The sequence below is a fragment of the Oceanicola sp. 22II-s10i genome (genome assembly GCF_002210105.1).
In the GTDB taxonomy this organism is placed as follows: domain Bacteria; phylum Pseudomonadota; class Alphaproteobacteria; order Rhodobacterales; family Rhodobacteraceae; genus Pseudooceanicola.
Map to the genome: position 1 here is coordinate 114,367 of NZ_AQQU01000007.1, position 54,207 is coordinate 168,573.

Genomic DNA, 54,207 nt, shown 5'->3' on the forward strand with positions numbered 1-54,207 from the left:
ACGCATCGTCGGACACCGCGACTGAAGAAGAGTCGACCGACATGGCCGCTTCTGACGAAGCTGCTCCGGCCGAGGAAGAATCGACCGACATGGCGGCAACCGAAGAGACCGCTCCGGCCGCTGATGGTTCGACCGACATGGCCGCTTCGGACACTGAAGCCATGCCCGCCGAAGAAGGTGCGACCAACTCGCGTGAAGGCTACGCAACGGCTGCCGCTGACGTTCTGACGACGGAAACCCTGACGGGCGCCCGCGTCTACGACAAGAACGACAAGTGGATCGGCGAGATCTCCGAACTGCTCGTCGATGATGGCGGCCAGATCACCGATGCGATCGTCGACGTGGGCGGCTTCCTGGGTCTTGGCGAGAAGCCGGTTGCCCTGCAGCTGACCGACCTCGAGATCCTGCAGGAGAGCGAAGGCGACGACATCCGTGTCTACACCGCCATGGCCGAAGAAGAGCTGGAAGCAATGCCGGAGTTCGAGAAGGAGTAATTCCTCTCACCGGCTGATCCCAGCGGATCAACGATCGGGCCCGTCGCGCAAGCGGCGGGTCCTTTCGTGTCGCAACGTCGCACCGCCGCGATGGAACGATCCCTTGGCGGGCCGCGTTGCATAGATGGTCACACAGGGGCACGGGATGAACTTCCAGACAGCCGAAATCGCAGCTTCTCCCTCCGCATCGAAATCCGACGCGATCTGCGTCATCGTCAATCCCGGTTCCGGCCGCCGCGCGGGCGAGCTGTCCCTGGACGAGATGGAAGAGCGCCTGACCGCCCTGCCCCGACGCGTCACGATCCGTCACGCGGGCAGCGGCAGCGATATCACGCGGCTGGCGCAACAGGCATTGGACGAAGGGTATGGCACCATCGTCGCCGCCGGTGGCGACGGCACGATCTGCGCCGTCGCCTCGGTCATCATCGGCAAACCCGTCACGTTCGGCGTCATCCCCATGGGCACCTTCAACTTCTTTGCCCGCGGCCTCGGCATCCCCGAAGAGGTGGAAGGCGCGGTCCGCAACCTCGCCACCGGCACCCCAACCCCCGTCACGGTGGGCGAGGTCAACGGCGCGCTGTTCCTCAACAACGCCAGCCTCGGCGCCTATCCCGCCATCCTCGACCAGCGCGAAGGCATTTACAAACGCTGGGGCCGGTCGCGCATGGCGGCCTATTATTCAGTGCTCACCGCCCTCATCAACTTCCGCCATCCGCTGCGGATGCGGATCATCGTCGATGGCCGCGAACTGCGCCGCAAATCGCCGCTCGCCTTCGTCGCGATGAGCGCGTTTCAACTCGACATATACCAACTGGACGGGGCCGACGCGGTGCGGAACGGCGAATTCGCCCTCTATGTCGCGCCGGATGCCGGACGCTTGGGGCTGTTGAAACAGGCGGTCCTGCTGGCCTGGCGGCGGATGCGGCCCGGTCGGGACGTGGAACTGGTCACCGGCAAGGAAATCATCATCGACACCAACCGCAAGAAGCGGCTGGTCGCACGCGACGGCGAGAAGGAGACGATGTCCGACCCGTTCCGATTCACCGTCCGTTCCGACGAACTTCACGTTCTTGCTCCCACGAAAGACCACTCACCGGCCTCATGACCCGACTGCTTCACCTGTCCGACCTGCATTTCGGCCGCGACCGGCCGGAACTTCTCGAACCGCTGCTGGACGCCGTGAACCGGCTGTCGCCCGACCTCGTCGCCATTTCCGGCGATCTGACGCAACGGGCGCGCGATCATCAATTCACCGAAGCGCGGGAGTTCATCGACCGGATCGAGGCGCCGGTCCTGACCGTGCCCGGCAATCACGACATCCCCATTCACCGCCCGTTCACGCGCCTCTTCGACCCTTTCGGCCCCTACCGCCGCGGGATCGGTCGCGATGCCGCCGGCCCGGTGGAGCTGCCGGGCATGCTGGTGATCGGCCTGAACACCGTGGACCCGCGCCGCTGGCAGCGCGGACGGATCCGCCAGCGTGAGATCCGCCGCGCCTGCGCCGCCGCCACCGCCGCCGATCCCGACGACCTTGTCGTCCTCGTGGCGCATCACCCGTTCGAACAGCGCGCCAATACCGACAAGCGCCTGATGCGCGGCGCGTTCGAGGCGGTCGGACGGCTGGCCGACTGCGGCTGTGACGTGGTGCTGTCGGGCCACCTGCACCTGTGGCTGACCGAGCCGTTCCTGACCCGGCCCGGCGGACAGTCGATGCTGCAGGTTCACGCGGGCACCGGCCTGTCCACCCGCGCGCGGGGCGAGCCGAACGATTTCGCCTGCATCGAGCGTCAGGGTGATGTGCTGCGGATCGAACGCTGGATCGCGGGTGACGACGTCACGGCAGGCTTCACCTGCGCGACCGTCCGTCACTTCCGCCGGGGCGTCGAGGGCTGGCGCAGCGCCGACGGTCAGGGTCCCGTTCCGCGCGGCCCGCTGTCGCCCGACCCGCCGCATGGCCTGCTTGCTGCGCGTCGCGCCTGATTATCCACAGCTTCTTAGGACTTTCGCGCAAAAATGCCGTGAAACTGCCGCGCATCCGGGCCAGTGTGGCCCTGTGTCCCGGTCAGAGTGACCACCGGACACAGGGGGCATTTACGCCATGACGTTTGACGACAAGACCTTTCGCACGACCATAGCTGCGCGCCATACGCGATTGTTCGAACTGCTGGAAAGCGGTCAGATCAGCGCCAATCGTTTGCATGAAGAGGCCGCCTTGCCCGACATCGACCGGTCGGGCGCGGAATTCCTGCGCGATGCGGCGGCCTCGATCTCTCCGGATCGAAAACCGCACTGGTGGCGCTAATCCGTCAGCCGCGGAACCCCGTGGCGACGACGAATTTCTCCGAACTGTCCGAGCGTGAGGCCGGCGGCTTGACGTTCGCGACCTTGTCGAACCGCTGCTTCAGGATCTTCTGAAGCTCGCCCTCGGTGCCGCCAGCCAGCACCTTGGCCACGAATGTGCCGCCCTCTTCCAGCACCTCGAAGGCGAACTGCGCCGCCGTTTCGCACAGCGCGATGATCCGCAGGTGATCGGTCTGCTTGTGGCCGGACGAGGCCGCCGCCATGTCGCTCATGACCACGTCGGCCTTGCCGCCGAGCCATTCCTTGACCTGCTCGTCCGCATCATCGGCCATGAAGTCGAGCTGATGGATCTCGGCCCCCGGTATCGGATCGACCTCCTGCAGATCGACGCCGATGATCCGACCGATCCGCTTGCCCGATTTCTCGCCAAGCGCATTGATCCGCGGCACGGCCACCTGGATCCAGCCGCCGGGCGCACAGCCCAGATCGACGACCCGCGCGCCGGGCACGAGAAAGCGGAACTTGTCGTCCAGTTCCATGATCTTGAACGCCGCGCGCCCGCGATAGCCCTCGGCCCGCGCGCGCTGGACATAAGGATCGTTCAACTGCCGCTGCAGCCACCGGGTGGAGGACAGCTTGCGCCCGCGCGCGGTCTTGACCTTGACGGTCAGGTCGCGTTGCCCCCGCCCCGAGGTGTTCTTGCCGGTCGGTTTCTTCGCCACGGTATCCGTCCTTCGCCTGCGCGCCGCGCCGTTTCACTCCCTGCCTTACCGCAGGAACGCCCCCGCCGGAAGCCCGCGCCGCGGCCCGGCCCCCACGGAAGCCGTAGCGGCAACCCTTTCCGCCCTGCCGGAGCGCGCCTGCGGCGAAACACGCAAGGTGTTTGCGCAAACGTCCCGCCAGCCCCCTTTCGCTCCGGCAATCAGCCGCTTACAAGCCGCCGTGACAGTGAAAACCGGCCAAGGGACACCCCCATGAGCACCATCATCGACATCCACGCCCGCGAAATCCTCGACAGCCGCGGCAACCCGACCGTCGAGGTCGACGTCCTGCTCGAGGACGGCACCATCGGCCGCGCGGCCGTGCCCTCGGGCGCCTCGACCGGCGCCTACGAGGCGGTCGAGAAGCGCGACGGCGACAAGAGCCGCTACATGGGCAAGGGCGTGCTGGAGGCCGTGGCCTCGGTCAACGGCGAGATCGCCGAGACCATCGTCGGCTTCGACGCGACCGAACAGGTCGCCATCGACATGGCGATGATCGAGCTCGACGGCACCGACAACAAGGCGCGCCTCGGCGCGAACGCCATCCTCGGCGTGTCGCTGGCCGTGGCCAAGGCGGCGGCGGATTTCACCGCCCAGCCTCTCTACCGCTATGTCGGCGGCACCTCGGCCCGTATGTTGCCGGTCCCGATGATGAACATCATCAACGGCGGCGAGCATGCCGACAACCCGATCGACATCCAGGAATTCATGATCATGCCCGTCGCCGCGGAGAACATCCGCGACGCCGTCCGCATGGGCTCCGAAGTGTTCCACACGCTGAAGAAGGAAATCGCGGGCGCGGGCATGTCCACCGGCCTCGGCGACGAGGGCGGCTTCGCGCCCGAGCTTGCATCGACCCGCGACGCGCTCGACTTCATCCTGAAGGCCATCGAGAAGGCGGGCTACAAGCCGGGCGAGGACATCTACCTCGCGCTCGACTGCGCCTCGACCGAATACTTCAAGGGCGGCAAGTACGAGATGAAGGGTGAAGGCCTCTCGCTCACCTCGGCCGAGAATGTCGACTACCTCAAGAAGCTCTGCGAAGCCTATCCGATCATCTCGATCGAGGACGGCTGCGCCGAGGACGACTGGGAAGGCTGGAAACTGCTGACCGACGCGCTCGGCGGCACGGTTCAGCTGGTTGGCGACGACCTCTTCGTGACCAACCCGGCACGTCTGGCCGAGGGCATCAAGAAGGGCGTCGCGAACTCGATGCTGGTGAAGGTGAACCAGATCGGCTCGCTCACCGAAACCCTGCGCGCCGTCGATATGGCGCACCGCGCGCGCTACACCAACGTGATGAGCCACCGCTCGGGCGAAACCGAGGACGCGACCATCGCCGACCTCGCCGTCGCCACGAACTGCGGGCAGATCAAGACCGGCTCGCTCGCCCGTTCGGACCGGCTGGCCAAGTACAACCAGCTGATCCGGATCGAAGAGATGCTGGGCGAAACCGCCGAATACGCGGGCGCGTCGATCCTCAAGGGCTGAGGCGTCAACGGGCGTAGGCCCGGTACATTAAATGACATAAGATCGGGCCATGAGGAGGCATCCCATGGCCCGTTTCCGTTACATCGTGCATGACGTCCCCGCCGCCGTCGCCTTCTATGCCGAGATGCTTGGCTTCACCGTCGAGCAGCAGTTCGGCCCGGCCATGGCGATCCTGACCCGCGACGACGTGACCCTGTGGCTCGCAGGGCCACCCGCCTCGGCGTCACGCCCCATGCCGGACGGCGCGCAGCCGGAGCCGGGCGGGTGGAACCGCATCGTGCTGACCTTCGATGATCTGGAAACAACCGTGGCGGAGTTGCGTGCGAAAGGTGTGACCTTCCGCAATGACATCCTCGCCGGACCGGGCGGCCGACAGATCCTCTGTGAGGATCCGTGTGGCAATGTAGTGGAATTGTTCGAACCGGCCTGACGGCTCAGCCCCTTTCGGACCACGCCGAAGACCGGCACGAGAAAACCCCGCCGAGCAGCTCGACGGGGTTTCTTCTGTCCGGAACCGGACCGCCTGGGCTTATGCCGGGCAAGGCGCCTGGTAGTAGGTGCCGTCGCCGCGCGCGTAGGCACACTGGCGGGTCTGCGTGTTCTGAGCGACCATCGTCCCCGCTGCGGCACCGCCGAGCGCGGCGATCAGACGCCAGTTGTTGTTGGCGTTCAGCGCCTCGGCCGCGATCAGGCCTGCAGCCGCACCACCGGCAACGCCAGCAACGGTCCGGGCATCCTGGTTGGACCCGTAGGTCGTGCCGCAGGCTGCCAGAAGGCTGGCCGTCAGGCCGAGGGCGGGAATGAATCGCTGTTTCATATGTCTCTCCTGTTCCGCGAAGTTCGCTTCATGTGCGCGATTAACGCCCCGACCCGGATCCGGTTCCATGATTGCCCGGATTGCTTTGGCGGGTTCCCGCCGACAGGGTGTTCGCGACCGGAACCTGACCGCATGTCATGACCTGGGCATGACACCGCGCCTGACCTGAAAGGAAAACGCCATGACCGCAGCAGAGATCATTGCGACACTCGGATTGAGCCCGCATCCCGAAGGCGGCCACTACCGACAGACGTGGATTGCCCCGGCCCGGGAAGGGCACCGCCCCGCCGGGACCGCGATCTATTTCCTGCTGGCCGCCGAAGAGGTCAGCCACTGGCACCGCGTCGATGCGACCGAGATCTGGCACTTCCACGCCGGGGCGCCGCTGATCCTGTCGCTGTCCGAAACAGATACCGGTCCGGCCACGGATCATCGCCTCGGCCCTGACCTGTCGAACGGGGACCGGCCCCAGATCATCGTGCCCGCCCATCACTGGCAGGCCGCCCGCAGCACCGGCGACTGGACGCTGGTCGGCTGCACCGTATCACCCGCCTTTGACTTCGCGGGGTTCGAACTGGCCCCGCCCGGCTTCGACATTCCGCACGGATGAGCGGGCATGACAGGTCATTTCATTTGCCGCACAGCACGCCTCTGCTAGGTTTTCCGGCAGTCATTCACCGCAAAGGACCTTATCGTGAAGACCCTCATCGCCTCGACCCTGATTTCTGCCGCCCTCGCCGCACCGCTGGCCGCACAGGACGACCCCGCGCCGACCCCCGGCATGATGCAGCAGGTCATGCTGTCGGAGGAGCTGATCGCCCTCGGCATGGAACGGAATGACCCGGTGCTGATGCTGGCCGCCCTGCGGCTGCGCGCCTCGCTCGACGACACCACCTTTGCCCCGGGCGCCGAATTCACCGACAAGGACACGCTGGTCGAAGCCGCACGCGCCGCCGCCGCCGGACAGGAGGGCCTGCTGACCATGATCGAGGATGCGGCGACAGAGAAGAGCCGCCTTTACTGCTACCCGTCGTGGGGCCGCACGATCTGCTACTGATCCGGGAAAATCTGAAACTCTTTTCGCGCCGGTCCGTGTCTGGTTGAGACCGGGCCGCGCATCCCTTCGGTCCGGCACTGCCCCGCGCCGATTTGAGCTCTCTCACAAATCGGCGCGGGGACTTTTCACGCTACCCCGTGGGCGCGCATGTAATCGACCAGCTGCACGGTCGAGCCGTCCTTGCCATCTGTCGCGGCCTCGCCCTTCAGCACCGGGTCGAGGGCCAGCGCCAGTTCCTTGCCAAGTTCCACCCCCCACTGGTCGAACGAGTTGATCCCCAGGATCACCCCCTCGACAAAGACCCGGTGTTCGTAGAGCGCCACGATCATCCCCAGCGTCTCGGGCGTCAGTTTCGGATAGGCGATGGTGACGCTCGGGCGGTTTCCCGGAAACACCCGGTGCGCCGCCTGACGCTCCAGCTCGTCCCCTTCCAGCCCCTTGGCCTCCATAAGCGCCCGTGCTTCGTCCATCGAACGGCCGCGCAGCAGCGCCTCGGACTGGGCGAGGCAGTTGGCCACCAGCAGTCGGTGCATATGGGCCAGGTCGGGCTCGTGCCCCTCGGCACCGATCAGGAATTCGCAGGGCACCACCTGCGTGCCCTGATGCAACAGCTGGTAGAAGGCGTGCTGACCATTGGTCCCCGGCTCGCCCCAGACCACCGGACCGGCGGGGCCGTCCAGCGGCGTTCCGTCCATCGCCACGCTCTTGCCGTTGCTCTCCATCTCGAGTTGCTGGAGATAGGCGGGCAGCCGCGCCAGGCGCTGTTCATAGGGCAGCACGGCACGGGTCGGATGCCCCATCACCTGATTGTGCCAGATGCCGACAAGCGCCAGCAGCACCGGCAGGTTTTCGGCGAAAGGCGTCTCGCGGAAATGGCGGTCCATCGTCTGCCCGCCCTTCAGGAACGCGCGGAAGTTCTCAGGCCCCACGGCCAGCATCACCGACAGCCCGATCGGGCCCCAGACCGAATAGCGCCCGCCGACCCAGTCCTCGAAGCCGAAGACACGCGCCGCGTCGATCCCCCATTCCGCCGTGGCATCGAGGTTCGAGGACAAAGCGGCAAACTGGTCGCCGGGCTTTTTCACGCCGCCCTTCATCCAGTCCCAGACGGTCTTGGCGTTGGTCATCGTCTCGATGGTGGTGAATGTCTTGGACGCCACGATCACCAGCGTCGTCCCGGGGTTCAGGCCCCTGAGCACGTCGTGGACCTGCGCACCGTCCACGTTCGAGACGAAGTGACAGCGCGGCCCGTCGCAGTAGGGCGCAAGCGCCTTTTCGGCCATGACCGGCCCGAGGTCCGAGCCGCCGATGCCGATGTTCACCACATCGGTGATCGCCCCGCCCTGCCCCGTGAACGCACCGCCGCGCACGGCGTCGGCAAAGGCCGCCATCCGCTCCAGCGTGTCCAGAACGTCGGGCATCACGTCCTCGCCGTCCACGCGCACCGGGTCGCCGTCAAGGTTCCGCAGGGCCGTATGCAGCACCGCGCGGCCCTCGGTCTCGTTGATTTTCTCGCCACGGAACATCGCGTCCCGCCGTGCCGCGACCTCCGCGGACTCGGCCAATGCGAGCAACGCCGACAGCGCCTCGGCGTCGATGTTGGTCTTGGAGAAGTCGAACAGGATGCCGTCCATCTCGGCCGAAAAATCCTCGGCCCGTCCGGGATTTTCGAACAGGTCGAGGATCTTCCGTCCCCGCGCCGCCCGGCCCGCACGCATCACCCCGTCCCACATCGGCAAATTCCTTTCGTTCTTATCATCTGAAAGCAATATGGCCGATCATTCGGCCCAGTGCACCGTCATGCCGTCCAGCACCGCCGAAACCGGCGCATCCTCGGGGTACCTGTCCTGCGCCCGCAACAGCGCCTCGCGCTTTTCCGCGCCGAAGATCACCAGATGCTTGCTGAGCGCCCCGTTCAGGACCCGCGCACTCAACGTCACCCGCGCTTCCGGCGCACCCGGCGCGCGGATCGCGACGACCTCCGGCGCATCCGCCGCGAGCGCAGCGCTCAGCCCCTCGGCCCCCGGAAACAGCGAGGCGGTGTGCATGTCCGTGCCCATGCCAAGCACCAACACGTCGATCGGCAGATGCGGCTTCAGCCCGTCGCAGAGCCGTTCGATTGCGCTTTCCGGCTCGCCCGCGTCCAGCCTGAGCGGCAGCAGCGTGGCCGCCGCCGAGCGGCCCGTCAGCAGGCGTTCCTTCAGCAGCCGCGTGTTCGACCGGTCCGACGTGTCCGCGACCCAGCGTTCGTCGGTCAGCACCACGTCGACCCGGTCCCAGTCCAGCCGCACCGCCGACAGCGCGTCGAATATCGGCCCCGGCGTCGTGCCGCCCGGCACGGCGAATGTCACCCGGTCCTCGTTCCGCAGCGCGGTGCCCAGTTCGCTGGCCAGCCTGTCGGCCAGATCCAGCGCCAGCATGTCGCGGTCGGGGTATTCTTCGAAATTCATGCGCGGATGTCCCTCCACCGCCGTCCGTCCCGGTGCATCAGCGCCAGGGCCTCTTCCGGTCCGCTCGATCCCGTCTCGTAGGGCTCGGGCTCGTCGCCGCGCGCTTCCCATCCCGCGATGATCGGATCGGTCCAGGCCCATGCGGCCTCGACCTCGTCACCGCGCATGAACAGCGTCTGGTTGCCCCGGATGACATCCATGATGAGCCGCTCGTAAGCATCCGGCACGTCCTCGGCATCGGGCCCGAGCGCGTCGGCGAACGTCATGTCCAAGGGCACGTCAACCAGGCGCATCCCGCCCGGCCCCGGTTCCTTGATCGTGACGCCCAGATCCATCCCCTCGTTCGGCTGCAGCCGGATCGTCAGGATGTTCCGGTGCCGCCCGGCCTCGGCGCCGAAGATCGAATGCGGCGTCTCCTTGAAGACCACCGCGATCTCGCTCACTTTCGCCCGCAGCCGCTTGCCCGTCCGCAGGTAGAACGGCGTGCCCGCCCATCTCCAGTTCGAGATATGCAGCTTGAGCGCCACGAAGCTCTCGGTCGTGCTGGCCTTGTTCTCGACCTGCGTCCGGTAATCCGCCTTGCCGTCTTCAGCCTCATACTGCCCGCGCACCACGTCCTCGGGCTTCACCTCGTCCAGCGCGCGGATGACCTTGAGCTTTTCGTCCCGCACCGCGTCGGGATCGAACTTGGCCGGCGGCTCCATCGCGATCAGGCACAAGAGCTGCATCATGTGGTTCTGCAACATGTCCCGCATCGCGCCGGACTTGTCGTAATACTCGCCCCGCCCGCCGACGCCGACCGTCTCGGCCACGGTGATCTGGATGTGGTCGACGTATTGCGCATTCCACAGCGGCTCGAACAGCATGTTGCCGAAACGGACGGCCATGAGGTTCTGCACCGTCTCCTTCCCGAGGTAGTGGTCGATCCGGTAGATCTGGCCTTCGTCGAAATGCTCCGCGAGTGTCGCGTTCAGTTTCCGCGCGCTTTCCTCGTCCCGGCCGAACGGTTTCTCGACCACGATCCGCGTGCCCTCGCCCGCCATGCCGTGCTGGTGCAGCCGTTCGGCCAGCGCGCCGAACAGGCTCGGCCCGACCGAGAAATAGAACGCCTGAACCGCCCGCTTGTCCTTGAGCCGCGCCGCCAGTTCCGCCCAGCCCCCGTGGCCGGTCGCATCCAGCGTGACATAGCCGACCTGCTCCAGAAAACCGTCCAGCTGCGTCGCGGCCTCGCCCTGCGGCGGATCGAATTCCATCACCGCATCGCGCACGAAGTCGCGGTATGCGGCATCGTCCATCTCGCTGCGGGCTGCCCCGACAATGCGCGACGTCTCACCCATCTGGCCGGCCACGTAACGGCGGAACAGGGCCGGCAGGATCTTGCGACGGGCCAGATCGCCGGTGCCGCCGAAGATGACCAGATCAAAGGGATCGACCGGAATGACTCGGGAAACCATCGCAGCGCTCCGTTATCCTGCCCACACGTCAATGTTAGCGCTCGCATCGCACACCGCCGACCCTATTGCCAGAGGCGAATGCAGACGCAGCATCGCAGCCAACATCGGTTCTGTCCATCATCTGCACCGCAGAGCATATTCCGGCGGGGACCGGCGGCAAGCGTGCAGGCTACTTTGCGGGAAAGCAGATCGCTTCGGCCTTGTTGCCGTCCGGGTCCTTGATGAAGGCGCCAAAGTAGCCCGTCATCGCCGCCTGCCGGGGCCCCGGCGCGCCGTCGCTGGCCCCGCCGCCCGACACCGCCGCTTCATGGAACGCGCGCACCGCCGCCTCGTCCCGTGCCCGCATGCAAATGTGAACGCCCGTATCCGCAGCCACAGGGGCCATGCCGGGCCGGTGGTTCAGCCAGAACTCCGGGTATGCCTTGCCGAAGCCCACGGTTTTATCCCGCTCGACCAGCAACTTGTACCCCAGCGGAGCCAGAACGGCGGACCAGAACGCCGCCCCTGCCTCAAGGTCGCTCACCGCGATGGATACGTGGTCGATCATGTCCGTCCGTCCCTTCGGCTCGGGCGAAATGGCCCGACGCGCAACCCTAGCACCGCCCCCGGAAATGCAAAGCGGGGACCGCTCTGGCCCCCGCTTCGATCCTCGCGTTCCGACCGTGAGTCAGGCCACGGCTTGCCACACCATCCCGGCCAGCACGGCGCCCGTGATCGCGATCCCGAGATAGGCGGCGAACACGCGCGGCTTGACCAGCGCCCAGACCGCGATCGCCGCCGGAATGCAGCTGACCCCGCCCGCGATGACGAAGGACATCGCCGCACCCGGCGCCATCCCCTGCGCCAGCAGCGCGTCGACCAGCGGCACGGCGGCATAGCCGTTGAGATAGGCCGGCGCCCCGACCAGCGCGCCGAGCAGGATGGGCATCAGCCCCTCGCCACCCAGAACCCCGGCGATCCAGTCGGCGGGCACATAGGCCAGCATCAGCGACTCGATCAGGTAGGCCAGCGTCAGCCACTTGAGCAGGAACAGCGCGTTCTCCAGCACCGCGTCGCGGAAGGTCTCGCGCCGGTCCGCCTCGCCCCAGAACTTCCACACCGGCTTGCCCTGATACGGCGCCTTGACCCCGCAGCAGCCGCCGACCTGCGGCCTTTCCCGCAGCGGATCCGCAAAGACCGGCGAATTGCGCGCGATCATCGTGACAAAGCCGCCGGCAAGCCCGATCCCGACCGCCGCCGCCAGCTTGCCCGCCGCGAAGGGCACGCCCAACGTCCCCGCGGTGACGAGGAACATCGCCGGGTCCATCAGCGGCGAGGCCAGCCAGAACGCCATCACCGCCGACAGCGGCACGCCGAGCGCCAGCATCGCGGCGACGAAGGGGATCACCTCGCACGAACAGAACGGCGACAGCCCGCCCAGAAGCGCCGCCATCACGATCATCCGGCTCTCGCGGCCCTTGAACGCCTCGGACAGCATCGTTTCGGCTCCGCTGGCCTTGAGATAGCCGATCGCCAGCACCGCGAAAGCGATGATCGGCGCGGTGTTCACCAGGGCGCGCAGCGTGAAGATCAGGCTGTCGCGCGCCTGCACCGGGTCGAGCATCACGAGCGCCAGCAGGATCGCCGCCGTCACGCCCCATGCGCCCCCGGTGCGGGCCCTGAACCCGCGCCAGCCGCCGCCCAGTGTCGTCGTCAGATCAGTCATGGTCATGCTCCTCGGGGACAAGCCCGCTCACATCCGCGCAGCATTCACGCAGCAGGAAATTCGAAAGATCACGCAGGTCCTCGTAGGCCACGGCGGCGCAGATGATGCTGCGGCCCTCCTTGCGCTGTTCGACCAGCCCGGCCTGGGTCAGGATCTTCATGTGATGGGTCAGCGTCGACCCGGTCACGCCGGTCCGCTGGCCGAGTTCACCGATGCTCAGCCCGTCCGGCCCGGCCCGCACCAGCGTGCGCAGAACGCGCAGCCGCTGTTCAGAACCGAGCGCGGCAAAGGCCGAGGCCGCACGGACGAGGTCGAATTCGGTATCGCAGGATGTCATTTTCATGATTCTAGAAATATCGAACGTAGAGTGAGTTCGCAAACGATATTTCGAAGAACCTGAAAATATCCAGCCGCGCCGCGGTGCAGGCACCGGTAGCACCGATGCGCCAGCAAAGCGGCGCACCGAACTGATACCAGCGCGCGACTGACGCGCCTTCCGCAGCCCTACCCGGCGATCCTCGGCTGGCTCGACGGACGGCTCACCTTGCCTCCGCCAACCGACATCCGCACCCCGGTCGTCGTCGGACAGGACGTCGGCAACCCCCTCCGGACCCTTACCGCCAGATGCGCAAAGGCCTGCGCCTCGAGCATGTCGCCATCCAGTCCCGCCGCCTCCACCGGCTGCACCGGACAGTCCAGCGCGACCTCCAGCATCTCCATCAGCACCGGGTTCTTGCGCCCCCCGCCGGTGACCAGCAACCGCTCCGGCGCGCTCGGACAATGCTCCATCCCCCGCAGCACCGAGGCCGCGCACATCCCCGTCAGCGTCGCCGCCGCATCCGCATCCGACAGCTCGCGCACCAGCCCGACCATGTCGCCAAACGCGTTCCTGTCCAATGACTTGGGCGGCATTCTTGAGAAATACGGATCGTCCAGAAACAGCTCCAGCGCCCCGTCGACCACATCGCCCTGCGCCGCCAGCGCGCCATCCCGGTCATAAACCTTGCCGAACCGCGCCTGCATCAGGTCGTTGATCGGCGCATTTGCCGGCCCCGTATCGAACGCCAGCAACGCCCCCTCGATCTCGGGCGCGGCAATGCGCGGGTCGATCCAGGTCAGATTGCCTACGCCTCCCAAATTCATGAAACACAACGGTTTTTCCGCCCCGATCCACCGCGCGCAGGCAAAGTGAAAGAACGGCGCCAGCGGTGCGCCCTCGCCGCCCAGATGCACGTCCGCCGACCGGAAATCCCAGACGACCGGCACCCCGAGCGCCTCGGCCAGCGCGTCCCCGTCACCCACCTGATGGGTCCCGCGTCCGCGCGGCTCATGCGCCAGTGTCTGCCCGTGAAATCCAGCAATCTCAATGCCCTGAAAGCGGTTCATCACCTCCAGATGCGCCCGCTCCACGATTTCGGTCGCGGCCTCTACCCCCGGCTCGCCCGGCCACCGGCCAAGCGCCGCGGCCAGAACCGCCCGCTCGTCGGGCCTGTATTCGCGGTACGCCGTCTCGCCGAACCCGAAGATCGTCTCGCCATCCGTCTCGACCACCGCCGCGTCGACCCCGTCCAGCGATGTGCCCGACATGGTGCCGAGCGCCCGCACCGGGTCCTGTTTCCTGCCCCTGGGCTTCAACATGCCCTTCCCCTTCGCCTGCCTTGCGCCTATAGAGTGCCGCCGAACCCCGACCCGGACAAGAGCCATGACATACACGCCAAAATCCGATTTCCTCGCCGTCATGCAGGACCGCGGCTTCGTCGCGGATTGCACGGATTATCAGGGCTTTGACGACGCCCTCGTGAACGGCGTGGTGCCCGGATACATCGGTTTCGACGCAACGGCGAAATCGCTGCACGTCGGCTCTCTGATCCAGATCATGATGCTGCGCTGGCTGCAGAAGACCGGCCATCAGCCGATCACCCTGATGGGCGGCGGCACGACCAAGGTGGGCGACCCGTCCTTCCGCGCCGACGAACGGCCGCTGCTGACGAACGAACAGATCGACGACAACATCGCCGGGATCAAGCAGGTCTTCGCGGCCTATATCGACTACGACACCGACGCCCCGAACTGTGCCCTGATGCTGAACAACGCGGAATGGCTCGACGGGCTCAACTACCTGGAATTCCTGCGGGATATCGGGCGTCACTTCTCGGTCAACCGGATGCTGTCCTTCGAGAGCGTGAAATCGCGCCTCGACCGCGAACAGTCGCTGTCGTTCCTCGAATTCAACTACATGATCCTGCAGGCCTACGACTTCCTCGAACTGAACCGCCGCTACGGCTGCCTCGTGCAGTTCGGCGGCTCGGACCAGTGGGGCAACATCGTCAACGGGATCGACCTGACCCGCCGGGTGCTGGATCACGAGATCTACGGCCTGACGACGCCGCTGCTGACCACCTCGGACGGCAAGAAGATGGGCAAGACGGCGGACGGCGCGGTCTGGCTGAACGCCGACATGAAATCGCCCTACGAGTTCTGGCAGTTCTGGCGCAACACCACCGATGCCGACGTCGGCCGCTTCCTCAAGCTCTACACCGAGATGCCGGTCGACGAATGCAACCGCCTCGGCGCGCTCGGCGGGTCCGAGATCAACGACGCCAAGATCGTGCTGGCCAATGCGGTGACGACCCTCCTGCACGGCGCTGACGCCGCGGCTGCGGCCGAGGCCACGGCCCGCGAGGTCTTCGAAAAGGGCGGCATCGGCGATGACCTGCCCACGCTCGAACTGACGCGCGAAGAGGTCGGCGCGGGTATCTCCATCACCCAGCTGATCGTCCGCACCGGCCTCGCCAGGACCGGCAAGGAGGCCAAGCGCCTTATCGCCGACAACGGCGCCCGGATCGACGACGCGCCGCTGACCGACGCCGGTCTGATGCTCGACGTCGCGGCCCTGACCTCACCGGTCAAGCTCTCGGCGGGCAAGAAACGGCACGCACTGGTCAAGCTGGCGGGCTGACCCGGCTCCCCTGCTTCTTCTGGTCTCAAATACTTTCGGGGGGTCCGGGGGGCAGACAGCCCCCCGGCCTCACCACCCGCGCGCGCCGTCCCGGAGCGGCGCGCGAGACGGGCGCGCAAGGGCCCGGCGAGCACCTGCGCGAAACCCTTTGAAATCCGCCGCGACGCATCCTATATCTCTGTCTGTCGGGCAACCGACTATGGACATAAACGCGCTCGTAATAAGCGGATCGGACCCGGGGGCGGTACCCGGCGGCTCCACCAACACACCACCGGCGGCATCCTTCGTTTGGGGAGGTCTTCGGGACAGTGGGGCCGAAATAGGATCGACGAACGTCTAAAGGGGATTGCCTTGTCCCGGTGAGGTACCACCGTTATCGGTCCGAACAGTACAATTGCAAACGACAATCGTGCTCCGGTTGCTCTGGCCGCGTAAGCGGTTCGAGGAATCGAAATCTAAGCCCTTGCGCCTAGCAGCGTAAGGCGGGGTTCGCAGGCACCTGGCAACAGAAGCCTGCACTTCACCCAACAATCTGAATGCAGACCGAGGCAACGACCAGTCCGTGCGCGCCGCGTCCGCCCGACATGAATTTTTCATGACGACAGTTGCGCCGTCTTGCACACCGTAGCCGCACGGTGAACAACCCTCGCAATCATTGCGCGAGGCCCGCCCTGCCCCCCTTCCCCGACCTCTTCCGCACCTTCGCCCGGATCGGCCTCTTCAGCTTCGGCGGACCCGCGGCGCAGATCGCCGTGATGCACCGCGAACTGGTCGAGACGCGCCGCTGGCTGTCCGAGCGCCAGTTCCTCGGCGCGCTCAGCTTCACCATGCTGTTGCCGGGACCCGAGGCGATGCAGCTGGCCACATGGGCCGGCTGGCGGCTCGGCGGGACGCGGATCGGGCTGATGGCCGGATTGCTCTTCGTGCTGCCCGGCGCGCTCGTGATCGCCGCGCTGGCGCTGGCCTATGCCGCGTGGGGCGACATTCCGGCGGTCCGCACGGCCTTCGACGGGATCAAGGCGCTGGTCGTCGTCATCGTGCTGCAGGCCCTAGTCCGGCTGGTCCGCAAGGCGCTTACCCGGACGGCGGACTACACCCTCGCCGGGGTGGCCTTTCTCGCCATCTTCGCGCTCGGCCTGCCGTTTCCCCTGATCGTCGTCGCCGCCGCGCTGGCCGGGGCCTGGCTCGGCCCCGCCACGCCGCCTCCACCGGCGCCAGAGGGCCGGGCGGACTGGGGCGCGACGCTGAGAACCGCCGGGATATGGGCCCTGCTGTGGTGCTTGCCCCTGCTGGCCGTCTGGCTGGCCGGCGACGCCTTCCTGACCGCCATCGCGCTGTTCTTCGGCAAGCTCGCCGTCGTCACCTTCGGAGGGGCCTATGCGGTGCTGGCCTACATGGCGCAGGCGGTGGTCGAGACACACGGCTGGCTGACCCCGGACGAGATGATCGACGCGCTCGGGCTGGCAGAGACCACGCCCGGCCCGCTGATCCTCGTGACCGAGTTCACCGCCGTGCTGGCGGGCGCCAAGCTGGGCGGGGCGGGCTATGCGCTGCTGGCGGGGGCGCTGTGCCTGTGGATGACCTTCGTGCCCTGCTTCCTGTGGATCTTCGCCTTCGCGCCCCATGTCGAACGGCTGTTGGCCGCGCCACGCCTCGCGGGGGCGCTGGCGGCGGTTACCGCGGCGGTGACGGGGGTGATCCTGAACCTCGCGCTCTGGTTCGGGCTGCACGTCCTGTTTCCCGGCGGGACGCCCGGCCTTGCCACCGCGGATCCCGGCGCGGCGCTGCTGATCCTGCTGGCGGCGGCATTGACGATTTCGGCGCGCCTCGGCCTAGGAACAACGCTCCCCGCGATGGCACTGGCGGGGCTCGCGCTGGCGTGGATCGCGCCGAGCCTCTGAGGCGGCTGGAAAATCTCCGCCCGCCGCCTTCCGTTTTGAGACGAATCCCCTATGCTCGGCTGAAAGGCGAGCGAGAGGAAAAATGTCGGGTTCAATCGACTATGGCAAGCTGATGCACCGCGCGATGCGCGGGCTGATTCAAGAGGTGCTTGCCGATGTCGCCCGCGACGGTCTGCCCGGCGCGCACCATTTCTTCATCACGTTCGACACACGGCATCCGGACACGCAGCTGGCCGACTGGCTGCACGATCGCTATCCGCAGGAAATGACCGTGGTCATGCAGACCTGGTTCGAGGACCTGGACGTGTCGGAAGACGGATTTGCCGTCACGCTGAACTTCGGCGACTCGCCCGAGCGGATGTTCATTCCCTACGACGCGATCCAGACCTTCGTGGACCCTTCCGTCGAATTCGGGCTGCGCTTCGAAACTCAGTCGCGCCCCGAGGACGAGGATCCCACCCCCGAGCCGCCGCGCCCCCTGCGCGACAAGGGCAAGGACAGTCTCAAGCACGACAAGGCCGAGAAGAAACCCCAGGCCGACGCAGACGTGGTCCGTCTGGACAGTTTCCGCAAATAACGCCGGTTTCGCAGCGCCGTCACCGCCGCGTCGCATCCCCGTTACAGCCGCATGGTCCTGTCCCGCCCGGATAGATCCCTGCGGAGGCCGAGATGGCGAGCGATTTCACGATTTTCCTGGGCGAGATGCTGCGCCGTCCGGCCGAAGTCTCGGCCATCGCGCCCTCTTCGGCGGCGGTGGCACGGCTGATGACGCGGGGGCTGGACCGTGTGGCGGGACCGATCGTCGAGATCGGGCCGGGCACCGGCAGCTTCACCCGCGCGATCCTCGAACAGGGTGTCCCGGCGGATCGGCTGACGCTGATCGAGATGAACCCGAGGTTCTGCGAGACGCTGGCGCAGCGGTTTCCCGGTGTCCGCGTCGTGAACCGCCCGGCGCAGGAGATCGGATCGCTTGGCCTGTCGAATGTCGGCGCGGTGATCTCGGGGGTGCCGGTGCTGGCCCGGCCCCAGATCCAGCGCGAGGTCGTTGGCGAGGCATTCGGGGTGATGGCGGCGCAGGGGGTGTTCGTGCAGATCACCTATTCCCCGAACGCGCCGATCCCCGACGAGATGCAGGCGCGGCTTGGGATCCGCGCCGTGAAACGCGGCACGGTCTGGACCAACCTGCCGCCTGCGCGGGTGTTCGAGTTTCACCGGGTGGCTCATTGAGAGGCGCACTCTCAACGTCGCCTGCCGCGGGCGGCAGGCCGCGGAGGGGGGCTGTCTGCCCCCCATCGGGGCCAGGGGCCCCGATTCCCCCCGAAAGTATTTCTGACCAGAAGAAGCCGGGGACCGGGCGAAGGATGCGGCGGGCATTGATCTTGGCGGCATAAGCGGTATGAGGTTTTCCCGACCCGATTAGGAGGCCCGGACCCATGACGAACACCCGCACCGAGACCGACAGCTTCGGCCCGCTCGAAGTTCCCGCCGACAAGTACTGGGGCGCACAGACCCAGCGGTCGATCATGAACTTCCCCATTGGCTGGGAAAAGCAGCCGGTGCCGATCGTCCGCGCGCTCGGCGTCGTGAAGAAGGCCTGTGCGATGGCCAACCTCGAACTGGGCGACATCGACAAGACGGTCGGCGACGCCATCGTGGCCGCCGCCGGCGAGGTGATCGACGGCAAGTTCGACGACAACTTCCCGCTGGTGGTCTGGCAGACCGGGTCCGGCACCCAGTCGAACATGAACGCGAACGAGGTGATCTCGAACCGCGCGATCGAGATGCTTGGCGGCGAGATGGGCTCCAAGAAGCCCGTGCACCCGAACGATCACTGCAACATGGGCCAGTCGTCCAACGACACCTTCCCGACCGCGATGCATGTCGCCATCGCCATGCAGGCGCGCGACGTGCTGCTGCCGGGGCTGGAGAAGCTGGCGGCGGCGCTGGAAGCCAAGCGTGACGCCTTTGCCCACATCATCAAGATCGGCCGCACGCACACGCAGGACGCGACGCCGCTGACGCTGGGCCAGGAGTTCTCGGGCTACGCCCACCAGGTCCGCAAGGGGATCGAGCGCGTCAACGCCTGCCTGCCGGACATCTACGAGCTGGCGCAGGGCGGCACCGCCGTCGGCACCGGGCTGAACACCCGCAAGGCCTTCCCCGCCATGGTCGCCAAGAACATGGCCGGGATCACCGGCCTGCCCTTCGTCACCGCGCCGAACAAGTTCGAGGCGCTGGCGGCGCATGACGCGATGGTCATGTTCTCGGGCGCGCTGAAGACCGTGGCCGGGTCGCTGTTCAAGATCGCCAACGACATCCGTCTGCTGGGCTCCGGCCCCCGCTCGGGCCTGGGCGAACTGATCCTGCCGGAGAACGAGCCGGGCTCGTCCATCATGCCGGGCAAGGTGAACCCGACGCAGGCCGAGGCGCTGACCATGGTCTGCGCCCATGTGATGGGCAACGACGCAGCCGTCGGCTTTGCCGGATCGCAGGGTCATTTCGAGCTGAACGTCTACAACCCGATGATGTCCTACAACGTGCTTCAGTCGATGCAGCTGCTCGGCGACAGCGCCAGCGCCTTCACCGACAACATGGTCGTGGGCATCGAGGCGAACGAGGCGCGGATCGAGAAGCTGATGAAGGAAAGCCTGATGCTGGTGACGGCTCTGGCGCCCACCATCGGCTACGACAATGCCACCAAGGTCGCCAAGACGGCGCACAAGAACGGCACCACGCTCAAGGAAGAGGCGATCGCCCTCGGCCTCGTGGACGAGGAGACCTTTGACCGCGTCGTGCGGCCCGAGGACATGATCGGCCCCAAGGACTGATCTTGGCGCGCCCGCTGACCTTCTGGTTCGACTTCGCGTCGACCTACTCCTACCTCTCCGCCATGCGGGTGGAGGAGATGGCGAAGGCGGCGGGCGTCCCCCTGACATGGCAGCCGTTCCTGCTGGGCCCGATCTTCGGGGCGCAGGGATGGGACACATCGCCGTTTCGCCTCTACCCCGCCAAGGGCCGCAACATGTGGCGCGACATGGCGCGGGTGGCGGCGGACCGTAGGCTGGGCTACCGGGAACCGGCGGACAAGTCGGGCTTCCCTCAGAATTCGCTGCCTGCCGCGCGCGTTGCGATCGCTGCGCTGACCCGGCCCGAGGGGCCGGAGTTCTGCCGCCAGGTGTTCCGCGCCCAGTTCGAACGCGGGGCGGATATCGCGGATCCGACTGTGCTGGCCGATTGCCTGAGCCGCGCAGGGCTGCCCGTTGCGGTCGCGGACGAAGCGGCAAGCGACGAGAACCGGCCCAAGCTGCGGGCCGCGACCGAGGCCGCCATCGCGAAAGGCATCTTCGGCGCGCCCACCTTCACTTTCGACGACGAGCTGTTCTGGGGCGACGACCGGCTGGAACAGGCGCTGGACTGGGCGGCACGGGAGTAGGACATGGCCGACAAACCGATCAGCCTGAACCAGGTCCGCAAGGCGAAGGCCAGGGCCGACAGAAAGACACAGGCCGACGCCAACGCGGTCAAATTCGGCCGCACCAAGGCCGAGAAGGCCGCCGACCGCTTGAGCACGGACAAGGCCCGCCGCGATCTCGACGGGCACAAGCGCGACGAATGAGCCGGCCGGTCAAGCGATCTCTGACCCTGCGCGGCCATCGCACCAGCGTGACGCTTGAGGACGAGTTCTGGCAGGCCTTCCGCGAGATCGCCGAGGCGTCGGGCAAGGGCATCAACGAACTGGCCGCCGAGATCGACGAGGATCGCGGTGTCGAAACCGGTCTGGCCACCGCGATCCGGCTGCACGTGCTGGCCCATTACAGGCAGCGCAGGGAACCCTGACGCCCCTGCCCCGGTTGACCTGTCGCACATCGAGGGGGATCTGCCATGACGGAAACCAACGCCACCGACACAGTCATCAACGGACAGAGCGCCCTGCCCGCCCCGAACCACGCCGAGGAAGTCGAGCGGCTGGAACGGCTGGCCAACCGGCTCGACGCCGCGTTCCGCATTCCCGGCACGGGCATCCGGCTGGGCTGGGACAGCATCCTCGGCGTCCTGCCCGGCGTCGGCGACCTCGTGACCATCGCACCCGGCGTCTACATCATGCACCGTGCCTCCGCCCTCGGCGTGCCGGGGCACAAGCTGGCGCGGATGGGGCTGAACGTCGGGATCGACTGGGTCGTCGGGTCCATCCCGCTCCTCGGCGACATCTTTGACGTGGGTTTCAAGTCCAACCGCCGCAATGTCCGCCTGATCCGCGAGCATTTCGGTCTGCCGGAGCGTCACCCCCTTACCTCGGGCAATCATTGACCCTTCCCGATTAATGCGTTAAGGGCCGCAGAGGATCGAGTTGCGCATGAGACGCAGGGCCGTCCGGGCCTGATCCTGATACGCGGCGGGCCTGTAGTGTCCGTCTACGACGGATACACATGACGAAATTTTCTGACCTAGATCTGGACCCCAAGGTCCTGAAAGCCATCGAAGAAGCCGGCTACGAAACGCCGACCCCAATTCAGGCCGGTGCCATTCCCCACGCCCTTCAGGGCAAGGATGTCCTTGGCATCGCGCAGACGGGGACCGGCAAGACCGCCTCCTTCACGCTGCCGATGATCACCATGCTGGCCAAGGGTCGCGCCCGGGCGCGGATGCCCCGGTCGCTGGTGCTGTGCCCCACGCGGGAACTGGCGGCGCAGGTGGCCGAGAACTTCGACACCTATGCGAAATACGTGAAGCTCTCCAAGGCGCTGCTGATCGGCGGCGTGTCCTTCAAGGAACAGGACCTGCTGATCGACAAGGGCGTCGACGTCCTGATCGCCACGCCCGGCCGCCTGCTCGACCATTTCGAACGCGGTAAGCTGCTGCTGACCGGCGTGCAGGTCATGGTGGTGGACGAAGCCGACCGGATGCTCGACATGGGGTTCATCCCCGATATCGAACGCATCTTCTCGCTCACGCCCTTCACCCGGCAGACGATGTTCTACTCGGCCACCATGGCGCCCGAGATCGAGCGTATCACCAACACCTTCCTCTCCGCCCCCGCGCGGATCGAGGTGGCGCGTCAGGCCACGACCTCCGAGACGATCGAACAGGGCGTGGTGATGTTCAAGGGCAGCCGCCGCGATCGCGAGGCGTCCGAGAAACGCCAGCTGCTGCGCAGCCTGATCGAGGCCGAGGGCGACGCGCTGACCAATGCCATCGTCTTCTGCAACCGCAAGACGGATGTGGATATCGTCGCCAAGTCGCTGAAAAAGCATGGCTTTGACGCGGCCCCGATCCATGGCGACCTGGAGCAGTCCCAGCGGACGCGGACGCTGGACGGCTTCCGCGACGGCACGCTCAAGCTGCTGATCGCCTCGGACGTCGCCGCGCGCGGGCTGGACGTGCCTTCGGTCAGCCACGTGTTCAACTTCGACGTGCCCAGCCATTCCGAGGACTACGTCCACCGGATCGGCCGCACCGGCCGCGCCGGGCGCAAGGGCAAGGCGCTGATGATCTGCATCCCGCGCGACGAAAAGAACCTCGCTGACATCGAACGGCTAGTCGAAAAGACCATCCCCCGGATCGAACCGCCCGCGGGCAGTGCCCCTGCAGCCATCGAGGATGACGAAAGCACGGAACGCAGCGAAAGCCGCAGCGGCCGGTCCGAAGGCCGCAGCAGTCGCAGCAGCCGGAGCCGGTCTTCGCGCTCCTCTCGTTCCCAGGAACCCGAGGTGCAGACCGAGGCCGCACAAGCACCGGCACCCGCCCGCGAAGATGACCGCCGGAGCGAGCCGACCCGCAGCAACCGCAACGACCGTGGCGACCGTGGCGACCGCCGCTCGGGCGGTGGCGAGAAGGTGGTGGGCATGGGCGATCACATGCCCAGCTTCATCGCGCTCAGCTTTGACGAACGGATGACCTCCTGAGGGCATCCGTATCGGTGTGGCAGGGATTGTCCACAGTCCGGGAACGGATTGTGGACCTTTACCTTTGATTAACCTGATGTAAGTAATCGGACGGGGGCGCAAAGGGGTCCGGTTGTTCCGGACCGTCAGGTTGCCACGATGTCCCGATTTTCCCGCTCTCTGTCCCAGAACGCGTCACGACCGGAACGGCACAGGATCCGCCTGCCCTGCCAGGTGACATTCATGGACCGCACGGCGTTCGGCGAAACGGTCGAACTGGGGTACGACACCGCCCGGATCCGGATGCCGCTGGTCGCCTCGGCCTACAACTTCCGCCACCTGACAACGCTGCACATCAAGGACGTCGGCATGGCCCGAGTCCGCCTCGAGGATCTGCAGGACCGCGACGCCGAGGTCAGCTTCGTCAATGCGACCGCCCTGCGGCCCAAGCTGACGCAGCTGATTGCGGCACAGAACCCCATGCGGAACATCCGGCCGATCGGAAACTGATGCCTAGCTCACGCGGCTGATGACGACCGTGACCTCGGGCTTCTTGCCGATCTCATCCTGCGAGGTCTGCCGCACGACACGCCGCAGCGCATCCTCCAGCTTGTCATCGTCGGACATGGTCTGGCGGTTCGCCCGGTTGAGGAACTGCGACAGGTCCTCCTCCAGCACGTCCTGCAGCGGCGCATTGGACCGGCCAAGTTCGGACAGCCCACGGATGTCGCACCACGGATCGCCAAGCGCCTCATCCTCGTCGTCCAGAATGACGGTCACGGTCACATGCCCGTTCAGCGCCATACGGATCCGGTCGCGCACGATTCCGTCCATCGCACCGATCATCACGCTGCCGTCCAGATAGCGACGCCCCGTCTCGACATATTCCGCCACTGTCGGGCGATTGCCGGACAGGTCCAGCATGGTGCCATTGACCGCCACGATACCGGGCCGGCCCAGTTCGTCGGCCAGCTTGGCGTGCTCGCGCAGGTGGCGATGTTCGCCGTGCATCGGGACCACCATCTGCGGATCGACCAGCTGATGCATGGTGACGAGGTCCGGCCGGTTCGCATGGCCGGACACGTGGTAGAGCCCGCCGTTGTCGTCCACGACATCCACGTCCTTTTCCGAGAACGCGTTCATGATCGAGATCACGCCGCGCTCGTTGCCGGGGATGGTCTTAGAGGAAAACAGGAAGGTGTCGCCTTCCTTCAGCTCGATCCCGAGGTACTTGCCCCGGCTCAGCTGGGCCGAGGCCGCGCGCCGTTCGCCCTGGCTGCCGGTAACGATCAGCATCAGGTTCTCGCGCGGGATCTCGTTCGCCTGTTCGGGGCTGACGACGGTCGGGAAGTCGGTCAGCACGCCGGACTCGATGGACGCCTCGATCATCCGCCGCATCGCGCGACCCATCAGGCAGACCGACCGGCCGGCCCTGACGCCCGCCTCGGCCAGCGTCTTGACCCGCGCCACGTTGCTGGCGAAGGTCGTCGCCACCATCATGCCGGGCTGCGCCGCGACCAGCTTGGTGATCTCTTCGCCAAGGCTCGCCTCGGACCGGCCGGGCTGGGGCGAAAAGACGTTGGTGGAATCGCAGACCAGCGCGCGGACACCCGGTTTCGCCACTTCGGCCCAGAGATCCGGATCGAACGCCTCGCCGACCAGCGGCGTCGGGTCCAGCTTGAAGTCGCCGCTATGGATCACGCGACCCGCCGGCGTGTCGATGACCAGCGCCGAGCTTTCGGGGATCGAATGCGAGATCGGCAGGAACCCGATCGAGAAAGGCCCCGCCTTGGTGGTTTCGGGCCACGGGCTGGCCACGGTCACGGCATCCGGTCCGACGCCGTATTCGTCCAGCTTGCCACGCGCGATATTCGCGGTGAAGGCCCGCGCCACGATCTTGGGCGCACCGAGCGTTTCGTACAGGTGCCCGACCGCGCCGACGTGATCTTCGTGCGCGTGGGTGATGAACACGGCCTCCAGCCGGTCCAGACGTTCGACCAGCCACGACACGTCCGCCATGATCAGGTCGACGCCGGGGGTGCCGTCCATGTCCGGGAAGGTCACGCCGATGTCCACGAGGATCAGCCGTTCCTCGCCCGGCTTGCCGTAGCCGTAGACATAGGCGTTCATGCCGATTTCACCGGCCCCGCCTAGCGGCATGTAGATCAGTCTGTCGCCGCTCATACGTTACCCTGCGCCTTGTTGTAGTCGTAGATGATCCGGAGCCCGTGAAGCGTGATGAACTCGTCGAACACATCGTAGAGCGTATCGCCCTGTCCGAACAGCGGCGCCAGCCCCCCGGTCGAGATAATACGCATCGGCCGGTCATATTCGGCCCTTATCCGCTCGCACACCCCCCGGACGAGGCCCACGTAGCCCCAGAAGATGCCCGACTGCATGCAGGCGACGGTGTTGGTGCCGATCACCCGCTGCGGTTTGGTCACGTCCACATGGGGCAGCGCGGCCGCCATTTCGTGCAGCGCCTGCAGCGACAGGTTCACACCCGGCGCGATGACACCACCGACATAGGCGCCGTCCTCGGCCACCACGTCGAAGGTCGTCGCGGTGCCGAAGTCGACCACGATCAGATCGCCGCCGTAACGGTCGAAGGCCCCGGCCGAGTTCACCAGACGGTCCGGCCCGACCAGCGTGCCCTCGTCCACGCGCGGGGCGCGGGGCAGCAGGCATTCCGGCTTGCCGACGACCAGCGGGCGGCAGTTGAAGTAGCGGTCCGACAGGACGCGCAGGTTGAACACCACGCGCGGCACGGTGGACGAGATGATCACCGCGTCGATGTCCATCGGGATCTTGTGATGGCCGAGCAGCGTGGACAGCCAGACGTAATACTGGTCCGCCGTCCGCTGATGTTCGGTCGAGGTCCTGAGGGTGCAGAGGAACCGTTCCCCGTCCCAGACCGAAAAGACCGTGTTGGTGTTGCCAGTGTCGATGGTCAGAAGCATCGCCGCCTCCCTCCCCGGAAGCTCAGAAATACACGTCCGCCGCGGCGATGCTCTGTCGCCCGCTGGCGGTTTTCAGCACGAGGTGGCCGTTCTGGTCCACCGTCTCGAAAATGCCCCGCGTCTCGGACGTGCCGGTGCGGGCGACGATCTCTTCGCCGATGCGCGCGGCGCGGGCCAGCCATGCCTCGCGGATCGCGGCAAAGCCGTAGTCCTCAAGCTGGACCTCGTAATGCGCCATCGCGGCGGCGAAGGGGGTCAGGAAATCCTCGGGCGTGACGATCACGCCGGTTTCGCCGAAGAGCGATACGGGGCGCACCGCCTCGGGCGGCAGCATGTCGACCGGCGGCGCCTCGGCGAGGTTGATGCCGACACCCACGCCGACCCCGACCATGCGCCCCTTGCGCTGGATGCTCTCCAGCAGGATGCCCGCGACCTTGCCGCCGTTGATCAGCACATCGTTCGGCCATTTCAGCGCGAAAGGCTCGGCCCGCCCTGTCACGGCGACGAAGGCATCATGGAGGGCCAGCGAGGCGGTAAAGCTGCGCAGCGCCGCCTTTTCGGCCCCGCCCTCGACACGGGTGACGTAAGTCCCGGCGAAATTCCCGCTTGGCTGGTGCCAGACCCGTCCGCGCCGTCCGCGGGCGCTGGTCTGTTTCAGTACGAGGATCCACGTCGGTCCGGGCAGCGTGTCGAACCGGCGCTCGGCTTCGTTCAGGGAACTGTCGGCCGCGTCGAGAACCAGCCGGGCAGTGCCGCCCGGCCAGGTCATCGCGTCTGAGCCACGTGTCACTTGACCAGCGTCATCGCCGCCGCCTGCGCGGCAGCTTCGATCCCGAACAGGTTCACGATCCCGATCACCATGATCGCGGCCGAGGCCATCAGCATGGTCCACAGCACCGGCGAACGCCCGGTTTCCAGAACCGCGCCTTCCTTGCCGAAGTACATGTAGAACACGATCCGCAGGTAGTAGAACGCGCCGATCACCGAGGCGATCACGCCCGCGACCGCCAGCCATGCCAGCCCGCCGTCATAGGCGGCGCGCAGCACGTAGAGCTTGCCGAAGAAGCCGACCAGCGGCGGCACGCCCGCGAGGCTGAACAGCAGGATCAGCATGGCGAAGGCCCGGCCCGGCTGGGCCCGCGAATACATGTTGAGCGAGGCGATATCGACCACCGGCTGGCCGTCGCGTTCCATCGACAGGATGAAGGCGAAGGTGCCGATGTTCATGGTCACGTAGATCGCCATGTAGATCAGCATCGCCTGCACGCCCAGTTCGGTGCCCGAGGCGAGGCCCATGAGGGCGTAGCCCATGTGCGCGATCGACGAATAGGCCATCAGGCGCTTGATGTTGGTCTGCCCGATCGCCGCCACGGCGCCGAGGAACATCGACAGCAGCGACAGCAGCGCCACGACCTGTTGCCAGTCCCCGGTGACGCCGCCGAAGGCGTCATGCGTCACGCGGGCGAACAGGCCCATGGCCGCGACCTTGGGTGCGGTGGCGAAGAAGGCGGTGATCGGCGTCGGCGCGCCCTCGTAGACGTCCGGCGTCCACATGTGGAACGGCACGGCCGAGACCTTGAAGGCGAGGCCCGACAGCATGAACACGAGGCCGAGCAGCAGGCCGATCGGCGCCTGACCCTCGCCCGCCGCGGCGATGATGCCGGAGAAGAGCGTGGTGCCCGAGAAGCCGTAGACCAGCGAGGCGCCGTAGAGCAGCAGGCCCGAGGACAGCGCGCCGAGGACGAAGTATTTCAGACCGGCCTCGGTCGACTTGACGCTGTCACGGCGCAGCGAGGCCACGACGTAGAGTGCCAGCGACTGCAGCTCGAGCCCCATGTAGAGCGACATCAGGTCGCCCGCCGAGACCATCATCATCATCCCGACGACCGCCAGTGCGACCAGCAGCGGGTACTCGAACTTCAGGATGCCGCGGCGGACCATGTAGTCCTGCCCCATCACCAGCACGGCGGCGGCCGAGAACAGGACCACCACCTTGGCGAAGCGGGCGAAGCCGTCGTCGACGAACATGCCGCCAAAGGCCACGGTGTCCGCGTCCCCTGCCCGGCCCATGAGCCAGAGCCCGATGAGGACGAAGACCCCGGCCGTCGCCCATGTGATCATGCCGGCGGCCTTGTCCTTGGTCGTGTAGACCGCCGCGATCAGCGCCACCATCGCGTAGATCGAGATGATGATTTCCGGAAGGATGACGTTCAGATCAGCCTGCATCGTCTGGCTCCGTCAGTGCGAGGCCGCGACGGCGTTGCCCGAAGGCGTGCCGGCAGTCGCGGTTTCATAGTGGGACACAAGCGCCTCGGTCGAGGGGCCGATGATGTCGGTGACAAGGCTCGGGTAGACACCGAGCAGCAGCGTCATGGCGACGAGCGGGGCAAAGATCGCCTTTTCGCGCCGGGTCATGTCGCTGATGGTCTTGAGGCTTTCCTTGATCAGGTCGCCCATGACCACCCGGCGGTAGAGCCAAAGCGCATAGGCCGCCGACAGGATGACGCCCGTGGTGGCCACGGCGGCGACGATCGTGTTGACTTGGAAGATACCCATCAGGGTCAGGAATTCCCCGATGAACCCGCTGGTCCCCGGCAGGCCGACGTTGGCCATGGTGAAGAACAGGAAGATCAGCGCGTAGGCCGGCATCCGGTTCACGAGGCCGCCGTAGGCGTCGATCTCACGCGTGTGCATCCGGTCGTAGATCACGCCCACGCTGAGGAAGAGCGCGCCCGAGATGAAGCCGTGCGACAGCATCTGGAAGATCGCGCCGTCGATGCCCTGGTTGTTGGCCGCGAAGATGCCCATCGTGACATAGCCCATGTGGGCGACCGACGAATAGGCGATCAGCTTCTTCATGTCCTCCTGCACCAGCGCGACGAGCGAGGTGTAGACGATGGCGATGGCCGACATCCAGAACACCAGCGGCGCCCAGAGTTCCGAGGCCACCGGGAACATCGGCAGCGAGAAGCGCAGGAAGCCGTAACCGCCCATCTTCAGCAGGATCGCCGCCAGCACCACGGACCCCGCCGTCGGCGCCTGCACGTGCGCGTCGGGTAGCCAGGTGTGGACCGGCCACATCGGCATCTTGACCGCGAACGAGGCGAAGAAGGCGAAGAACAGCAGTGTCTGCAACCCGCCCAGGATATGGACACCGAGGAAGGTCATGTCCTCGGATCCGAAGTTGAAGGTCAGCAGCGTCTCGATGTCCGAGGTGCCCGCCTGCGCGACCATCGTCACCATCGCCACCAGCATCAGCACCGAGCCGAGGAAGGTGTAGAGGAAGAACTTGAACGACGCGTAGATGCGGTTCGCCCCGCCCCAGATGCCGATGATCAGGAACATCGGGATCAGGCCGGCTTCGAAGAACAGGTAGAACAGCACCAGGTCCAGCGCCATGAACACGCCGAGCATCAGCGTCTCAAGGACGAGGAAGGCGATCATGTATTCCTTGACCCGCGTGTTCACGTCCCAGCTGGCCGCGATGGTCAGCGGCATGATGAACGTGGTCAGCAGGACGAAGAGGACCGAGATCCCGTCGACGCCCATCTTGTACTTCAGGCCGAGCAGCCACTCCCGCTCTTCCACGAACTGGAAGCCGGTGTCCTCGGGGTTGAAGCCGGACAGGATGAACAGCGACACGATGAAGGTCAGCGTCGTCGCGATCAGCGCCACCCACTTGGCGTTGCGGTTGGCCGCCTCGTCGTCCCCGCGCAGGAACACCCCGAGGATCAGCGCCGCGACGGCGGGGATGAAGCAGGTGATGGAAAGCAGGTTCGACATTACTCGGCCCCCCCGCCGATGGACATCCAGGTGACGAGAACCGCAATCCCGATCACCATGGCGAAGGCATAGGTGAAGATGTAGCCCGACTGCGCCTTGCCCGCGAGGCGGGTGAAGAAGGGGATGATCCCCATGGCGACGCCGTTGATCCCGCCGTCGATGGTGTTCTGGTCACCGCGCTTCCAGAAGAAGCCGCCGAGCCAGACCGCCGGACGCACGAAGATGAAGTTGTAGAGCTCGTCGAAGTACCACTTGTTCAGCAGGAACTGGTAGAGCGGCTGTTGCGCGGCGGCCAGCTGCTTCGGACGTTCCGGGTTCACGATGTAGAACCAGTAGGCCGTCGCGAGCCCGAGGATCATCGCGATGAACGGGCTCACCTTGACCCAGACGGGCGAATGGTGCGCGTCGTCCATGACGTGGTTGTCCTCGGCCATGTAGATCGCGCCGATCTGGCCCTCCGGCACCGCCGAATGCTCGCCCGCCCCTTGCGTGGCAGCCTCGCCATGCCCGGCGGATGCCGTTTCGCCATGGCCCGCAGCGGCGGTCTCACCATGGCCCGCGGCCGCGGTCTCGCCATGACCGGCCTCGGCCGACGCATGTGCCGGGATGCCGAAGAAGCGGTTGACCTGATCGTGGCTGCCGAAGAACGAGCCGTACCAGACCATCCCCGAGAACACGGCTCCGAGCGCCAGAACGCCGAGCGGCACCAGCATGACCTTGGGGCTTTCATGCGCGTGGTCGTGCGTGTGCTTGTCGCCGCGCGGGGTGCCGAAGAAGGTCAGGAAGATCAGCCGCCAGGAATAGAAGCTGGTGAACAGCGCGGCGATGACCAGCATCCAGAAGCCGTAACCGCCCATCGTCCCCGCCCAAGCGGATTCGATAATTGCGTCCTTGGACAGGAAACCGGCGAAACCGATGGTGGTCAGCGGGATGCCGACGCCGGTGATCGCCAGCGTGCCGATCATCATCGCCCAGTAGGTGTAGGGGATCTTCTTCCGCAGCCCGCCGTAGTTCCGCATGTCCTGCTCATGGTGCATCGCGTGGATGACCGAGCCGGCGCCGAGGAACAGCATCGCCTTGAAGAAGGCGTGGGTGAAGAGGTGGAACATCGCCGCCGAGTAGACACCGACGCCAGCCGCCACGAACATGTAGCCGAGCTGCGAACAGGTCGAATAGGCGATCACGCGCTTGATGTCGTTCTGCACGAGGCCGACGGTCGCGGCGAAGAAGGCGGTGGATGCGCCGATGAAAACGATGATCGACTTGGCGTCCGGCGCCCATTCGACCAGCGGCGACATCCGGCAGATCATGAACACACCAGCCGTCACCATGGTTGCCGCGTGGATCAGCGCCGACACCGGGGTCGGGCCTTCCATCGCGTCCGGCAGCCAGGTGTGCAGCAGGAGCTGTGCCGACTTGCCCATGGCACCGATGAAGAGCAACAGAACCACGATTTCCGTCGCGTCCCACGAGAAGCCGAGGAATTCGAGGTTCACGCCAGCAAGGCGCGGCGCCTCGGCAAAGATCGTGTCGAAGTCGATGGAATCCACGAGGAAGTAGAGCGCGAAGATGCCGAGCGCGAAGCCGAAGTCACCGACGCGGTTCACCACGAAAGCCTTGATCGCGGCGGCATTGGCCGAGGGCTTGCGATAGTAGAAGCCGATCAGCAGGTAGGATGCGACGCCCACGCCTTCCCAGCCAAAGAACATCTGGACGAGGTTGTCGGCGGTCACCAGCGACAGCATCGCGAAGGTGAAGAAGGACAGGTAGGCGAAGAAGCGCGGCTTGTAGGTCTCGCCTTCTTTCCACTGCGGGTCGTGGTCCATGTAGCCGAAGCTGTAGAGGTGGACGAGCGCCGAGACGGTCGTCACCACGATCAGCATGATGGCCGTCAGCCGGTCGAGGCGGATGGCCCATTCGGTGGCCAGCGTGCCGCTTTCGATCCAGCGCATGATCGGGATGTGCTGGGTGACCCCGTCGAAGGTCAGGAAGGTGACCCACGAAAAGAAGCAGGCCACGAAAAGCAGGCCCGTGGTGATCCACATGGCGCCCCGTTCGGTGACGATGCGCCAGCCGAAGCCCGCGATGATCGCGCCGATGAGCGGCAGGAAGAGGATGAGCTGGACCATCTCGTCAGCCTTTCATCACGTTGACGTCTTCCACGGCGATCGTGCCGCGGTTGCGGAAGAAACAGACGAGGATCGCCAGACCGATCGCAGCCTCGGCGGCCGCGACGGTCAGGACGAAGAGCGTGAACACCTGCCCCGCCAGATCGCCCAGGTAAGAGGAGAACGCGACGAGGTTGATGTTCACCGAAAGCAGGATCAGTTCGATGCTCATCAGCAGGATGATGACGTTCTTCCTGTTCAGGAAGATCCCGAAGATCCCGATGACGAACAGCGCTGCCGCCACCGTCAGGTAATGTTCCAGTCCGATCATGTCCCTCTCGGTCCTTGTCCTTCCGGGCGGCGTTGCGCCCGATGTTCCCTCAGCGGCCCTGCCAGAGCCCCGGGTAATGGTCGTTGCAGGCGCAGGTTTCCTCGGTCTCTCTCAGCCGCAGGATCCGCACGCCGTGCGATTTGCCGTAGACGGCGCGGGCGGCCTGTTCCACCTCGGCCAGTTCGAACCGCTTGCGCGCCTGCGCCTTGTGGCGCAGGAACTCGGTCGCGTTCAGCGTGGCGTCGGCCTCCCACGAGATGCCGTCGATGGCCACCATTCCGCCCGAGCGGCAGTCGGTGATCCGCACGCCGTTGAAATTGTTCAGCGCCGGGATCGGTCCCGGCGCCCCGCCGATGATGCCGTCCGCCGTGTCCAGGTTGCGGTATTGCTCCAGGATGAACCCGCTTTCGGAATAGCCGAAGAACGACGCGCCCGAGACCCGCATTCCGCCTTCCTCGATCTCGCAGGGCGGCAGCGGGGTCAGCGCCTGTGCGCCCCCCGAGACCAGCGCCAGCGAAAGCGCGAGCGTTATGCGGGTCGCCAGTGTCACAGACCCTGCCCCGGCTTGACGTCCTTCAGTTCCATCGCGGTGCGCGGATCGCGCCACATCTGGGCCAGCACGTTCTGACGCTTGACGTCGCTGCGGTGCCGGACGGTCAGGACGATCGCCCCGATCATCGCGACCAGCAGGATCAGGCCCGCCAGCTGGAACAGCAGGAAGTAGCGGTCGTAGATCAGCAGGCCGAGCGCCGCGGTGTTGTGCACGCCTTCGGGCGTCACGGCCGTCCGCGCGGCCTCGGCCGTCTCGGCCTCGGTCCAGGACCCGAAGGCCAGACCGAACTGCATCAGCAGGATCACACCGATCAGCAGGGCCAGCGGCATGTAGCGCGCCATCTCGGCCTTCAGCTCGGCAAAGTCCACGTCCAGCATCATCACCACGAACAGGAACAGCACGGCGACCGCGCCCACGTAGACGATGATCAGCAGCATCGCCACGAACTCCGCCCCCAGCAGGACAAAGAGCCCCGCCGCCGACAGGAAGGCGAGGATCAGCCAGAGCACCGAGTGCACCGGGTTCCGCGCCACGACGGTGAACAGACCGCCGGTCAGCAGCGATATGGCGAACAGGTAGAACGACAGGGTCGCGATCATTCCTTATCCCCTTCCAATTCGTCCATGACCTCCTTGGCGAGGGTCCCCGCCTTGGTCACGGCCGGCACACCGGCGAACATCGTCATCTGAGCGATGGCCTCGGCGATTTCCTGTTTCGTGGCGCCCGCCTCCATCAGGTGGCGCACGGTCACGCGCACCTGGCTTTCGGCCACGGCGCCCTGCATCGTCAGCCCCGCGAGCACGAGGAAGAGCCGCGTCTTGCTGTCCAGCCCCTCCTTGTTGAAGGCCTTGCCAAAGGCGACCTCCATGAACTCCTTGGGCAGGGTCGGCCACATCGCCTCGAACGCCTTGGGGCTGAAATGCTCCAGCGCCGGGTTCATCGCGCGCGCCATGTTCTGCGCCTGCTCGATCATCATCTCGAACGGGTTCTTCGCGTCAGCCATGCGCGCCTCCTCGGGCGATATGTCCGGTCACGCCGCTCATCGGTAGGGCGCGTCCAGCTCGAGGTTGCGGGCGATCTCGGCCTCCCAGCGTTCGCCGTTGGCGAGCAGCTTGGCCTTGTCGTAGAACAGTTCCTCGCGCGTCTCGGTGGCGAATTCGAAATTCGGTCCCTCGACGATCGCATCCACCGGGCAGGCTTCCTGGCAGAAGCCGCAGTAGATGCACTTGGTCATGTCGATGTCGTACCGCGTCGTCCGGCGGCTGCCGTCCTCGCGCGGTTCGGCGTCGATGGTGATGGCCTGCGCCGGGCAGATCGCCTCGCACAGCTTGCAGGCGATGCAGCGTTCCTCGCCGTTCGGATAGCGGCGCAGCGCGTGTTCGCCGCGGAAACGCGGGGACAGCGGGCCCTTCTCGTGCGGGTAGTTCAGCGTGGCCTTGGGCCCGAAGAAGTACTTCAGCCCCATCTTGAAGCCATGCCACACGTCCATCAGCAGGAAGTAGCGGGCGGCGCGGGTGTAGTCGATCTGTGTCATCTCGCGGTCTCCGTCATGTCGGAGGATTTGCTTGCGATCGCCGCGTCGAGGCGAGCGATCAGCGCCATCTTGTCGGCGCGTACCTCGGTTTCGCTTCCGTCGTCGTTGCGGACCCGGTTCAGGAACACGCTGCCGTCGTCGGGCATGTCCCCGTCGGTCCGGGCCAGCCGGGCGCGCATGTCCTGCAGCGTCCTCAGCGACAGCCTGTCCAGCACCGCCATCCTCAGCCCCCCATCGTCCAGCGGGCCCATGCCCCGCCGAGCACCTCGAACTTGGCGAGGAAGGCGACCAGCACGACCCAGCCCAGCGACAGCGGCAGGAAGACCTTCCAGCCGATCCGCATCAGCTGGTCATAGCGGTAGCGGGGGACGATCGCCTTCACCATCGCGAAGATGAAGAAGAAGAACGCCATCTTGGCCACCATCCACAGCGCACCGTCCGGCAGGCCGGGGATCGGCGACAGCCAGCCGCCGAAGAACAGCAGCGAGGTCAGCGCGCACATCAGGAAGATGGCGATGTATTCACCGGCCATGAACAGCAGGAACGGAGTGGACGAGTATTCCACCTGGTAGCCCGCGACCAGTTCGGATTCCGCCTCGGGCAGGTCGAACGGCGGGCGGTTCGTCTCGGCCAGCGCCGAGATGAAGAACAGGAAGACCATCGGGAAGTGCGGCAGCCAGTACCAGCTGAAGAAGCCGTAGTCGCCGTCCTGCGCCCGGACGATGTCGCCGAAGTTCATCGAGCCCGTCGAGATGATCACGCCGATGATGATGAGACCGAGAGAGACCTCATACGAGATCATCTGCGCCGCCGAGCGGAGCGAGCCGAGGAACGGGTATTTCGAGTTCGACGCCCAGCCCCCCATGATCACGCCGTAGACCTCGAGCGAGGAGACGGCGAAGACATACAGGATCGCGACGTTGATGTCCGACAGGACCCATGTGTCGTTGAACGGGATCACCGCCCAGGCGATCATCGCCAGCACGAAGCTGGTCATCGGGGCCATGATGAACACCGTCCGGTCCGCGCCGGCGGGGATCACGACCTCTTTCACGACGTATTTCAGCGCATCGGCCACCGTCTGCAGCAGGCCGAAGACGCCGACCACGTTCGGGCCGCGCCGCAGCTGGACAGCCGCCCAAATCTTCCGGTCGCCATAGACGAGGAACAGGAGCGAGATCATCACGAAGGCGACGACCGCGAGACTCTGCGCGACGATCAGAACGCCGATGCCGAGTGGAGTGGTAAAGAAATCAGCCATCTGTCCCTACACGCCTTTCATACCGTCGGAATCTTGCGTTCCGTGCAGTTCGCGACCTCGACCTCCGCGTCGATGGTCCTGAGCCCATCCGGCAGTGCCGCCGAGATGGTATAAACAGCATCCGCCTGCCATAGGCCACCCTCTTGGGATACATTTGTGCGCACATTCCGCGCAAATCCGTAGCCCCGGATCAGCGCATAGCGCGCCGCGGCGCATTGTGCGTAATCCGCAACGTCCTTGCCGTCCCGCGCGCCCGACATGCGGACGTGGAAATTGACGAGATCGCCCGCCAGAAGACGGGTTTCGATTCCCTGATAGACCGGGTCGAACGGCATCGCCTCGCGCGCCACGGCCTCCTCGACCGGCGTGGGCCGGTCGGCTGCCGCGCAGGCGGCGAGCATGGAGGTTGCCATGGCTATGAAGGACATCCGGACCAACTCCCCGCCCTACTCCGCCGCCATCGGCCGTTCGGACCGCGCCTTGGCCCGAGCCGACAGGTCGGCCATGACTTCGGACGCGCGGGCGATCGGGTTGGTCAGGTAGAAGTCCTTGACCGCGCCGACAAAGCTCGCGTCGCCCAGTTTCCCGGCCTCGAGCGGGGTCCAGCCGTTCTCGGGGACCTCGTCGATGCCCTTCAGGTGCGGCACCTCGCCGATCAGCGCGGTGCGCAGCTGCGCAAGGCTGTCGAACGGCAGCGCCTCGCCTGTCTCGGCGGACAGCGCCCGCAGGATCGCCCAGTTCTCCTTGGCCTCGCCCGGCGCGAAACCGGCGCGCAGCGCCAACTGCGGGCGGCCCTCGGTGTTGACGAACAGGCCGTTTTCCTCGGTCCAGGCGGCGCCCGGCAGGATCACGTCGGCGCGGTGCGCGCCACGGTCGCCATGGCTGCCCTGGTAGATGACGAAGGCACCCTCGCCCACCTCGACCTCGTCCGCGCCGAGGTTGTAGACCACCTCGGCCCCGTCGATCGCGGCGCTCAGCCCGCCCTCGGTCACGGCGCCGATGTCCATTGCGCCGACGCGGCCGGCGGCGGTGTGCAGCACCAGCATCCGCGACTGTGCGGCCTCGGCCATCTGCATGCAGGTGCCCAGAACCGCCGCGCCGTCGGCCTCGCGCAGCGCGCCCTGGCCGATGATCATGACGCCCGGTGTGCCGTGCTTGTCGGAATGGTCCATCTTGGCCAGTTCGGCCAGCGCGGCCCGGTCGGTGCCGATGTGCTCGTATTCATAGGTCAGGTCAGCCGCCTGCCCGATCACCGCGACCTTGGCGCCGTTCAGCCAGGCCTTGCGGATCCGCGCGTTCAGCACCGGGGCCTCGACCCGCGGGTTGGCGCCGACGATCAGGATCATCTTGGCGCTGTCGATATCCTCGATCGTCGCGGTGCCGACATAGCCCGAGCGGTTGCCCGCGGGCAGCTTGGACCCGTCCGTCCGGCACTCGACGGTGCCGCCCAGACCCTCGACCAGCGATTTCAGAGCGTAGGCGGCCTCGACCGACACCAGATCACCGATCAGTCCGGCGACCTTCTTGCCCTTCATCGCCTCGGCCGCGGCGCTCAGCGCCTCGGGCCAGCTGGCGGGCTTCAGCTTGCCGTCCTTGCGGACATAGGGCCGGTCCAGACGCTGGCGGCGCAGGCCGTCCCAGACGAACCGGGTCTTGTCGCTGATCCATTCCTCGTTCACGCCGTCATGGTTGCGCGGCAGGATGCGCATCACTTCGCGGCCCTTGGTGTCGACCCGGATGTTCGAGCCGAGCGCGTCCATGACGTCGATCGTTTCGGTCTTGGTCAGCTCCCACGGACGGGCGGTGAAGGCGTAGGGCTTGGACACCAGCGCGCCGACCGGGCAGAGGTCGATGATGTTGCCCTGCAGTTCCGACTCGAGCGTCTGGTTGAGGTAGGAGGTGATCTCAGCATCCTCGCCGCGCCCGGTCTGCCCCATCTGCATGATCCCGGCCACCTCGGAGGTGAAGCGGACGCAGCGGGTGCAGGAGATGCAGCGCGTCATGTGCGTCTCGACCAGCGGGCCGAGGTCCAGATCGTCGGAGGCGCGCTTCGGCTCGCGATAGCGGCTGAAGTCGACGCCATAGGCCATCGCCTGGTCCTGCAGGTCGCATTCGCCGCCCTGGTCGCAGATCGGGCAGTCCAGCGGGTGGTTGATGAGCAGGAACTCCATCACCCCCTCGCGGGCCTTCTTGACCATGGGCGAGTTCGTCTTGACCACCGGCGGCTGGCCTTCCGGCCCCGGCCGCAGGTCGCGGACCTGCATCGCGCAGGACGCGGCGGGCTTGGGCGGGCCGCCGACGACCTCGACGAGGCACATCCGGCAGTTCCCGGCGATCGACAGGCGTTCGTGGTAGCAGAAGCGCGGCACCTCGACCCCGGCCTGTTCACAGGCCTGGATCAGGGTCAGGGCCGGATCGACCTCGACCTCGATGCCGTCGATGATGATCTTGCGAAGGTCCGCCATATCTCAGTTCTCCTTCAGAAAGGCGGTCCGGCCGCCCATCCCGATAGCGTCTCGTCCGACCACGCCTGCCGCGGCGCAGCGGTCACAGATTTCGTCCCGAATGGCAAGCCGCAGCCCGCCCCCGCGCGCGTCGCGCGGTCGATTATTTCCAGCCGTGCTCATGCCGCCCCTCTGGCCGGCGGCACGGTCGTCAGCCAGCCCTGCGCGCGCATCCAGTCCCAGCCGAAGGCCGCGTCGCTGTCGCCCGCTTCCGTCCGCCGCACCAGCCGGTCCCGCGCTTCGATCAGCGTGGGCCGATCCCCCTCGGGCACCCACCACAGCGCGAGGTAGGCCTGCTTCAGCACTTCGAACCACTCCGCCTTGCGGCGGAAGAACTGCACGTGCAGCGTGTTGAACACGAAATGCTCCAGCGCCTCGGGGCTGTCCCAGACCGAGACTGTGACGGTCAGCAGATCGTCCGTCCCGAAACCATAGAGCGCGTGGCTCGCCGCCGGATCCTCTTTCTCGTCCATCACCCAGACGAATCCCGGCATCCGTGCCGCCAGCCCGTTGATCCGCGCAATATTGTCCGTGAACGCCGCCACGCGCGGATCGCCCCTGGGGGCGACCAGCCGCGCGACGTTGGTCTGCGCCAGATGATATCCGGGTCTTGCCGGCACGCATCTCCCCTATTCCGCCGCCACGGCACAGCCGTGCCGTTTCCACAGGCTCGCCTCTTCCAGCCAGCGCCAGTCGAAAGCCTCTTCGCTCGCCCCGTGGGCGCGCAGCCGGTCCAGCCGCTCCAGCGCCTCGTCCAGTGTCGGGCGATGCCCCTCGGGCACCCACCACATCACGAAGTGCATCGCACCGAGCACCTCGAACCACTCCTGCCGGCGCTCGTAGAACTGCCGGTGCACGGTGTTCCAGACGAAATGCTCCAGCGTCTCGACGCTTTCCCAGACGGTCAGGTTCGCCACGAACTGCGGATCGCCGCCGATCTTCGTCTCCGTGTTGCCGGTGCCGGGCTCGCCCGAGCCCTCCATCATCCAGACAAAGCCGGGCATCCGCTTGCCCAGACCGTTCACCCGGTCGAGCGCCTGCATGAACTCCGCCACGCGCGGGTCGTCGACGGGCGCCACCAGGCGGCCGACATTCAGCTCGGCCAGATGATATCCCGGCCTCAGACCCATCCGCGGCACTCCCCGCTGAAGGTGATCTTGTTGTCCACGATGGCCAGCGACCCGTCCGGCGTGTCCGGCCCGACCGTCCAGTCGATACCGGACCAGCCATGGTTGCGGATGCAGAACTTGGAGGCCTCGTAGCGGGCGGCCTCCTTGGCGCCGTTCAGGCCCTGCGACACGCGGTTGACGGTGACGGCAAAGCGCCGACCGTCTTCCTTGTCCGCCGCCAGCCGCGCCGGGTAGTAGTTGCCGTCGAAAGTCGCACGCGCCTGCCCTGACAGCAGGCTCCGCCCCGACTGCAGCACGCTGCATCCGGAAAGCGCCACGATCAACCCGATCCCAAGTGCCAGCTTCATGCCGCCTCCCCACACCGATGAAAGTCCACCCCGGTCCCGGCCCAGCCGAAGGCCAGCGCGCCCGGCCCCTCCTCGGTCAGGATCCGGAGCCGTTCCGCCGCCTCTTCGATCGTCGGGCGGTGGCCCGGTTCGACATACCACATCACCAGCCGCGGCGTGTCCTGTTCCTCGAACCACTCGGCCCCGCGGGCATAGAACACGCGGTGCACGGTGTTGAAGGCGAACGCGCCCAGGCTTTCGGCATCCGTCCAGACGCTCAGCGTCGAGGCGGTGCGCGGGTTGCCCCCCAGCACGCCGTCGCCGTCGGTCTGCGCCGCGTCCATCTCGTCCTCGCCCAGCATCCAGACGAAGCCGGGACTGCGCTGCGCGATCGCGTTCACGCGGTCCAGCGCGTCGGCGAACTCCGCCACGCGCGGATCGTCCCAGTCGTGCCGCAGCGTGCCGATGTTGAATTCGGCGAAATGACGGGTGGCGCCGGTCATGTGAACACCGCCCCGATCGTCAGCACCCCGAGCAGCAGGCAGCAGAGGAAGCCCGCGACATAGACATAGGTCCGCAGCCCCATGTCGGCGCGGCCCCAGCCGGTGACGTGCACCGTCAGATGCACCACCCGCGTCAGCAGGAAGACCGACGCCGCAAGGTTCACCCAGAACGGCGCGGCATTCGCCAGGATCGCGGCCACGGTCATAGCAGCGAACGGCCCCAGGCTTTCCACCGCATTTTCATGCGCGCGGTAAAGCCGGTAGACACCGCTGTCGTAATCCGCAGCAGGCGCCGCGCCCGAGGTGACGCCGGCCTTGGCCTTGATCCCGGCCGAAACCGGACCCAGCACCAGCGTCATCAGGGCAAACAGCGCCAGCGCGGTCAGCGCGTGGCCATATGGGGCGAATGCCTCCATCCGTTACTCCGCTGCCACGCTCAGGCCGCGCTTGTGCTTGATGCGGTCCTCGATTTCCTCGCGGAAGTTGCGGATCAGGCCCTGGATCGGCCAGGCCGCCGCGTCACCGAGCGCGCAGATGGTGTGACCTTCGACCTGCTTGGTCACGTCGAACAGCATGTCGATCTCCTCTACCGAGGCCTCGCCCTTCACCAGACGCTCCATCACCCGCATCATCCAGCCGGTGCCTTCGCGGCAGGGCGTGCACTGGCCGCAGCTTTCGTGCTTGTAGAACTTCGACAGCCGCCAGATCGCCTTGATGATGTCGGTGGACTTGTCCATCACGATCACCGCCGCGGTCCCGAGGCCCGAGCCCAGTTCACCGCGCAGGTAGTCGAAGTCCATCACGGCGTCTTTCATCTTTTCGCCGCGCACGCAGGGCACCGATGACCCGCCGGGGATCACCGCCAGCAGGTTGTCCCAGCCCCCGCGGATGCCGCCGCAATGCTTCTCGATCAGTTCCTCGAAGGAGATCGACATCGCCTCTTCGACGACGCAGGGGTTGTTCACGTGACCCGAGATCGCGAACAGCTTGGTGCCCGCGTTGTTCTGGCGGCCAAAGCCCGCGAACCACTCCGCGCCACGGCGCAGGATGGTCGGCGCGACGGCAATGGATTCGACGTTGTTCACCGTGGTCGGGCAGCCGTAGAGGCCCGCGCCCGCCGGGAACGGCGGCTTCATCCGGGGCATGCCCTTCTTGCCTTCGAGGCTTTCCAGCAGCGCGGTTTCCTCGCCGCAGATGTAGGCGCCCGCCCCGTGGTGCAGGTAGATGTCGAAATCCCAGCCGGACTTCGCGGCGTTCCGGCCAACCAGACCGGCCTCGTAGCATTCGTCGATGGCCGCCTGCAGGGCCTCTTTCTCGCGGATGTATTCGCCGCGGATGTAGATGTAGCAGGCATGCGCGTTCATCGCGAAGGACGCGATCAGGCAGCCCTCGATCAGCGTGTGCGGATCGTGGCGCATGATCTCGCGGTCCTTGCAGGTCCCGGGTTCGGATTCATCCGCGTTGACCACCAGGTAGGCCGGACGGCCGTCCGACTCCTTGGGCATGAAGGACCACTTCAGACCCGTCGGGAAGCCCGCACCACCGCGACCACGCAGACCGCTGGCCTTCATGATCTCGATGATCTTGTCGCGCCCGAGCGCGATGATCTTGTCCGTCCCGTCCCAGTGACCGCGCGCCTGAGCCCCCTTCAGGGTCCGGTCGTGCATGCCGTAGAGGTTGGTGAATATGCGGTCCTGATCCTTGAGCATCACTTAACCCCTGTCATTTCCCGTTGAGTTGCTGACGCAGCCGCCAGAGCTGCCAGATGTTGATGAAGACCCAGATGAAGGCCGCTATGGCCGCCAGGTCGAACAGAAATACGTAACGGGCGGGCAAGCCCATCCACGGCACGAGCGCGGTGCCGAGCAGCCAGATCACCATCGTGCCCGCGATCACGAGCGCGATCACCCGCCCCTTGCGCGCCATGGCGTGTTCTGTCGTATGCCGGTTGCCGCCGTCCATCGCTCAATACACGCCGCCCTTGTCCACGCGGCCCGAGAATTCGGTCGCGCCGCCCTCGGCCAGAACCTTGGCCTGCGCGATCCAGTCGTCGCGGGTGACCCGGCCCTTGAAGCCCTTCAGATTGTCGTCCATCCACGCCACCTCGGACGCGGTCCAGCCCGCGATCTGGTCGAAGTGGAAGATGCCCAGTTCGTGCAGCAGGTCTTCCAGCTTGGGCCCCACGCCCTTGATCCGCTTCAGGTCGTCCGCCCCGCCTTCGCGGGCGGCGGCCAGACCTTCCGGTTTCAGGCCCGCGTCGGGCTCTGCCGGATCGTCGATGTCTGCCCCGGCGTCCACCGGATCCTCGCTGTCCGCGATATCCGGCATCGCCTCGACCTCGGACGCGCCGTCGTCCTCGGCCTCCATCTCGGCCTCGGCGTCGAACGCCGCCGCGCTGGTGGCCGCCGTCGAGGCGCCTTCCTGCGCGTCGTCCCATTCCGCCGTCGCCTCGTCCTCGGGCATTGCCATCAGGCCGGTCGGGGCCGAAGCCGCGGCGGTCGCGGCCGAAGCACCCGGCGCGGGGGCCGCCATAGGGGCCGGAACGGCGTCCATCGAGCGGTCGGCAGGATCGCTCTCGGCCACCTCGCCAGACGCGCAGAAGATTCGCAGGATCATCACGGCGGCGGCAATACCGACGATCACCGCGATCACCAGGGCCAGCAGGATCCAGACACCGGGACGCATCAGCACATAGGCGAGGATGGCAATGACGGCACCGGCGATCCAAGAGATCGCGGCGCATCTGCCTTCCTTTGTGCTCATGTCCATTCCGTGGTGTCCCCTTGTCCCCGGTCCCTACCCCTCAAGATCAGTCGTAGACGTCGCCCTTCTTGACCCGGCTGGAAAATTCCGTCTCGCCGCCATCGGCCAGCGTCCGGGCCTGCGACACCCAGTTGTCCCGGCTGACGCGGCCCTTGAAGCCGGTAAGGTTCTGGTCGACCCATGCCACCTCTTCCGGACCCCATGCGGCGATCTGGTCGAAATGGTAGAAGCCCATCTCGTGCAGCATTCTTTCGAGCTTGGGGCCGACGCCCTTGATGCTCTTGAGGTCATCCGGACCGCCCTCGCGCGCCGCGCTCAGCGTCTCGGGCTTGACGCCCGGCCCCTCGGCGGCGGTCACCGGCGTGTCGGGCTTGCCGTCCACCTCGGGAGAGGCATTCGCCGTGTTGCCGGTCGCGTCGGCCTCGGGACGGCCCTTCTCGACCGCCTGCGCTTCCTGCTCGGTCACGCCGGTGTCGTCGGCGGGCTTGCCCTTGGACGGACGCGGCTCGTTCGCCTTCATGCGTTCGCCGTTCTTGGAGCTCGAGCCGTCCGCCCCCTTGCCCTGCCAGGGCGCGGTCAGCGGCACCTCGGTCCCGTCGATCCGCTTGATGCTGTCGCCGATCTCGACCGCCAGGGCGGCCGAGGCGTTGTACTGCGTCTTGCCGCTGTCGTATTCCTTGAGGCTGGTCAGCCCGGACAGCGGCTCGGCCGCGAAGCGCCCGTTCTGCGGCCCCGGCACCGGCACCTTGCCCGCCGCCATTTCATCGAGGATCTCGCCCAGACGTTCGGTGGTCAGGTCCTCGTAGTAATCCTTGCCGATCTGCGCCATCGGCGCGTTCGCGCAGGCGCCGAGGCATTCGACCTCTTCCCACGAGAACTTGCCATCGGCGGACAGCGTGTGCGGCTTTTCGGAGATCTTCTTCTTGCAGACGTCCATCAGGTCCTCGGCGCCGCAGATCATGCAGCTGAGGGTGCCGCAAATCTGGATATGCGCAACGGACCCGACCGGTTGCAGCTGGAACATGAAGTAGAAGGTCGCGACCTCAAGTGCCCGGATATAAGCCATGCCCAGCATATCGGCGATGGTTTCGATCGCCGGACGGCTGAGCCAGCCCTCCTGCTCCTGCGCGCGCCACAGCAGCGGAATGATCGCCGAGGCCTGACGGCCCTCGGGATACTTGGTCATCTGAGCCTCGGCCCAGGCCTGGTTGGCGGGCGTGAAGGCAAAGCTCTCGGGCTGATCGTGATACAGGCGTCGCAGCATCGTTCCGGTCTACCTTGTTCTTACGCGGCGCAGGCGCCGCTGGTCAGGCGCACACCGCCGCCCGCCGTCGCTTCCGCGGCCCCGACGGCCATGCGATACTGACCCATCTGGATCGTCTGTTCGCGGTTCATGCCGGTCTGGAACTCGACCGCACGATACTGCGACTCGTTCTCCATGACGCAGCCGATCGAGGCGACCGCCGCATCATATGCCTCGGGCGAGGCCATACCGCTGCCGGTCGGCGGCACGCCGCAGGCGGCGGTCGCTGCGATCAGCACGACGGCTGGGATCAGTCGCTTCATCTCTTGTCCCTCTCTCAAACCTTCAGGGCCACTGCGGGCCCTTTCCGGCGACCTGCGCCACGCGGTCGTGACACACGTCGCAAATGTCATTTCCACTCCAGAACATCGAGGAGATGACCAGCATCGCGATCATTCCGCCCAACGTTCCGCCCCCGAGTGCAAAGCCGAACCTTCCGGTGCGGCCCCAGACCCAGAGCGCGGCGACCGACGCGACCAGCGGGGGAAACACGAAGAACCCCCACTGGAGCAGCCAGTCTGCCATTACCTGTCGACCTCTCCGAACACGATATCCATCGTCCCGATGATCGCCGCCACATCCGCCAGCTGGTGGCCGCCCGCCACGTGGTCCATGGACTGCAGATGCAGGAAGCCCGGCGCGCGCAGCTTGGCGCGGTAGGGCTTGTTGGTGCCGTCGCTGACCAGATAGACGCCGAATTCGCCCTTGGGCGCCTCGACGGCTGCATAGACCTCGCCCGCCGGAACCTTGAAGCCCTCGGTGTAGAGCTTGAAGTGATGGATCAGCGCTTCCATCGAGGTCTTCATCTCGCCGCGCGAGGGCGGGGTCAGCTTGCCACGGGCCAGAACGTCGCCCTGCCCTTCGGGTGCGCGCAGCTTCTCGATCGCCTGCAGGATGATGCTGGTCGACTGGCGCATCTCTTCCATCCGGCAGAGGTAGCGGTCGTAGCAGTCGCCATGCTTGCCGACGGGGATCTGGAAGTCGAACTCGTCGTAGCATTCGTAGGGCTGCGACCGGCGCAGGTCCCACGCTAGGCCGGACCCACGCACCATCACGCCGGAATAGCCCCAGTTCTGGATGTCTTCCTCGGTGATGATCCCGATATCGGCGTTGCGCTGCTTGAAGATCCGGTTCTCGGTCAGCAGCTCGTCGATGTCGTCCAGCCGGTTGGGGAACTTGTGCGCCCAGGCCTCGATATCGTCGAGCAGCTTGGGCGGCAGGTCCTGATGGACTCCGCCGGGCCGGAAATAGGCCGCGTGCAGCCGCGCGCCGCAGGCCCGTTCGTAGAAGATCATCAGGTCTTCGCGTTCCTCGAAGCCCCAGAGCGGCGGCGTCAGCGCGCCGACGTCCATCGCCTGCGTGGTGACGTTCAGCAGGTGGTTCAGGACGCGCCCGATCTCGGAATACAGCACCCGGATGAGCGAGGCGCGGCGCGGCACCTCGATTCCGCAGAGCTTTTCGATCGCCAGGCACCAGGCATGTTCCTGGTTCATCGGCGCCACGTAGTCGAGGCGGTCGAAATACGGCAGGTTCTGCAGGTAGGTCCGGCTTTCCATCAGCTTCTCGGTCCCGCGGTGCAGCAGGCCGATATGCGGATCGCAGCGTTCCACGATCTCGCCGTCCAGCTCCAGCACAAGCCGGAGAACCCCGTGCGCCGCAGGGTGTTGCGGGCCGAAGTTGATGTTGAAGTTGCGGATCTTCTGCTCGCCCGTCTGGGCGTCGCCGAACTGGTTGGAGCCGTCCATCATTTCGCCTCTTCCTTCTTCTCGTCGCCGGGCAGGATGTAATGCGCACCCTCCCACGGAGACATGAAGTCGAACTGCCGGTATTCCTGAACCAGCTTCACCGGCTCGTAGACGACGCGCTTGGCGGTCTCGTCATAGCGGACCTCGGTGTAACCGGTGGTCGGGAAGTCCTTGCGCAGCGGGTGGCCGCGGAAGCCGTAGTCGGTCAGGATCCGCCGCAGGTCCGGATGGCCCGAGAAGATGATCCCGAACATGTCGAAGACCTCGCGCTCGAACCAGTTGGCGCTCGGGTGCACGCTGGTGATCGAGGGCAGCATCTCGTCCTCGCGGACGGAGACGCGTAGCCGGATGCGGTGGTTCTGGTACATCGACAGGAAGTGATAGACCACGTCGAACCGCTTGGCCCGGTCGGGGTAGTCGACGGCGGTGATGTCCACCAGCGTCGAGAACCGGCAGGTCGCGTCGGTGCGCAGGAACTCGACAAAGCCCGCGATGTTCGCGGGCGCAACGTCGACGTTCAGCTCGCCATGGGACACGTCGTAGGCCAGCACGCAGTCCGGGCGCTTGAGCTCGATATGGGCGCCAAGTTCGTTCATCGGCATGGTCCGTTACCTCGTGATCGTGCCGGTGCGCCGGATCTTCCGGGCGAGCTGCATGATACCGTAAAGCAGCGCCTCGGCGGTCGGGGGGCAGCCGGGGACGTAGATGTCTACGGGGACGATCCGGTCGCAGCCGCGCACCACGGAATAGCTGTAGTGATAGTAGCCGCCGCCGTTCGCGCAGGACCCCATCGAGATCACGTAGCGCGGTTCCGGCATCTGGTCGTAGACCTTGCGCAGCGCCGGGGCCATCTTGTTGGTCAGCGTGCCCGCGACGATCATCACGTCCGACTGGCGCGGAGAGGCGCGCGGCGCGACGCCGAAACGCTCAGCGTCGTAACGCGGCATCGAGGTGTGCATCATCTCGACCGCGCAGCAGGCCAGGCCGAAGGTCATCCAGTGCAGCGAGCCGGTGCGCGCCCAGTTGATGATGTCCTCGGTCGAGGTCAGCAGGAAACCCTTGTCCTGCAGCTCGCGGTTGAGGTTCTGAGTGGCGACCTCGGGGTCGATACCGGCGGTATTGGTCCCGGTCATTGCCATTCGAGCGCCCCTTTCTTCCATTCATATGCAAAGCCGATGGTGAGAACGCCGAGGAACACCATCATCGACCAGAACCCGATCATGCTGACGTCCTTGAAGGCCACGGCCCAGGGGAACAGCATCGCGATCTCGAGGTCGAAGATGATGAACAGGATCGACACGAGGTAGAACCTGACGTCGAACTTCATCCGCGCGTCGTCGAAGGCGTTGAACCCGCATTCGTAGGCGCTGACCTTTTCGGGGTCGGGATTGCGGACGGCGACGATGACGGCGGCGAGGATCAGGACGAGGCCGAGACCGATCGCGATGGCCAGAAAGACGAGAATGGGGAGGTATTCCCGCAGCATCTCTTCCAAGGTCGGCTCCTTTGCTTGCGCGGGCAGGCCCTTAGGGCCCGCATTGGCTCTCTGCGGTTTACTCCCGCCCCATGGCAGGGTCAACCGAGCGCGGGCCATTTCAACGCAATCACAAGACGCGCGACACCATATGTCGCGCGCGCAGCAAATAAAGCGTGTACAAGGGCATACAGGTGGGGATCCGGCGCCTTGGCCGCCCGGCGGCGTCATATGACATTGACCGGATCGTGACATTTCCGACGCGCGCCGATTCCCTCGGGGACCGGCGCGCCCGGCGGATCACGGTTTCGGCACGGTCACTTCGACCCGTTCGCCTGCGACGACCTCGAACTCGGCCTTGGCGATCGTTTCGCTGCCTTCGTAGCTGACCGTGGCCACGTATTTCCCGGCCGAGAACGTCCACTGGTGGTCCGCGCCATAGGCCGCTTCGACCCGGTTGCGATCACCCTGGATGTTCTTCTTGGCCTCGAAGATCTGCACGCGATAGGCCTCGGGCGCCGTCACAGCCGCCACGCCCGCGTTCAGCACGACCGAGGGTTCGACCCGCTGGCCCGCCTTCACTTCGAACGGCTCGCTCATCACCTCGGCGGTGCCCATCCGGGCCATCAGCACGAACATTCCTGCCGGGACGTTCAGGGGACGGCTGCCATAGCCGGCCTCGGCCCGTTCGCGTTCACCTTTCAGGTTCTGTTTCTCGTGGAAGATCTGGAAGTAGACCTCGTTCGTCTCGACCATCTCGCCGCCTTCCGAATAGAAGGCCGTCGGAAACACGACCCCCGTGCCCACGACCACCTCGATGGCGGTGGCCTGGCCGGCGGTCAGCGTGACCATCTGTTCGACCTCCGCTCCAGCATGCTGGACCAGCACACGCACCTCGCCCGCGGGCAGGTAGAACGATTTTTCGCCATAGCCCGTCACCCGGATGTCGTTGCCGCTGAACGCCTGCACATACATCTCGGCATCCGGTTCGGTCGCATCGGGCGTCCGTTTCGGCGTGACGGTCAGATAGCCCATGTCCAGCACGATGTGATGCTCGGTCAGCTCGTCCGCGGTGACCGAGACGGGGATCTCCATCTCGACGACCTCGAACTTCATCTTGATCGCGTAGTCGCCCGCCGGGAGGTTGGTGATCAGCGCCGGGTCGTAGAGGGACTCGATCCGGTCCCCGGTGGCCTTGCCGTCAGGGCCCGCCGCGAAGATCTGCCAGTAGGGTTCGATATTGGTTTCCGACACATCCGGGCCGTCCTCGGACAGCGCGACGGTGATCGTCAGGTTGTTCTCCAGCGCCGGTTCTTCCTTGACCGGCTCCGGTTCGGGCGCAGGCGCCGGGGCGGGTTCGGCCACCGCGACCACCGTCTCGGTCAGCGCATCGCTCAGCGCACCCGCGTCGGAGGCTTCGAAATACTGGCCGCCCGTCTCTTCGGCCAGGCAGGCGACCTGCGCGCCCTCTTCCTTCGTCAGCCCGAAGCCCACCACATGGGCCGTGAAATCCACGCCGAGGCTCTCCAGCTCGCGCCCGAGGGCGCAGGGATCGGCCTCGCAGGTCTCAAGCCCGTCGGTGACGAGGATCACGGTCGCCTTGTCCTCGGTGTATTTCAGCGTCTCGGCCGCCATGCGGACAGACGCGGACAGCGGCGTCTTGCCCTTGGGGCTGATCTTCTTGGCGAAGTCACCGATCGCCCCGGCGGATCCGGCGGCGGCGGGCACGGCAAGCTCGATGTCCTCGCAGTCGCCCTTCTTGCGGTGACCGTAGACGATCATGCCCAGCTCGCGCTCTTCGGGGACGCCGCCCAGCACCTCGCCGAGGACGTCGCGCGCGATCTCGATCTTGGATTTGCCCTCGATCTGGCCCCACATGGAGCCGGATCCGTCGAGAACGATCATCGCCCGGTCGGCCGCGAGGGCGGGAAATGCCATGGTGACGGCCAGAGCCGTCGCCGCAAAGCGTTTCAAAAACATGCGCTTACCTATCTTTCCGATGTAAATCACGGAAAGGTTAGCCGCACCCTGCCCTTTGCCGCAAGGTCAGGAATACCCGTAGCCGCGGTCAGGACTGCCAGGGCGGACGGCGCTTGTCGAAGAAGGCCGCGATCCCCTCGCGGGTTTCCGGCCCCTCCCAGCAGGCCACCAGTTCCCCGATGGAATGCTCGATGATCTCGTCGGTGATCGGTGGTCCCAGATACCGCAGCAGCGCCTTCGACCGGGCAACCGCACCCGGCGCGGTTTCGAGGTAGGGCGCCACCTCGGCCTCCACCGCCGCGTCCAGATCCTCTGCCGCGACCGAGCGCGCGAGCAGGCCCAGCTCCACCGCCTGCGGCCCCTTGAACCGCTTGCCCGACATGAACACCTGCCGCGCCCGCGCCTCGCCCATCCTCGCGGCCACGTAGGGCCCGATGGTCGCCGGGATCAGGCCCAGCCGGGTCTCGGTCAGGGCAAACGTCGCGCCGTCGACCCCGATCGCCACGTCACAGACCGACATCATCCCGATCCCGCCGCCGAAAGCGTTGCCCTGCACCCGCCCGATCAGCGGCTTGGGCAGGTCGTTCAGCGCCTTCAGCATCCACGCCAGCGCCCCCGCCTCCTTCGCGCGAACGTCAGGTGCTGCGTCGAATTGCTCGCGCATCCAGCCCAGATCGCCGCCCGCGCAGAAGCTCGCGCCCCTGGCGGCCAGCACCACGACCCGCACGCCGTCGTCGGCGGTCAGTTCGTCCGCCGCCTCGTGCAGTTCGCGGATCATCTGCGCCGACAGCGCGTTGTGCTTGTCCGCCCGGTCGAGCCAGAGCGTCGCCACCCCGCGCCCGTCCCGTTCGATGCTCACCGTGTCTGCCATGTCCGTCTCCCTATCCGATCTGAACCGCGCCCTGCTGGCACCCCGCCGCCTGCACGACCATGCCGTCGGCGTCGAACCACAGCGCCTCGGCGGCCATCACCCCGCGATGGTTCTCGTAGCTCAGGACCAGCATCCGCCAGCCCTCGAACACGTCGACCACCCGGAACCGCAGGTCGGGCTGTGCCGCCAGCGCCTTGCCCCAGTAGTCGCGCAACGCGGCCGTCCCGCGCACCTCGCCATCGCCGGTCAGCACTGCCGCCTTGCGCGAGCGGAAGACGATGTCGGGATGGTAATGCGCGAGGATCCGGTCGAGGTCGTGGCTGTTCCACGCCGCCTCCCACTCCGCCGCGAAGGCCTGCGGATCGGTCACGCCGTCTCGCCCCGCATCGCCCGCGCCATCGCGGCCGCCTTCTCCAGCACAGCGCGGTCGAGCCCGGTCTCGTGCCCGAGCGCCGTCAGCCGGTCATGCACCGCCTCGGTCGCCACGTTGCCCTTGGCGCCGGGCGCATAGGGGCAGCCCCCCAGCCCGCCGACCGCCGCGTCGAAGACCGTCACGCCCAGTTCCAGCGAGGCGAGGATGTTGTCCACCGCCCGCCCGTCAGTGTCGTGGTAGTGTCCGGCCAGCTTCTCCGCCGGGACCTCCTCCATCACCGCGCGCAGCATCGCCGCGATGCTCTCGGGCGTGGCCTTGCCGATGGTGTCGCCCAACGACACCTCGTAAGCGCCAAGCGCATAAAGCGCGCCCGCCACCCGCGCGGCCTCTTCCGGCGCGACCTTGCCGTCATAAGGGCAGTCGGTCACGCAGGAGACATAGCCCCGCATCCTGACGCCTTCGGCCAGAGCCGCCTCGGCCACCGGGCGGAAGCGTTCGAGGCTCTCCTCGATGGTGCAGTTGATGTTCGCCTTGGAAAACCCCTCGGAGGCCGAGGCGAAGATCGCCACCTCGTCCGCCCCCGCCTCGGTCGCGTCCTGGAAGCCGCGCAGGTTCGGCGTCAGGGCGGCAAAGCTCACGCCGTCGGCCCGCCGGATCCGGCGCAGCACCTCGCCCGAGCCTGCCATCTGCGGCACCCACTTGGGGCTGACGAAGCTGGCGCATTCGATCCGGGCGAACCCGGCGCCGCTCAGGCAGTCGACCAGCGCCACCTTCTCGGCCACCGGGATGGGGCGCTTTTCGTTCTGAAGGCCGTCGCGCGGACCGACCTCGAATATCTCGACACGCATTTACCGTCCGTCCACCGAGAAATAATCGTCGTCACTGCCGAACTGGCGGGGCCCGTCCAGCTCCTTGGCCGCCTTGAAGGCAGGCCGCGCCTTGAAGCGTTCGACATAGGCCACGATGTTGGGGAACTGCTCCGTCCGCACGTAGCGTTTCGTGGCAAGGAAGTTCCAGCCCAGCATCGTGTCCGCCGCCGAAAAACCCGAAGGCAGGACCCAGTCCTGGCGCCCCAGCAGATCGTTCACCGGCGCCATCGTCCCCGCCAGCCGCCGCGCCTCGATCTTGACCACCGTGTCCGACCGGTCCTTGGGATCGCGCAGGAATATCCATTGCAGGTTCAGTGCTGCGACATGGTTGGCCATCGTCTCGGCGTAGTGCATCGCCTCGAGGAACGGCACCCGCTCCGCATCGCCCGCAAGCCGCCCCAGCCCATGCTCGGGCCGCGTCTCGCAGAGGTATTCCGTGATCGCGCCGCTTTCGTAGATCGTGTGCCCGTCCACATCCAGCGCGGGCACCCGCCCGCCGGGGGAACGGGCCAGATAGTCCGGCGTCCTCAGCGATCCGTCGGGGATCGCGTAGACCCTGATCTCCGGCGTGATCCCCATCTCCTGCAGCAGCCACAGGATACGCAGGCTGCGCGAGCCCGGCACATGGTGCAGGGTGATATCGCTCATTCTTCCTCCTCCAGCCGGATCAGCGGTGCGCCGGCCTCCACCTGCGCACCTTCCGCCACCAGAACTTCGGCGACAACCCCGTCGCGCGGGGCGGTCAGGGCATGCTCCATCTTCATCGCCTCGAGCACCGCCAGCCGCTGGCCCGCCGTCACGGTCTCGCCCGCCTTCGCGGTCACGACCTTGACCAGCCCCGGCATCGGCGCCTCGATCACGTTGCCGCCCGCGCCCTGCGCCTCGCGCGCCAGCGGGTCGATCACCTCGAACGCCTGCGCCACGCCGCCAAAGACCGTCACGACGCCCCGCTCCGCGTGATGCGCCGGGGCGGCCAGACCGTCGAGCGTCCAGCCATCACGCCACAGCGCCTCGACCACCAGTCCGGCGGTGGAGATCAGCGCATCGCCCCGGCCCCGCATCCTGACGACCACCGTCTCCTCTTCGCCCCGGTGTCGTAAAGCCACCGACCGGTCGAGCGGCGACCACAGGCTGAAGCCCTGGAACGCATCCGGCGCCCCGTCCAGCCCGAGCGCCACCATCGCCGCCCAGGCCCGCTGCACCGCCGTCGCGGGCACCACGGCCGCCAGCGCCTCGATGTCCCGCCCGATCAGGCCGGTGTCCACCTCGCCGCGCCGGAAGCCTTCGTGATCCGCCAGCGCCCCCACAAAGGCGAGGTTCGTCACCGTCCCCGCCACCTGCGTCTGCCGCAGCGCCCGGCTGAGCTGCCGCAGCGCGATCTCCCGCGTGGGCCCGTGTACGATGACCTTGGCGATCATCGGATCGTAGTGCGGAGAGATCACATCCCCTGCCCGCACCCCGGTATCAGCGCGCGCGCCGTCGGGGAAAGACAGCGCCCCGAGCCGCCCGGTCGCGGGCAGGAACCCCTTCTCGACATCCTCGGCATAGAGCCGCGCCTCGAAGGCATGTCCGCTGATCGCCAGATCCTCCTGCGCCACCGGGATGTCTTCCCCCGCCGCCACCCGGATCTGCCACTCCACCAGATCGACCCCTGTGATCGCCTCCGTCACCGGATGCTCCACCTGCAGCCGCGTGTTCATCTCCATGAACCAGAACCCGTCGGTCCTGAGCGGCCCCGAGCCGTCCACGATGAACTCGATCGTCCCGGCCCCGGCATAGCCGATCGCCTCGGCCGCTCGCACCGCCGCCGCGCCCATGGCCGAACGCATCTCCTCGGGCATCCCCGGCGCGGGCGCTTCCTCGATCACCTTCTGGTGCCGCCGCTGCAGCGAACAGTCCCGCTCGAACAGATGCACGGCGCGGGTGCCGTCGCCAAAAACCTGCACCTCGATGTGGCGCGGGTTGGTCACGAACTTCTCGATCAGGACGTCCGGGTTGCCGAAGGCCGTCTTCGCCTCGCCCCGCGCACTCGCCAGCGCATCGGCAAACGCGCCCGGCGTCTCGACCAGCCGCATCCCCTTGCCGCCACCCCCGGCGACCGCCTTGATCAGCACCGGATAGCCGATGGCCTCGGCCGCCGCCGCCAGCACCTCGTCGTCCTGATCGCCGCGATGGCCCGGCACGACAGGCACGCCCGCCTCCTCCATCAGCGCCTTGGCCGCGTCCTTGAGCCCCATGGCCCGGATCGCCTTTGCCGAGGGCCCGATGAACACCAGCCCCGCCGCCTCGACCGCCTCCACGAAATCGGGGTTCTCGGACAGGAAGCCATAGCCCGGATGCACCGCCTGCGCGCCCGTCGCATGACAGGCCGCGATGATCGCGTCGCCGCGCAGGTAGCTCTCGGACGGGGCCGACCCGCCGATATGCACCGCCTCGTCCGCCATCGCCACATGCATCGCGCCCGCGTCCGCGTCGGAATAGACCGCGACCGTGGCGATCCCCATCTCCCGCGCGGTGCGGATCACGCGACAGGCGATCTCGCCCCGGTTCGCTATCAGGATCTT

64 protein-coding genes and 1 other RNA gene (2 of these 65 cut by a window edge) are annotated in these 54,207 nt (G+C 66.5%); 20 read left to right on the plus strand and 45 right to left on the minus strand.

Features of this window, described 5'->3' with window-relative positions:
* The 4 genes from ATO6_RS24870 to ATO6_RS17370 all read left to right on the plus strand — a co-directional run.
* Positions 1-494 carry the 3' end of a PRC-barrel domain-containing protein gene (locus tag ATO6_RS24870; protein WP_141102031.1) on the plus strand. 850 nt of this gene lie to the left of the window's left edge, so the window shows 494 of its 1,344 coding nt (coding positions 851-1,344); the start codon falls outside the window, past its left edge; its stop codon occupies positions 492-494.
* A gap of 145 nt (positions 495-639) precedes the next feature.
* Entirely contained in the window at positions 640-1,599 is a 960-nt protein-coding gene (locus ATO6_RS17360) for a diacylglycerol kinase family protein (protein ID WP_176440977.1), read from the plus strand.
* Entirely contained in the window at positions 1,596-2,474 is an 879-nt protein-coding gene (locus tag ATO6_RS17365; protein ID WP_088625298.1) for a metallophosphoesterase, read from the plus strand. The genes ATO6_RS17360 and ATO6_RS17365 overlap by 4 nt, the downstream gene beginning before the upstream one ends.
* A gap of 118 nt (positions 2,475-2,592) precedes the next feature.
* Complete coding sequence (locus tag ATO6_RS17370) at positions 2,593-2,796, plus strand: hypothetical protein (RefSeq protein ID WP_088625299.1); 204 nt, start codon at positions 2,593-2,595, stop codon at positions 2,794-2,796.
* Between the two features lie 4 nt (positions 2,797-2,800).
* On the opposite strand, the gene ATO6_RS17375 is transcribed toward ATO6_RS17370, so the two are convergent.
* Positions 2,801-3,517 carry an RlmE family RNA methyltransferase gene (locus ATO6_RS17375; protein WP_088625300.1) on the minus strand — a complete coding sequence of 239 codons (717 nt, stop codon included), beginning with the start codon at positions 3,515-3,517 and terminating at the stop codon, positions 2,801-2,803.
* 252 nt (positions 3,518-3,769) lie between these two features.
* Here ATO6_RS17375 and eno point away from each other — a divergent pair, with 252 nt between their 5' ends.
* Both eno and ATO6_RS17385 read left to right on the plus strand, forming a co-directional pair.
* On the plus strand, positions 3,770-5,047 hold the full coding sequence (eno, locus tag ATO6_RS17380) for a phosphopyruvate hydratase (RefSeq protein WP_088625301.1): 1,278 nt from the start codon (positions 3,770-3,772) through the stop codon (positions 5,045-5,047).
* A 64-nt stretch (positions 5,048-5,111) separates the two neighbouring features.
* The gene (locus tag ATO6_RS17385) at positions 5,112-5,477 is read left to right on the plus strand and encodes a VOC family protein (protein ID WP_088625302.1); all 366 of its coding nucleotides are present in this window, start codon (positions 5,112-5,114) and stop codon (positions 5,475-5,477) included.
* Between the two features lie 99 nt (positions 5,478-5,576).
* Here ATO6_RS17385 and ATO6_RS17390 read toward each other — a convergent pair whose 3' ends face one another.
* Complete coding sequence (locus ATO6_RS17390; RefSeq protein WP_088625303.1) at positions 5,577-5,864, minus strand: glycine zipper 2TM domain-containing protein; 288 nt, start codon at positions 5,862-5,864, stop codon at positions 5,577-5,579.
* A 181-nt stretch (positions 5,865-6,045) separates the two neighbouring features.
* On the opposite strand from ATO6_RS17390, the gene ATO6_RS17395 reads away from it, so the two are divergent.
* Positions 6,046-6,474: a cupin domain-containing protein gene (locus ATO6_RS17395; protein WP_088625304.1), complete on the plus strand. Its 429-nt coding sequence runs from the start codon at positions 6,046-6,048 to the stop codon at positions 6,472-6,474.
* An 84-nt stretch (positions 6,475-6,558) separates the two neighbouring features.
* On the plus strand, positions 6,559-6,921 hold the full coding sequence (locus ATO6_RS17400; RefSeq protein WP_088625305.1) for a hypothetical protein: 363 nt from the start codon (positions 6,559-6,561) through the stop codon (positions 6,919-6,921).
* 125 nt (positions 6,922-7,046) lie between these two features.
* On the opposite strand, the gene pgi is transcribed toward ATO6_RS17400, so the two are convergent.
* The 7 genes from pgi to ATO6_RS17435 all read right to left on the minus strand — a co-directional run bounded on the left by pgi (position 7,047) and on the right by ATO6_RS17435 (position 14,168).
* Positions 7,047-8,660, minus strand: coding sequence for a glucose-6-phosphate isomerase (gene pgi, locus ATO6_RS17405; RefSeq protein WP_254919193.1), 1,614 nt, complete (start codon positions 8,658-8,660; stop codon positions 7,047-7,049).
* Between the two features lie 39 nt (positions 8,661-8,699).
* Entirely contained in the window at positions 8,700-9,371 is a 672-nt protein-coding gene (pgl, locus tag ATO6_RS17410) for a 6-phosphogluconolactonase (RefSeq protein ID WP_088625307.1), read from the minus strand.
* Positions 9,368-10,825: a glucose-6-phosphate dehydrogenase gene (zwf, locus tag ATO6_RS17415; protein WP_088625308.1), complete on the minus strand. Its 1,458-nt coding sequence runs from the start codon at positions 10,823-10,825 to the stop codon at positions 9,368-9,370. Before zwf ends, pgl begins: the two co-directional genes overlap by 4 nt.
* 169 nt (positions 10,826-10,994) lie before the next feature.
* Positions 10,995-11,372 carry a VOC family protein gene (locus ATO6_RS17420; RefSeq protein WP_088625309.1) on the minus strand — a complete coding sequence of 126 codons (378 nt, stop codon included), beginning with the start codon at positions 11,370-11,372 and terminating at the stop codon, positions 10,995-10,997.
* A gap of 120 nt (positions 11,373-11,492) precedes the next feature.
* Positions 11,493-12,530, minus strand: coding sequence for a permease (locus tag ATO6_RS17425; protein WP_088625310.1), 1,038 nt, complete (start codon positions 12,528-12,530; stop codon positions 11,493-11,495).
* Positions 12,523-12,873: a helix-turn-helix transcriptional regulator gene (locus ATO6_RS17430; RefSeq protein WP_088625311.1), complete on the minus strand. Its 351-nt coding sequence runs from the start codon at positions 12,871-12,873 to the stop codon at positions 12,523-12,525. The genes ATO6_RS17425 and ATO6_RS17430 overlap by 8 nt, the downstream gene beginning before the upstream one ends.
* Before the next feature lie 161 nt (positions 12,874-13,034).
* Entirely contained in the window at positions 13,035-14,168 is a 1,134-nt protein-coding gene (locus ATO6_RS17435) for an anhydro-N-acetylmuramic acid kinase (RefSeq protein WP_088625312.1), read from the minus strand.
* 64 nt (positions 14,169-14,232) lie between these two features.
* On the opposite strand from ATO6_RS17435, the gene tyrS reads away from it, so the two are divergent.
* From tyrS to ATO6_RS17495, 12 genes are all read left to right on the plus strand, one after another.
* Positions 14,233-15,489, plus strand: coding sequence for a tyrosine--tRNA ligase (gene tyrS / locus ATO6_RS17440; protein WP_088625313.1), 1,257 nt, complete (start codon positions 14,233-14,235; stop codon positions 15,487-15,489).
* A gap of 144 nt (positions 15,490-15,633) precedes the next feature.
* Positions 15,634-16,009: a transfer-messenger RNA gene (gene ssrA, locus ATO6_RS17445) on the plus strand.
* A gap of 115 nt (positions 16,010-16,124) precedes the next feature.
* Positions 16,125-17,390 (plus strand): chromate efflux transporter, encoded by a 1,266-nt coding sequence (gene chrA, locus ATO6_RS17450; protein WP_254919194.1) that lies wholly within the window; start codon positions 16,125-16,127, stop codon positions 17,388-17,390.
* A gap of 82 nt (positions 17,391-17,472) precedes the next feature.
* Positions 17,473-17,967, plus strand: a complete 495-nt coding sequence (locus ATO6_RS17455; RefSeq protein WP_088625314.1) for an SspB family protein — start codon at positions 17,473-17,475, stop codon at positions 17,965-17,967.
* 92 nt (positions 17,968-18,059) lie between these two features.
* A complete protein-coding gene (locus ATO6_RS17460; protein ID WP_088625315.1) occupies positions 18,060-18,617 on the plus strand; it encodes a class I SAM-dependent methyltransferase in 558 nt (185 codons plus the stop codon).
* 206 nt (positions 18,618-18,823) lie between these two features.
* The gene (gene fumC, locus ATO6_RS17465; protein WP_088625316.1) at positions 18,824-20,218 is read left to right on the plus strand and encodes a class II fumarate hydratase; all 1,395 of its coding nucleotides are present in this window, start codon (positions 18,824-18,826) and stop codon (positions 20,216-20,218) included.
* A 2-nt stretch (positions 20,219-20,220) separates the two neighbouring features.
* Positions 20,221-20,823: a 2-hydroxychromene-2-carboxylate isomerase gene (locus tag ATO6_RS17470; protein ID WP_176440978.1), complete on the plus strand. Its 603-nt coding sequence runs from the start codon at positions 20,221-20,223 to the stop codon at positions 20,821-20,823.
* Between the two features lie 3 nt (positions 20,824-20,826).
* On the plus strand, positions 20,827-21,006 hold the full coding sequence (locus tag ATO6_RS17475) for a DUF4169 family protein (protein ID WP_088625318.1): 180 nt from the start codon (positions 20,827-20,829) through the stop codon (positions 21,004-21,006).
* Positions 21,003-21,227 carry a ribbon-helix-helix domain-containing protein gene (locus ATO6_RS17480; protein WP_088625319.1) on the plus strand — a complete coding sequence of 75 codons (225 nt, stop codon included), beginning with the start codon at positions 21,003-21,005 and terminating at the stop codon, positions 21,225-21,227. The genes ATO6_RS17475 and ATO6_RS17480 overlap by 4 nt, the downstream gene beginning before the upstream one ends.
* Positions 21,228-21,272: 45 nt before the next feature.
* Positions 21,273-21,698 carry a DUF4112 domain-containing protein gene (locus ATO6_RS17485; RefSeq protein WP_088625320.1) on the plus strand — a complete coding sequence of 142 codons (426 nt, stop codon included), beginning with the start codon at positions 21,273-21,275 and terminating at the stop codon, positions 21,696-21,698.
* A gap of 119 nt (positions 21,699-21,817) precedes the next feature.
* A complete protein-coding gene (locus ATO6_RS17490; protein ID WP_088625321.1) occupies positions 21,818-23,293 on the plus strand; it encodes a DEAD/DEAH box helicase in 1,476 nt (491 codons plus the stop codon).
* 222 nt (positions 23,294-23,515) lie between these two features.
* The gene (locus ATO6_RS17495; RefSeq protein WP_088625322.1) at positions 23,516-23,782 is read left to right on the plus strand and encodes a hypothetical protein; all 267 of its coding nucleotides are present in this window, start codon (positions 23,516-23,518) and stop codon (positions 23,780-23,782) included.
* Positions 23,783-23,785: 3 nt separating this feature from the next.
* Here the strand turns inward: ATO6_RS17495 and ATO6_RS17500 are convergent, their stop codons facing one another.
* From ATO6_RS17500 to ATO6_RS17675, 36 genes are all read right to left on the minus strand, one after another.
* The gene (locus ATO6_RS17500; protein WP_088625323.1) at positions 23,786-25,456 is read right to left on the minus strand and encodes a ribonuclease J; all 1,671 of its coding nucleotides are present in this window, start codon (positions 25,454-25,456) and stop codon (positions 23,786-23,788) included.
* Complete coding sequence (locus ATO6_RS17505; protein ID WP_088625324.1) at positions 25,453-26,232, minus strand: type III pantothenate kinase; 780 nt, start codon at positions 26,230-26,232, stop codon at positions 25,453-25,455. Before ATO6_RS17505 ends, ATO6_RS17500 begins: the two co-directional genes overlap by 4 nt.
* Positions 26,233-26,254: 22 nt before the next feature.
* Complete coding sequence (locus ATO6_RS17510) at positions 26,255-27,001, minus strand: biotin--[acetyl-CoA-carboxylase] ligase (protein ID WP_088625325.1); 747 nt, start codon at positions 26,999-27,001, stop codon at positions 26,255-26,257.
* A gap of 17 nt (positions 27,002-27,018) precedes the next feature.
* A complete protein-coding gene (gene nuoN, locus ATO6_RS17515; RefSeq protein ID WP_088625326.1) occupies positions 27,019-28,458 on the minus strand; it encodes an NADH-quinone oxidoreductase subunit NuoN in 1,440 nt (479 codons plus the stop codon).
* 12 nt (positions 28,459-28,470) lie between these two features.
* Positions 28,471-30,015, minus strand: coding sequence for an NADH-quinone oxidoreductase subunit M (locus ATO6_RS17520; protein WP_088625327.1), 1,545 nt, complete (start codon positions 30,013-30,015; stop codon positions 28,471-28,473).
* Positions 30,015-32,144: an NADH-quinone oxidoreductase subunit L gene (gene nuoL / locus ATO6_RS17525; RefSeq protein ID WP_088625328.1), complete on the minus strand. Its 2,130-nt coding sequence runs from the start codon at positions 32,142-32,144 to the stop codon at positions 30,015-30,017. Before nuoL ends, ATO6_RS17520 begins: the two co-directional genes overlap by 1 nt.
* A gap of 4 nt (positions 32,145-32,148) precedes the next feature.
* The gene (gene nuoK / locus ATO6_RS17530; RefSeq protein ID WP_088625329.1) at positions 32,149-32,454 is read right to left on the minus strand and encodes an NADH-quinone oxidoreductase subunit NuoK; all 306 of its coding nucleotides are present in this window, start codon (positions 32,452-32,454) and stop codon (positions 32,149-32,151) included.
* A gap of 49 nt (positions 32,455-32,503) precedes the next feature.
* On the minus strand, positions 32,504-33,004 hold the full coding sequence (locus ATO6_RS17535) for a hypothetical protein (protein WP_088625330.1): 501 nt from the start codon (positions 33,002-33,004) through the stop codon (positions 32,504-32,506).
* Positions 33,001-33,606, minus strand: a complete 606-nt coding sequence (locus tag ATO6_RS17540) for an NADH-quinone oxidoreductase subunit J (RefSeq protein ID WP_088625331.1) — start codon at positions 33,604-33,606, stop codon at positions 33,001-33,003. The genes ATO6_RS17535 and ATO6_RS17540 overlap by 4 nt, the downstream gene beginning before the upstream one ends.
* Positions 33,603-34,010 carry a carboxymuconolactone decarboxylase family protein gene (locus tag ATO6_RS17545; protein WP_088625332.1) on the minus strand — a complete coding sequence of 136 codons (408 nt, stop codon included), beginning with the start codon at positions 34,008-34,010 and terminating at the stop codon, positions 33,603-33,605. Before ATO6_RS17545 ends, ATO6_RS17540 begins: the two co-directional genes overlap by 4 nt.
* Positions 34,011-34,046: 36 nt before the next feature.
* Positions 34,047-34,541, minus strand: coding sequence for an NADH-quinone oxidoreductase subunit NuoI (gene nuoI, locus ATO6_RS17550; protein WP_088625333.1), 495 nt, complete (start codon positions 34,539-34,541; stop codon positions 34,047-34,049).
* Complete coding sequence (locus tag ATO6_RS17555) at positions 34,538-34,762, minus strand: hypothetical protein (protein ID WP_088625334.1); 225 nt, start codon at positions 34,760-34,762, stop codon at positions 34,538-34,540. Before ATO6_RS17555 ends, nuoI begins: the two co-directional genes overlap by 4 nt.
* A 2-nt stretch (positions 34,763-34,764) precedes the next feature.
* Positions 34,765-35,802, minus strand: a complete 1,038-nt coding sequence (gene nuoH / locus ATO6_RS17560; protein ID WP_088625335.1) for an NADH-quinone oxidoreductase subunit NuoH — start codon at positions 35,800-35,802, stop codon at positions 34,765-34,767.
* 17 nt (positions 35,803-35,819) lie between these two features.
* A complete protein-coding gene (locus ATO6_RS17565; RefSeq protein WP_254919200.1) occupies positions 35,820-36,137 on the minus strand; it encodes a hypothetical protein in 318 nt (105 codons plus the stop codon).
* 111 nt (positions 36,138-36,248) lie between these two features.
* The gene (nuoG, locus tag ATO6_RS17570; protein WP_088625337.1) at positions 36,249-38,267 is read right to left on the minus strand and encodes an NADH-quinone oxidoreductase subunit NuoG; all 2,019 of its coding nucleotides are present in this window, start codon (positions 38,265-38,267) and stop codon (positions 36,249-36,251) included.
* Between the two features lie 158 nt (positions 38,268-38,425).
* Entirely contained in the window at positions 38,426-38,926 is a 501-nt protein-coding gene (locus ATO6_RS17575; protein WP_088625338.1) for a DUF3291 domain-containing protein, read from the minus strand.
* Between the two features lie 9 nt (positions 38,927-38,935).
* Positions 38,936-39,436 carry a DUF3291 domain-containing protein gene (locus ATO6_RS17580; protein ID WP_088625339.1) on the minus strand — a complete coding sequence of 167 codons (501 nt, stop codon included), beginning with the start codon at positions 39,434-39,436 and terminating at the stop codon, positions 38,936-38,938.
* On the minus strand, positions 39,427-39,783 hold the full coding sequence (locus tag ATO6_RS17585; RefSeq protein ID WP_254919195.1) for a hypothetical protein: 357 nt from the start codon (positions 39,781-39,783) through the stop codon (positions 39,427-39,429). Before ATO6_RS17585 ends, ATO6_RS17580 begins: the two co-directional genes overlap by 10 nt.
* Positions 39,780-40,265, minus strand: a complete 486-nt coding sequence (locus ATO6_RS17590; protein ID WP_088625340.1) for a DUF3291 domain-containing protein — start codon at positions 40,263-40,265, stop codon at positions 39,780-39,782. The genes ATO6_RS17585 and ATO6_RS17590 overlap by 4 nt, the downstream gene beginning before the upstream one ends.
* Positions 40,262-40,681 (minus strand): MAPEG family protein, encoded by a 420-nt coding sequence (locus ATO6_RS17595; protein ID WP_088625341.1) that lies wholly within the window; start codon positions 40,679-40,681, stop codon positions 40,262-40,264. Before ATO6_RS17595 ends, ATO6_RS17590 begins: the two co-directional genes overlap by 4 nt.
* A gap of 3 nt (positions 40,682-40,684) precedes the next feature.
* On the minus strand, positions 40,685-41,974 hold the full coding sequence (nuoF, locus tag ATO6_RS17600) for an NADH-quinone oxidoreductase subunit NuoF (RefSeq protein WP_088625342.1): 1,290 nt from the start codon (positions 41,972-41,974) through the stop codon (positions 40,685-40,687).
* A 13-nt stretch (positions 41,975-41,987) separates the two neighbouring features.
* Positions 41,988-42,227, minus strand: a complete 240-nt coding sequence (locus tag ATO6_RS17605) for a DUF5337 domain-containing protein (RefSeq protein ID WP_088625343.1) — start codon at positions 42,225-42,227, stop codon at positions 41,988-41,990.
* Between the two features lie 3 nt (positions 42,228-42,230).
* Complete coding sequence (locus ATO6_RS25500; RefSeq protein ID WP_254919196.1) at positions 42,231-43,034, minus strand: endonuclease; 804 nt, start codon at positions 43,032-43,034, stop codon at positions 42,231-42,233.
* A 40-nt stretch (positions 43,035-43,074) separates the two neighbouring features.
* Positions 43,075-44,292 carry an NADH-quinone oxidoreductase subunit E gene (locus ATO6_RS17615; RefSeq protein WP_088625344.1) on the minus strand — a complete coding sequence of 406 codons (1,218 nt, stop codon included), beginning with the start codon at positions 44,290-44,292 and terminating at the stop codon, positions 43,075-43,077.
* Positions 44,293-44,312: 20 nt separating this feature from the next.
* Positions 44,313-44,594, minus strand: coding sequence for a hypothetical protein (locus ATO6_RS17620; RefSeq protein WP_088625345.1), 282 nt, complete (start codon positions 44,592-44,594; stop codon positions 44,313-44,315).
* Positions 44,595-44,616: 22 nt separating this feature from the next.
* A complete protein-coding gene (locus ATO6_RS17625) occupies positions 44,617-44,856 on the minus strand; it encodes a hypothetical protein (RefSeq protein WP_088625346.1) in 240 nt (79 codons plus the stop codon).
* On the minus strand, positions 44,856-46,076 hold the full coding sequence (locus tag ATO6_RS17630) for an NADH-quinone oxidoreductase subunit D (protein WP_176440989.1): 1,221 nt from the start codon (positions 46,074-46,076) through the stop codon (positions 44,856-44,858). Before ATO6_RS17630 ends, ATO6_RS17625 begins: the two co-directional genes overlap by 1 nt.
* A complete protein-coding gene (locus ATO6_RS17635; protein WP_088625348.1) occupies positions 46,076-46,678 on the minus strand; it encodes an NADH-quinone oxidoreductase subunit C in 603 nt (200 codons plus the stop codon). The genes ATO6_RS17630 and ATO6_RS17635 overlap by 1 nt, the downstream gene beginning before the upstream one ends.
* Positions 46,679-46,684: 6 nt before the next feature.
* The gene (locus ATO6_RS17640) at positions 46,685-47,209 is read right to left on the minus strand and encodes an NADH-quinone oxidoreductase subunit B family protein (RefSeq protein ID WP_176440990.1); all 525 of its coding nucleotides are present in this window, start codon (positions 47,207-47,209) and stop codon (positions 46,685-46,687) included.
* Positions 47,206-47,571, minus strand: coding sequence for an NADH-quinone oxidoreductase subunit A (locus ATO6_RS17645; protein WP_088625350.1), 366 nt, complete (start codon positions 47,569-47,571; stop codon positions 47,206-47,208). Before ATO6_RS17645 ends, ATO6_RS17640 begins: the two co-directional genes overlap by 4 nt.
* A gap of 279 nt (positions 47,572-47,850) precedes the next feature.
* Positions 47,851-49,530, minus strand: coding sequence for a VWA domain-containing protein (locus ATO6_RS17650; protein ID WP_088625351.1), 1,680 nt, complete (start codon positions 49,528-49,530; stop codon positions 47,851-47,853).
* 88 nt (positions 49,531-49,618) lie between these two features.
* On the minus strand, positions 49,619-50,401 hold the full coding sequence (locus tag ATO6_RS17655; RefSeq protein ID WP_088625352.1) for a crotonase/enoyl-CoA hydratase family protein: 783 nt from the start codon (positions 50,399-50,401) through the stop codon (positions 49,619-49,621).
* A gap of 10 nt (positions 50,402-50,411) precedes the next feature.
* Positions 50,412-50,771 carry a nuclear transport factor 2 family protein gene (locus tag ATO6_RS17660; RefSeq protein ID WP_088625353.1) on the minus strand — a complete coding sequence of 120 codons (360 nt, stop codon included), beginning with the start codon at positions 50,769-50,771 and terminating at the stop codon, positions 50,412-50,414.
* Positions 50,768-51,622: a hydroxymethylglutaryl-CoA lyase gene (locus ATO6_RS17665; RefSeq protein ID WP_088625354.1), complete on the minus strand. Its 855-nt coding sequence runs from the start codon at positions 51,620-51,622 to the stop codon at positions 50,768-50,770. The genes ATO6_RS17660 and ATO6_RS17665 overlap by 4 nt, the downstream gene beginning before the upstream one ends.
* Positions 51,623-52,291 carry a glutathione S-transferase family protein gene (locus ATO6_RS17670; protein WP_088625355.1) on the minus strand — a complete coding sequence of 223 codons (669 nt, stop codon included), beginning with the start codon at positions 52,289-52,291 and terminating at the stop codon, positions 51,623-51,625.
* On the minus strand, positions 52,288-54,207 hold the 3' portion of the coding sequence (locus ATO6_RS17675; RefSeq protein WP_088625456.1) for an acetyl/propionyl/methylcrotonyl-CoA carboxylase subunit alpha. The gene runs 9 nt beyond the window's last position; only the last 1,920 of its 1,929 coding nucleotides appear in the window; the start codon falls outside the window, past its right edge — the gene reads right to left on this strand; the stop codon is at positions 52,288-52,290. Before ATO6_RS17675 ends, ATO6_RS17670 begins: the two co-directional genes overlap by 4 nt.

What these genes read in the sequence shown, in the direction of transcription:
- ATO6_RS17360 (WP_176440977.1), top strand. Translation starts at nt 640, where the DNA reads ATGAACTTCCAGACAGCCGAAATCGCAGCTTCTCCCTCCGCATCGAAA.
- ATO6_RS17365 (WP_088625298.1), top strand. Translation starts at nt 1,596, where the DNA reads ATGACCCGACTGCTTCACCTGTCCGACCTGCATTTCGGCCGCGACCGG.
- ATO6_RS17370 (WP_088625299.1), top strand. Translation starts at nt 2,593, where the DNA reads ATGACGTTTGACGACAAGACCTTTCGCACGACCATAGCTGCGCGCCAT.
- eno (WP_088625301.1), top strand. Translation starts at nt 3,770, where the DNA reads ATGAGCACCATCATCGACATCCACGCCCGCGAAATCCTCGACAGCCGC.
- ATO6_RS17385 (WP_088625302.1), top strand. Translation starts at nt 5,112, where the DNA reads ATGGCCCGTTTCCGTTACATCGTGCATGACGTCCCCGCCGCCGTCGCC.
- ATO6_RS17390 (WP_088625303.1), bottom strand. Translation starts at nt 5,864, where the DNA reads ATGAAACAGCGATTCATTCCCGCCCTCGGCCTGACGGCCAGCCTTCTG.
- ATO6_RS17395 (WP_088625304.1), top strand. Translation starts at nt 6,046, where the DNA reads ATGACCGCAGCAGAGATCATTGCGACACTCGGATTGAGCCCGCATCCC.
- pgl (WP_088625307.1), bottom strand. Translation starts at nt 9,371, where the DNA reads ATGAATTTCGAAGAATACCCCGACCGCGACATGCTGGCGCTGGATCTG.
- zwf (WP_088625308.1), bottom strand. Translation starts at nt 10,825, where the DNA reads ATGGTTTCCCGAGTCATTCCGGTCGATCCCTTTGATCTGGTCATCTTC.
- ATO6_RS17420 (WP_088625309.1), bottom strand. Translation starts at nt 11,372, where the DNA reads ATGATCGACCACGTATCCATCGCGGTGAGCGACCTTGAGGCAGGGGCG.
- ATO6_RS17425 (WP_088625310.1), bottom strand. Translation starts at nt 12,530, where the DNA reads ATGACTGATCTGACGACGACACTGGGCGGCGGCTGGCGCGGGTTCAGG.
- ATO6_RS17430 (WP_088625311.1), bottom strand. Translation starts at nt 12,873, where the DNA reads ATGAAAATGACATCCTGCGATACCGAATTCGACCTCGTCCGTGCGGCC.
- ATO6_RS17435 (WP_088625312.1), bottom strand. Translation starts at nt 14,168, where the DNA reads ATGTTGAAGCCCAGGGGCAGGAAACAGGACCCGGTGCGGGCGCTCGGC.
- tyrS (WP_088625313.1), top strand. Translation starts at nt 14,233, where the DNA reads ATGACATACACGCCAAAATCCGATTTCCTCGCCGTCATGCAGGACCGC.
- ATO6_RS17455 (WP_088625314.1), top strand. Translation starts at nt 17,473, where the DNA reads ATGTCGGGTTCAATCGACTATGGCAAGCTGATGCACCGCGCGATGCGC.
- ATO6_RS17460 (WP_088625315.1), top strand. Translation starts at nt 18,060, where the DNA reads ATGGCGAGCGATTTCACGATTTTCCTGGGCGAGATGCTGCGCCGTCCG.
- fumC (WP_088625316.1), top strand. Translation starts at nt 18,824, where the DNA reads ATGACGAACACCCGCACCGAGACCGACAGCTTCGGCCCGCTCGAAGTT.
- ATO6_RS17475 (WP_088625318.1), top strand. Translation starts at nt 20,827, where the DNA reads ATGGCCGACAAACCGATCAGCCTGAACCAGGTCCGCAAGGCGAAGGCC.
- ATO6_RS17480 (WP_088625319.1), top strand. Translation starts at nt 21,003, where the DNA reads ATGAGCCGGCCGGTCAAGCGATCTCTGACCCTGCGCGGCCATCGCACC.
- ATO6_RS17485 (WP_088625320.1), top strand. Translation starts at nt 21,273, where the DNA reads ATGACGGAAACCAACGCCACCGACACAGTCATCAACGGACAGAGCGCC.
- ATO6_RS17490 (WP_088625321.1), top strand. Translation starts at nt 21,818, where the DNA reads ATGACGAAATTTTCTGACCTAGATCTGGACCCCAAGGTCCTGAAAGCC.
- ATO6_RS17495 (WP_088625322.1), top strand. Translation starts at nt 23,516, where the DNA reads ATGGACCGCACGGCGTTCGGCGAAACGGTCGAACTGGGGTACGACACC.
- ATO6_RS17500 (WP_088625323.1), bottom strand. Translation starts at nt 25,456, where the DNA reads ATGAGCGGCGACAGACTGATCTACATGCCGCTAGGCGGGGCCGGTGAA.
- ATO6_RS17505 (WP_088625324.1), bottom strand. Translation starts at nt 26,232, where the DNA reads ATGCTTCTGACCATCGACACTGGCAACACCAACACGGTCTTTTCGGTC.
- ATO6_RS17510 (WP_088625325.1), bottom strand. Translation starts at nt 27,001, where the DNA reads ATGACCTGGCCGGGCGGCACTGCCCGGCTGGTTCTCGACGCGGCCGAC.
- nuoN (WP_088625326.1), bottom strand. Translation starts at nt 28,458, where the DNA reads ATGCAGGCTGATCTGAACGTCATCCTTCCGGAAATCATCATCTCGATC.
- ATO6_RS17520 (WP_088625327.1), bottom strand. Translation starts at nt 30,015, where the DNA reads ATGTCGAACCTGCTTTCCATCACCTGCTTCATCCCCGCCGTCGCGGCG.
- nuoL (WP_088625328.1), bottom strand. Translation starts at nt 32,144, where the DNA reads ATGGTCCAGCTCATCCTCTTCCTGCCGCTCATCGGCGCGATCATCGCG.
- nuoK (WP_088625329.1), bottom strand. Translation starts at nt 32,454, where the DNA reads ATGATCGGACTGGAACATTACCTGACGGTGGCGGCAGCGCTGTTCGTC.
- ATO6_RS17540 (WP_088625331.1), bottom strand. Translation starts at nt 33,606, where the DNA reads ATGATCGCGACCCTGTCGTTCTACCTGTTCGCCATATCGCTGCTGACC.
- ATO6_RS17545 (WP_088625332.1), bottom strand. Translation starts at nt 34,010, where the DNA reads ATGGCTGACGCGAAGAACCCGTTCGAGATGATGATCGAGCAGGCGCAG.
- nuoI (WP_088625333.1), bottom strand. Translation starts at nt 34,541, where the DNA reads ATGACACAGATCGACTACACCCGCGCCGCCCGCTACTTCCTGCTGATG.
- ATO6_RS17555 (WP_088625334.1), bottom strand. Translation starts at nt 34,762, where the DNA reads ATGGCGGTGCTGGACAGGCTGTCGCTGAGGACGCTGCAGGACATGCGC.
- nuoH (WP_088625335.1), bottom strand. Translation starts at nt 35,802, where the DNA reads ATGGCTGATTTCTTTACCACTCCACTCGGCATCGGCGTTCTGATCGTC.
- ATO6_RS17565 (WP_254919200.1), bottom strand. Translation starts at nt 36,137, where the DNA reads ATGCCGTTCGACCCGGTCTATCAGGGAATCGAAACCCGTCTTCTGGCG.
- nuoG (WP_088625337.1), bottom strand. Translation starts at nt 38,267, where the DNA reads ATGGCGGACCTTCGCAAGATCATCATCGACGGCATCGAGGTCGAGGTC.
- ATO6_RS17580 (WP_088625339.1), bottom strand. Translation starts at nt 39,436, where the DNA reads ATGGGTCTGAGGCCGGGATATCATCTGGCCGAGCTGAATGTCGGCCGC.
- ATO6_RS17585 (WP_254919195.1), bottom strand. Translation starts at nt 39,783, where the DNA reads ATGAAGCTGGCACTTGGGATCGGGTTGATCGTGGCGCTTTCCGGATGC.
- ATO6_RS17590 (WP_088625340.1), bottom strand. Translation starts at nt 40,265, where the DNA reads ATGACCGGCGCCACCCGTCATTTCGCCGAATTCAACATCGGCACGCTG.
- ATO6_RS17595 (WP_088625341.1), bottom strand. Translation starts at nt 40,681, where the DNA reads ATGGAGGCATTCGCCCCATATGGCCACGCGCTGACCGCGCTGGCGCTG.
- nuoF (WP_088625342.1), bottom strand. Translation starts at nt 41,974, where the DNA reads ATGCTCAAGGATCAGGACCGCATATTCACCAACCTCTACGGCATGCAC.
- ATO6_RS17605 (WP_088625343.1), bottom strand. Translation starts at nt 42,227, where the DNA reads ATGGACGGCGGCAACCGGCATACGACAGAACACGCCATGGCGCGCAAG.
- ATO6_RS25500 (WP_254919196.1), bottom strand. Translation starts at nt 43,034, where the DNA reads ATGGACATGAGCACAAAGGAAGGCAGATGCGCCGCGATCTCTTGGATC.
- ATO6_RS17615 (WP_088625344.1), bottom strand. Translation starts at nt 44,292, where the DNA reads ATGCTGCGACGCCTGTATCACGATCAGCCCGAGAGCTTTGCCTTCACG.
- ATO6_RS17620 (WP_088625345.1), bottom strand. Translation starts at nt 44,594, where the DNA reads ATGAAGCGACTGATCCCAGCCGTCGTGCTGATCGCAGCGACCGCCGCC.
- ATO6_RS17625 (WP_088625346.1), bottom strand. Translation starts at nt 44,856, where the DNA reads ATGGCAGACTGGCTGCTCCAGTGGGGGTTCTTCGTGTTTCCCCCGCTG.
- ATO6_RS17630 (WP_176440989.1), bottom strand. Translation starts at nt 46,076, where the DNA reads ATGGACGGCTCCAACCAGTTCGGCGACGCCCAGACGGGCGAGCAGAAG.
- ATO6_RS17635 (WP_088625348.1), bottom strand. Translation starts at nt 46,678, where the DNA reads ATGCCGATGAACGAACTTGGCGCCCATATCGAGCTCAAGCGCCCGGAC.
- ATO6_RS17640 (WP_176440990.1), bottom strand. Translation starts at nt 47,209, where the DNA reads ATGACCGGGACCAATACCGCCGGTATCGACCCCGAGGTCGCCACTCAG.
- ATO6_RS17650 (WP_088625351.1), bottom strand. Translation starts at nt 49,530, where the DNA reads ATGTTTTTGAAACGCTTTGCGGCGACGGCTCTGGCCGTCACCATGGCA.
- ATO6_RS17655 (WP_088625352.1), bottom strand. Translation starts at nt 50,401, where the DNA reads ATGGCAGACACGGTGAGCATCGAACGGGACGGGCGCGGGGTGGCGACG.
- ATO6_RS17665 (WP_088625354.1), bottom strand. Translation starts at nt 51,622, where the DNA reads ATGCGTGTCGAGATATTCGAGGTCGGTCCGCGCGACGGCCTTCAGAAC.
- ATO6_RS17670 (WP_088625355.1), bottom strand. Translation starts at nt 52,291, where the DNA reads ATGAGCGATATCACCCTGCACCATGTGCCGGGCTCGCGCAGCCTGCGT.